At 34.1% G+C, this 57,671-nt stretch carries 51 protein-coding genes (2 of these 51 cut by a window edge); 16 read left to right on the forward strand and 35 right to left on the reverse strand.

Translation table 11 applies throughout. The features are described 5' to 3' along the window. Window positions 1-3,307, reverse strand: partial view of a translocation/assembly module TamB domain-containing protein gene (locus FLAPXU55_RS14770; RefSeq protein ID WP_180858676.1) — the 5' portion only. The gene continues 1,184 nt to the left of window position 1, outside the view; the window shows 3,307 of its 4,491 coding nt (coding positions 1-3,307); its start codon is at window positions 3,305-3,307; its stop codon lies beyond the left edge, outside the window. A 206-nt stretch (window positions 3,308-3,513) separates the two neighbouring features. On the opposite strand from FLAPXU55_RS14770, the gene tsaD reads away from it, so the two are divergent. The 8 genes from tsaD to FLAPXU55_RS14810 all read left to right on the forward strand — a co-directional run bounded on the left by tsaD (window position 3,514) and on the right by FLAPXU55_RS14810 (window position 10,832). Beyond that, window positions 3,514-4,536: a tRNA (adenosine(37)-N6)-threonylcarbamoyltransferase complex transferase subunit TsaD gene (gene tsaD, locus FLAPXU55_RS14775; RefSeq protein ID WP_180858678.1), complete on the forward strand. Its 1,023-nt coding sequence runs from the start codon at window positions 3,514-3,516 to the stop codon at window positions 4,534-4,536. Between the two features lie 2 nt (window positions 4,537-4,538). Continuing rightward, entirely contained in the window at window positions 4,539-5,252 is a 714-nt protein-coding gene (locus FLAPXU55_RS14780) for a 16S rRNA (uracil(1498)-N(3))-methyltransferase (protein ID WP_180858680.1), read from the forward strand. Between the two features lie 197 nt (window positions 5,253-5,449). Continuing rightward, the gene (locus FLAPXU55_RS14785) at window positions 5,450-6,088 is read left to right on the forward strand and encodes a DUF4159 domain-containing protein (RefSeq protein ID WP_180858682.1); all 639 of its coding nucleotides are present in this window, start codon (window positions 5,450-5,452) and stop codon (window positions 6,086-6,088) included. 11 nt (window positions 6,089-6,099) lie between these two features. Continuing rightward, window positions 6,100-6,594: a TrmH family RNA methyltransferase gene (locus tag FLAPXU55_RS14790; protein WP_180858684.1), complete on the forward strand. Its 495-nt coding sequence runs from the start codon at window positions 6,100-6,102 to the stop codon at window positions 6,592-6,594. A 312-nt stretch (window positions 6,595-6,906) separates the two neighbouring features. After that, window positions 6,907-7,869 (forward strand): zinc metalloprotease, encoded by a 963-nt coding sequence (locus tag FLAPXU55_RS14795; RefSeq protein WP_180858686.1) that lies wholly within the window; start codon window positions 6,907-6,909, stop codon window positions 7,867-7,869. A 112-nt stretch (window positions 7,870-7,981) separates the two neighbouring features. Continuing rightward, window positions 7,982-9,073: an AI-2E family transporter gene (locus FLAPXU55_RS14800; protein WP_180858689.1), complete on the forward strand. Its 1,092-nt coding sequence runs from the start codon at window positions 7,982-7,984 to the stop codon at window positions 9,071-9,073. Between the two features lie 2 nt (window positions 9,074-9,075). Beyond that, window positions 9,076-10,257: a THUMP-like domain-containing protein gene (locus tag FLAPXU55_RS14805; protein ID WP_180858691.1), complete on the forward strand. Its 1,182-nt coding sequence runs from the start codon at window positions 9,076-9,078 to the stop codon at window positions 10,255-10,257. Between the two features lie 8 nt (window positions 10,258-10,265). After that, a complete protein-coding gene (locus FLAPXU55_RS14810; protein WP_180858693.1) occupies window positions 10,266-10,832 on the forward strand; it encodes a hypothetical protein in 567 nt (188 codons plus the stop codon). On the opposite strand, the gene FLAPXU55_RS14815 is transcribed toward FLAPXU55_RS14810, so the two are convergent. Then, a complete protein-coding gene (locus FLAPXU55_RS14815) occupies window positions 10,833-11,486 on the reverse strand; it encodes a M15 family metallopeptidase (protein WP_053470196.1) in 654 nt (217 codons plus the stop codon). A 76-nt stretch (window positions 11,487-11,562) separates the two neighbouring features. Here FLAPXU55_RS14815 and FLAPXU55_RS14820 point away from each other — a divergent pair, with 76 nt between their 5' ends. After that, a complete protein-coding gene (locus FLAPXU55_RS14820) occupies window positions 11,563-13,314 on the forward strand; it encodes a CocE/NonD family hydrolase (RefSeq protein ID WP_235992058.1) in 1,752 nt (583 codons plus the stop codon). A gap of 89 nt (window positions 13,315-13,403) precedes the next feature. Beyond that, window positions 13,404-13,985, forward strand: coding sequence for a hypothetical protein (locus FLAPXU55_RS14825; RefSeq protein ID WP_180858695.1), 582 nt, complete (start codon window positions 13,404-13,406; stop codon window positions 13,983-13,985). Window positions 13,986-14,018: 33 nt separating this feature from the next. On the opposite strand, the gene FLAPXU55_RS14830 is transcribed toward FLAPXU55_RS14825, so the two are convergent. Continuing rightward, window positions 14,019-16,295, reverse strand: coding sequence for a polyprenyl synthetase family protein (locus FLAPXU55_RS14830; RefSeq protein ID WP_180858697.1), 2,277 nt, complete (start codon window positions 16,293-16,295; stop codon window positions 14,019-14,021). Between the two features lie 312 nt (window positions 16,296-16,607). Further along, window positions 16,608-17,711 carry a fatty acid desaturase family protein gene (locus FLAPXU55_RS14835; protein WP_180858699.1) on the reverse strand — a complete coding sequence of 368 codons (1,104 nt, stop codon included), beginning with the start codon at window positions 17,709-17,711 and terminating at the stop codon, window positions 16,608-16,610. Window positions 17,712-18,008: 297 nt separating this feature from the next. On the opposite strand from FLAPXU55_RS14835, the gene FLAPXU55_RS14840 reads away from it, so the two are divergent. After that, window positions 18,009-19,784: a glycoside hydrolase family 9 protein gene (locus tag FLAPXU55_RS14840; protein WP_180858701.1), complete on the forward strand. Its 1,776-nt coding sequence runs from the start codon at window positions 18,009-18,011 to the stop codon at window positions 19,782-19,784. Between the two features lie 28 nt (window positions 19,785-19,812). Next, window positions 19,813-20,580, forward strand: a complete 768-nt coding sequence (locus FLAPXU55_RS14845) for a ThuA domain-containing protein (RefSeq protein ID WP_180858703.1) — start codon at window positions 19,813-19,815, stop codon at window positions 20,578-20,580. A gap of 9 nt (window positions 20,581-20,589) precedes the next feature. Here the strand turns inward: FLAPXU55_RS14845 and FLAPXU55_RS14850 are convergent, their stop codons facing one another. Next, on the reverse strand, window positions 20,590-21,411 hold the full coding sequence (locus FLAPXU55_RS14850) for a phospholipase A (protein ID WP_180858705.1): 822 nt from the start codon (window positions 21,409-21,411) through the stop codon (window positions 20,590-20,592). Between the two features lie 274 nt (window positions 21,412-21,685). Between FLAPXU55_RS14850 and FLAPXU55_RS14855 the strand changes: the two genes are divergently transcribed. Then, window positions 21,686-22,138: a hypothetical protein gene (locus FLAPXU55_RS14855; protein WP_123924567.1), complete on the forward strand. Its 453-nt coding sequence runs from the start codon at window positions 21,686-21,688 to the stop codon at window positions 22,136-22,138. Window positions 22,139-22,217: 79 nt separating this feature from the next. Next, window positions 22,218-23,651, forward strand: coding sequence for a Dyp-type peroxidase (locus tag FLAPXU55_RS14860; RefSeq protein ID WP_180858707.1), 1,434 nt, complete (start codon window positions 22,218-22,220; stop codon window positions 23,649-23,651). Between the two features lie 82 nt (window positions 23,652-23,733). Here the strand turns inward: FLAPXU55_RS14860 and FLAPXU55_RS14865 are convergent, their stop codons facing one another. The 25 genes from FLAPXU55_RS14865 to FLAPXU55_RS14985 form a co-directional block, all read right to left on the reverse strand. Then, on the reverse strand, window positions 23,734-24,132 hold the full coding sequence (locus FLAPXU55_RS14865) for a hypothetical protein (protein ID WP_123959181.1): 399 nt from the start codon (window positions 24,130-24,132) through the stop codon (window positions 23,734-23,736). 470 nt (window positions 24,133-24,602) lie between these two features. Next, the gene (locus tag FLAPXU55_RS14870) at window positions 24,603-24,806 is read right to left on the reverse strand and encodes a hypothetical protein (RefSeq protein ID WP_053470206.1); all 204 of its coding nucleotides are present in this window, start codon (window positions 24,804-24,806) and stop codon (window positions 24,603-24,605) included. Window positions 24,807-24,824: 18 nt separating this feature from the next. Continuing rightward, window positions 24,825-26,225, reverse strand: a complete 1,401-nt coding sequence (locus FLAPXU55_RS14875) for an exopolysaccharide biosynthesis polyprenyl glycosylphosphotransferase (protein ID WP_180858715.1) — start codon at window positions 26,223-26,225, stop codon at window positions 24,825-24,827. Beyond that, complete coding sequence (locus FLAPXU55_RS14880) at window positions 26,195-26,626, reverse strand: VanZ family protein (protein ID WP_180858717.1); 432 nt, start codon at window positions 26,624-26,626, stop codon at window positions 26,195-26,197. Before FLAPXU55_RS14880 ends, FLAPXU55_RS14875 begins: the two co-directional genes overlap by 31 nt. Before the next feature lie 73 nt (window positions 26,627-26,699). Next, entirely contained in the window at window positions 26,700-29,039 is a 2,340-nt protein-coding gene (locus tag FLAPXU55_RS14885) for a polysaccharide biosynthesis tyrosine autokinase (RefSeq protein ID WP_180858719.1), read from the reverse strand. Between the two features lie 63 nt (window positions 29,040-29,102). Further along, the gene (locus FLAPXU55_RS14890; RefSeq protein ID WP_180858721.1) at window positions 29,103-29,876 is read right to left on the reverse strand and encodes a polysaccharide biosynthesis/export family protein; all 774 of its coding nucleotides are present in this window, start codon (window positions 29,874-29,876) and stop codon (window positions 29,103-29,105) included. Window positions 29,877-29,988: 112 nt separating this feature from the next. Then, window positions 29,989-30,735 (reverse strand): glycosyltransferase family 2 protein, encoded by a 747-nt coding sequence (locus tag FLAPXU55_RS14895; protein WP_180858723.1) that lies wholly within the window; start codon window positions 30,733-30,735, stop codon window positions 29,989-29,991. 156 nt (window positions 30,736-30,891) lie between these two features. Then, complete coding sequence (locus FLAPXU55_RS14900; protein ID WP_180858725.1) at window positions 30,892-31,866, reverse strand: UDP-glucuronic acid decarboxylase family protein; 975 nt, start codon at window positions 31,864-31,866, stop codon at window positions 30,892-30,894. 7 nt (window positions 31,867-31,873) lie between these two features. Next, window positions 31,874-32,692, reverse strand: a complete 819-nt coding sequence (locus FLAPXU55_RS14905) for a glycosyltransferase family 2 protein (protein ID WP_180858727.1) — start codon at window positions 32,690-32,692, stop codon at window positions 31,874-31,876. Then, on the reverse strand, window positions 32,685-33,098 hold the full coding sequence (locus FLAPXU55_RS14910; RefSeq protein ID WP_235992060.1) for a putative colanic acid biosynthesis acetyltransferase: 414 nt from the start codon (window positions 33,096-33,098) through the stop codon (window positions 32,685-32,687). Before FLAPXU55_RS14910 ends, FLAPXU55_RS14905 begins: the two co-directional genes overlap by 8 nt. A gap of 134 nt (window positions 33,099-33,232) precedes the next feature. Next, window positions 33,233-34,312, reverse strand: coding sequence for a glycosyltransferase (locus FLAPXU55_RS14915; RefSeq protein WP_180858729.1), 1,080 nt, complete (start codon window positions 34,310-34,312; stop codon window positions 33,233-33,235). After that, complete coding sequence (locus tag FLAPXU55_RS14920) at window positions 34,309-35,478, reverse strand: glycosyltransferase family 4 protein (RefSeq protein ID WP_180858730.1); 1,170 nt, start codon at window positions 35,476-35,478, stop codon at window positions 34,309-34,311. Before FLAPXU55_RS14920 ends, FLAPXU55_RS14915 begins: the two co-directional genes overlap by 4 nt. Then, window positions 35,475-36,767: a hypothetical protein gene (locus tag FLAPXU55_RS14925; RefSeq protein ID WP_180858732.1), complete on the reverse strand. Its 1,293-nt coding sequence runs from the start codon at window positions 36,765-36,767 to the stop codon at window positions 35,475-35,477. Before FLAPXU55_RS14925 ends, FLAPXU55_RS14920 begins: the two co-directional genes overlap by 4 nt. Window positions 36,768-36,771: 4 nt before the next feature. Next, window positions 36,772-38,025, reverse strand: a complete 1,254-nt coding sequence (locus tag FLAPXU55_RS14930) for a glycosyltransferase family 4 protein (protein ID WP_180858734.1) — start codon at window positions 38,023-38,025, stop codon at window positions 36,772-36,774. Then, entirely contained in the window at window positions 38,022-39,104 is a 1,083-nt protein-coding gene (locus FLAPXU55_RS14935; RefSeq protein WP_180858736.1) for a glycosyltransferase, read from the reverse strand. Before FLAPXU55_RS14935 ends, FLAPXU55_RS14930 begins: the two co-directional genes overlap by 4 nt. Before the next feature lie 52 nt (window positions 39,105-39,156). Next, window positions 39,157-40,008: a glycosyltransferase family 32 protein gene (locus FLAPXU55_RS14940; protein ID WP_180858738.1), complete on the reverse strand. Its 852-nt coding sequence runs from the start codon at window positions 40,006-40,008 to the stop codon at window positions 39,157-39,159. A gap of 22 nt (window positions 40,009-40,030) precedes the next feature. Further along, entirely contained in the window at window positions 40,031-41,005 is a 975-nt protein-coding gene (locus FLAPXU55_RS14945) for a hypothetical protein (protein WP_180858740.1), read from the reverse strand. Window positions 41,006-41,011: 6 nt separating this feature from the next. After that, window positions 41,012-42,022 carry an alpha-mannosyltransferase gene (locus FLAPXU55_RS14950; protein WP_180858742.1) on the reverse strand — a complete coding sequence of 337 codons (1,011 nt, stop codon included), beginning with the start codon at window positions 42,020-42,022 and terminating at the stop codon, window positions 41,012-41,014. 10 nt (window positions 42,023-42,032) lie between these two features. Further along, on the reverse strand, window positions 42,033-42,959 hold the full coding sequence (locus tag FLAPXU55_RS14955) for a hypothetical protein (RefSeq protein WP_180858744.1): 927 nt from the start codon (window positions 42,957-42,959) through the stop codon (window positions 42,033-42,035). A gap of 593 nt (window positions 42,960-43,552) precedes the next feature. Continuing rightward, window positions 43,553-44,845, reverse strand: a complete 1,293-nt coding sequence (locus FLAPXU55_RS14960) for an MATE family efflux transporter (RefSeq protein ID WP_180858746.1) — start codon at window positions 44,843-44,845, stop codon at window positions 43,553-43,555. Further along, window positions 44,826-46,286 (reverse strand): UDP-glucose 6-dehydrogenase, encoded by a 1,461-nt coding sequence (locus FLAPXU55_RS14965; RefSeq protein WP_180858748.1) that lies wholly within the window; start codon window positions 46,284-46,286, stop codon window positions 44,826-44,828. The genes FLAPXU55_RS14960 and FLAPXU55_RS14965 overlap by 20 nt, the downstream gene beginning before the upstream one ends. Window positions 46,287-46,599: 313 nt before the next feature. Then, window positions 46,600-47,724 (reverse strand): GDP-mannose 4,6-dehydratase, encoded by a 1,125-nt coding sequence (gene gmd / locus FLAPXU55_RS14970; RefSeq protein ID WP_053470226.1) that lies wholly within the window; start codon window positions 47,722-47,724, stop codon window positions 46,600-46,602. Between the two features lie 98 nt (window positions 47,725-47,822). Further along, entirely contained in the window at window positions 47,823-48,776 is a 954-nt protein-coding gene (locus FLAPXU55_RS14975) for a GDP-L-fucose synthase family protein (protein WP_180858750.1), read from the reverse strand. A 15-nt stretch (window positions 48,777-48,791) separates the two neighbouring features. Then, a complete protein-coding gene (locus tag FLAPXU55_RS14980) occupies window positions 48,792-49,796 on the reverse strand; it encodes a mannose-1-phosphate guanylyltransferase (protein ID WP_180858752.1) in 1,005 nt (334 codons plus the stop codon). Next, window positions 49,786-50,220, reverse strand: coding sequence for an adenylyltransferase/cytidyltransferase family protein (locus FLAPXU55_RS14985; RefSeq protein WP_073485088.1), 435 nt, complete (start codon window positions 50,218-50,220; stop codon window positions 49,786-49,788). Before FLAPXU55_RS14985 ends, FLAPXU55_RS14980 begins: the two co-directional genes overlap by 11 nt. Before the next feature lie 556 nt (window positions 50,221-50,776). On the opposite strand from FLAPXU55_RS14985, the gene FLAPXU55_RS14990 reads away from it, so the two are divergent. Further along, complete coding sequence (locus FLAPXU55_RS14990; protein WP_053470229.1) at window positions 50,777-51,244, forward strand: UpxY family transcription antiterminator; 468 nt, start codon at window positions 50,777-50,779, stop codon at window positions 51,242-51,244. 53 nt (window positions 51,245-51,297) lie between these two features. Here FLAPXU55_RS14990 and FLAPXU55_RS14995 read toward each other — a convergent pair whose 3' ends face one another. From FLAPXU55_RS14995 to FLAPXU55_RS15015, 5 genes are all read right to left on the reverse strand, one after another. After that, the gene (locus FLAPXU55_RS14995) at window positions 51,298-51,501 is read right to left on the reverse strand and encodes a helix-turn-helix domain-containing protein (RefSeq protein WP_053470230.1); all 204 of its coding nucleotides are present in this window, start codon (window positions 51,499-51,501) and stop codon (window positions 51,298-51,300) included. Window positions 51,502-51,562: 61 nt separating this feature from the next. Next, on the reverse strand, window positions 51,563-51,796 hold the full coding sequence (locus FLAPXU55_RS15000) for a helix-turn-helix transcriptional regulator (RefSeq protein WP_053470231.1): 234 nt from the start codon (window positions 51,794-51,796) through the stop codon (window positions 51,563-51,565). Between the two features lie 483 nt (window positions 51,797-52,279). Next, window positions 52,280-54,469, reverse strand: a complete 2,190-nt coding sequence (locus tag FLAPXU55_RS15005) for a hypothetical protein (protein ID WP_180858754.1) — start codon at window positions 54,467-54,469, stop codon at window positions 52,280-52,282. Then, window positions 54,466-55,203: a hypothetical protein gene (locus FLAPXU55_RS15010; RefSeq protein ID WP_180858756.1), complete on the reverse strand. Its 738-nt coding sequence runs from the start codon at window positions 55,201-55,203 to the stop codon at window positions 54,466-54,468. The genes FLAPXU55_RS15005 and FLAPXU55_RS15010 overlap by 4 nt, the downstream gene beginning before the upstream one ends. Before the next feature lie 11 nt (window positions 55,204-55,214). After that, the gene (locus FLAPXU55_RS15015) at window positions 55,215-55,691 is read right to left on the reverse strand and encodes a T9SS type A sorting domain-containing protein (RefSeq protein ID WP_180858758.1); all 477 of its coding nucleotides are present in this window, start codon (window positions 55,689-55,691) and stop codon (window positions 55,215-55,217) included. A gap of 953 nt (window positions 55,692-56,644) precedes the next feature. Between FLAPXU55_RS15015 and FLAPXU55_RS15020 the strand changes: the two genes are divergently transcribed. Beyond that, on the forward strand, window positions 56,645-57,671 hold the 5' end (the start) of the coding sequence (locus FLAPXU55_RS15020; protein ID WP_180858760.1) for a polyketide synthase. Its footprint extends 4,301 nt past the window's final position; only the first 1,027 of its 5,328 coding nucleotides appear in the window; the start codon lies at window positions 56,645-56,647; its stop codon lies off the right edge, out of view.

A 57,671-nucleotide genomic window follows, 5' to 3' on the forward strand; every position in this document is an offset into this window, starting at 1 on the left:
ATAAATTGTATTTCTCTTTTGGCGTTACAAAATGAATCCAGTTGCTTTCACTCGAATTTTGTACGTTACTAATCGGGATTTTAACCTCTGTTCCTTTTTCAGATTTGGCATCAACCTTAATAAATAAACTTTCTGTTGGGCCTTTTATACTCGCCGTTCCGTTTATAAATGCTGTTCCAAAATACGCCGCATCTTCGCTGTCCTTTGTATCAAGCGCCAATAATCGTTTTGAAGTTATGGTTAAATCTAATTTCCAGTCTCCAAAATTATGATGTTCAATTGTTCCGTTCAGCAATCCTTTTGTTCCAAATTTTGTATCGGTTAACTGATTGTTTCTAAACAGGAATTTTTCATCTGTTAAGTCAATAACCGTTCTGTCGCTCAATGCATAATCAACATTTAGGTACGGAATTGTCATTCCGGCTTTCTCCACATACAAACGTCCGTTGATTTCCGGTTTTTTCAAATTCCCCACAACAGCGGCATTTCCTGAAACAGAACCTCGTACATTTGATAATACATCTCCTCCAACGGTTCCTAAAGTTGCCAGATTAAATCCTTCGAGTTTTAAATTTAAATCTAAGAATGTCTCTTTATTTTCGACAGCAATAGTTCCGTTTGCCCTAAACGATTCGGCAAAACCATTTACAATCGAAGAATTTATAGTAAACTTTCTAAAACTCTGATCTCCGGAAATATCAAAATTCAAAGTTCCCAGATCGACTTTATTCAAATTAAGATGATCGACCACAATATTTGCCGTGGGCTGAAAAACATCTTTATTCTGCTTATAATTTATATTTCCGTTTAAGTTTCCGTTGAAAACAAACTTGGAGTTAAAAGGTGTAATCTTATTAATATCAACATCTTCAAAATTGAGGACAATATCTTTATAATCTTTTCCTTTAATGACTCCGTTTAAATCAATTTTCTGGTTTTCATGCGACAATACAATATTATCGATGGTGAAGTTTTTAAAATACTGATCAAAAACAATCTGATTGTCTTTTTTCGCATCTTCATTTAAATACCATAAATAGTCTTTAAACTTCATTTCAGATTTCTTGATGCCGACTATATTATTTTTGTTTTTATCAATGGTATGATACAAATCGAGATTGAAATAATCCTGACCTTTGTCGCCGCCTTTAAACTCAGAACGTACAAACAAAGTATCTTTTGATGTTACATTGATTAAATTGAAATCTCGTATTTTATAATATGGCGTTTTGATACTATCTAACTCAATAAAAGCATTATAAAGCGGGTTTTTATTGTCAATGCTGATTCTGATATTATCAAAAGTGTTTTTGGCCGCGCTGATTTGTTTTGATCGGAACCCGAATTTAAATTCCTGTAAATCTGAATCTATTTTTCCGCGAACTACTGTACTTGAATCAATTGTCATTTCAGGATACAGCATTTCGACAACCTTATTATATACATGAAAGTTGAAACGCAGAAACTGTCCTTTTTTAACTTTAAACGGTTTATAATTGGTATATAAACTTCCAACAGAATTCATTACCAGTTTATCCAATTGTGCAAATTGAAATTTACCTACAATTTTACCTTCAACAATATCCGATGAATTAATGGTTATGGTACGAAGTCTGTCTGCATCAAAATTGGAGCTTACCGTAACTTCATCAAAAGCATATGTTGCTTTTGGGTTTTGATATACGGCATCTTTAATATAAATATTTCCCTGAAGATTCTCGATCGAATTTCCGGTTAACTGAACAACAGCATCACCTTTAAAATTAGAAATAGAATCGTTGATGAATTTCAGTTTTCGCAAATCAGAGTTTTCGACATTGATATGAAAATCGTAACGGCTTTCTTTTTTACTTAAATCAACCAAACCATCAAATGTCAGGCTTAGATTTGGATCATTTACAGAGATTTGTCCTTTATAATAAGGAAGCTTGAAATTACCATTTACAACAATATTGCTGTATGTATATTTATTGTAATCTAATTTTGCAATGTCTCCTTTTACAATCGTGTTCAGATATTTTTCTGTAAAACCAACACCGTCAACATCAACATCTAAAGTTGTTCTTCCTATATCTTTTCGATCTAATAAAGCGCCGACATTAAAATTATCTAAAACTATATTTCCTGAATAAGAAGCTTTATCAATAAAATCCATATTATTCATATGGAGATTGACTTTACCGTTTCCTAAATCAGTTGCCATTTTAAAATCGGTTTCTAAATCTGTTGTCGAGACTTTTGCTTTTCCAACAATATTAAACTTCCCAATTTTTTTTAATTCTTTCGGCAGTTTTTTACCTAAAACACCCGGAAGCAAAACCACCAGATTATCATAACTTGAAATCAATTTATCGAACTTTCCGTCCATAGAAAACTTCTGTTCTTTTGTTCCCAAAAGATTTCTAAAATTGATTGTTCCAAAAATTTTCGAACCGTTTGTATCCGTAAGTCTAAGGTGATTTAAATTCAGGTTATTTAAAGTTCCTTTTATTTTAGTCCTAACTTTAAAATGCTGGTTTTTACCTAATCCGTCATAAAAATAACGAATGTCATTTGAAGCAATTGAAGACGAATCTAACGCTACATTAAACTGAACTTTATCTGTAAATTCAAGAAAATCGCCAGGTTTATAATTTAAAATTGCTTTTCCGTAAATTGAAGATCTTTTGGTTTTAATCGCTAAATTGTCGACCTGAATTCTTTTTTTGGTATAACTGAATTTCCCTGTAAAATTAGAAACATACAAACCGCGGTGGTCCTGAAATGAAAATCTGTGAATTATAGTCGTTACATCAGGTCCGTATAATTTAAAATCGCTGATATAAGCGTTTAGTTTTTTAAAATCTAAAAACTGAGGCGTTCTTTTATTTTCATCTACAACAGAAAAGTTTCCTTTTTCTATGTAAGCATTTTTGGCCGTAAAAAGAAAATGCTTGCCTGATTGTTTCTTTTCTTCTTTGGTTTCAAACAATTTAATAAACTTATTAATATTGTTTTCGTCTTCGTTTTTATAGGTTTTTATATTAAAAATCAAACCCGTTAAACGAAGATCGCCAAAAAGTAAATCGCCGTCGACAAGTCGTTTGATGCTTAAAATATCGGTAGAAATAATATCAGAATAAATCATCGTTTTTTTATGATGATCTAAAATCAGGACTTTTTTAAGTTTTACACCGCCAAAAATATTAATGGCCACTTTATCAACACTAATGTTGGTTTTAAAATCTGTATTTAAAGTTTCGGTAATATAGTCAGCAATTTTTGTCTGTACGACAGGCAGAGAAAGAGTGATAGCAAGTATCAGCAAAAGTAAAATTAAGCCAATCAGGGTTCTGGATACTATTTTCTTAACTCTTTTGATAACTGGTATTATTATAGATTTTGTTTTAATTTAATTTGAACAGACAAAGGGCAGCTGTTTTGATAAAAATTCTTTAATTTTGGGGCTCTGCTTCAAATCAAAGCAATTCAAAATTTGATTTGTCAAATATAATTCAAAATTCGTGCCTTTATATGCAAAATTCAGAGGTTTTTATTCTAGCCATCGAAAGTTCATGCGATGATACTGCTGCCGCAGTTTTACATAACGATAAAGTTCTCTCAAATGTTGTGGCTAATCAATTAATTCACAATCAATATGGCGGTGTGGTTCCTGAATTAGCTTCGAGAGCCCATCAGCAAAATATAGTTCCTGTTATCGACGCAGCACTTCGTAAAGCAAATGTACAAAAAGAACAGCTAACTGCCATTGCCTTTACACAAGGTCCGGGCTTAATGGGATCTTTGTTAGTAGGAAGTTCTTTCAGTAAATCATTATCATTAGCATTAAACATTCCGTTAATCGCTGTAAATCATATGCATGCTCATATTTTAGCTCATTTTATTGATGAAGAAGGCTATGATAAACCTGAGTTTCCTTTTTTGGCTTTAACGATAAGCGGCGGACATACGCAGATTGTAAAAGTGAACAGCTTTTTTGATATGGAAATTATTGGCGAAACCACTGATGACGCCGTTGGAGAAGCTTTTGACAAGAGTGCAAAAATTTTAGGACTTCCCTATCCGGGCGGGCCTTTGATCGATAAGTATGCCAAAGAAGGAAATCCGAAAGCTTTTACGTTTACAAAACCAAAAGTACCTGGATTAGATTTTAGTTTTTCGGGATTGAAAACAGCGATTCTATATTTTATACAAAAGAATAAACAGGAGAATCCAAATTTTGTGGATGAAAACCTTAACGATATTTGTGCTTCTATTCAGCATACGATTATCGAAATTTTGATGGATAAACTAAAACTGGCTGTCAAAGAAACCGGAATTAAGCAAATTGCGATTGGCGGCGGAGTTTCGGCAAATTCAGGAATCAGAACTACTTTGAAGGAAAGCGAAGCCAAATACGGCTGGAAAACTTTTATTCCGAAATTTGAATATACTACAGATAATGCCGCAATGATTGGAATTGTGGGTTATCAAAAATATTTATCAAGTCGTTTTGAAACTTCTGCGGTAGTTTCTAAAGCGCGAATTCAATTTTAATTATGCAGTTATTTTACAATCCGGATATTGACGAAACAACCGAAAGTTTTTCTTTTGATAAAGAAGAAAGCAAACACATTATAAAAGTTTTACGAAAAAAAGATTCAGATATTCTGCATGTTACAAACGGTTTCGGTTTATTGTTTGAAACTGAAATTACATTGGCTTCAGACAATAAATGTATTGTTGCCGTTCGTTCGATAACAAAATCTCCAGAACCAAAATTTCGTCTGCATTTAGCCGTTGCGCCAACCAAAATGAACGATCGTTTTGAATGGTTTTTAGAAAAAGCTACAGAAATTGGAATTCAGGAAATTACGCCCATAATCTGCGATCGTTCTGAAAGAAAAGTGATTAATTTAGAGCGTTTTGAAAAGATTATTTTATCGGCAATGAAACAATCCAATGAAATGTTTCTGCCAAAATTAAACGATGCTATTTCTTTTAAAGAATTCGTGAAACAAAAAAGCGAAGGTTTACAATTTATTGCACATTGCGAAGAAACCGACAAAAAATCTTTGAAGGAAACTTTAAAGCCAAATGAAGATGTTACTTTATTAATAGGCCCCGAAGGAGATTTCTCTGAAAAAGAAATAGCTTTGGCCATCGAAAATAAATATCAGCCGGTAACTTTAGGAAATACACGTTTGCGAACAGAAACGGCGGCGGTTGTGGCTTGCCATAGTGTTGTGTTTTTTAATGAAGTGCCTAATTAAAGATAATTTAAATTTGTCGTTTCAGAGATCAAATTAAACTCAATATTGTCATTTCGACGAAGGAGAAACCTCCTTAAGCAGCTCGACAAAGATTGATGAATTTCTATGAGGAGTTTCTTGCGGAGATTTCTCCTTCGTCGAAATGACAAAAAAACTCATAACAAAAAAGGAAACGACAAAAAAAAACATACAATTACATGAAAAAAATATTTTACCTGTTTTTACTTTTTTCAATCTCATCCTTTTCTCAGGAAATTGCTTTGCTTAAATACAGCGGCGGCGGCGATTGGTATGCAAACCCAACATCGTTGCCTAATTTAATTCGTTTTTGCAATTCTACTATAAATACCAGAATAAAAGCAAAACCATCGACAGTTGAGCCAAGTAATCCTGATTTACTTTCTTATCCGTTTGTACACATGACCGGACACGGAAATGTTGTTTTCAGCGATTCTGACATAACCAATCTTAGAAATTATTTATACGGAGGCGGTTTTCTTCATATTGATGATAATTACGGAATGGATCAATACATTCGAAAAGAAATCAAAAAAATATTCCCGAATAATAATTTAGTTGAAATTCCTGCAAATCACGCGATTTTTCAAAAACCATTTCCGTTCCCAAACGGATTACCAAAAATTCACGAACATGACGGAACCCGTCCGCAGGCGTTTGGAATTTTTGTAGAGAATAAATTGGTTTTATTATATACTTACGAATGCGATTTAGGTGACGGCTGGGAAGATCCAGAAGTACATAATGATCCGGCAAATGTTCGTGACAAGGCTTTAAAAATGGGCGCTAACATTATCAATTATATTTTTACCAATTAAACTTTTTAAAAGTGCAGCTTACTCACGAAGAAAATCAATTTGAGCGAAAAACATTTCCTATAACTCTGGTTTGCGATCATATTTATTTTCAGCAAAACATAGGTTCGCTTTTTAGAATTTCTGAGGCTTTTGGTGTCGAAAATATTATTTTTCTTGGAAAAGATATTCCGCTTACGCCGAGAAAAATCAACAAAACTTCCCGCAGTACACATCTTCATGTACCGCATCAAATTATAGAAGAAACTTCAGAATTAATTACTTATTTACAGCAAAACAATTTCGAAGTTATTGCGTTAGAAATTACAAGCAATAGCAAACCTCTAAGAGAAGTTGCGATTCCAAACAAAAAAACGGCACTTATAATTGGAAGTGAAATTGATGGCATTTCAGATGAACTTTTAAAAATCTGCGATCAAATTGTGCACATTAATATGTTTGGAAAAAATTCCAGTATGAATGTTGTGCAGGCTGCCAGTATTGCGTTATACGAAATCACTTCTTTATAGTCTTTAACATAAAAATGCACTTTTCTAAAAAACGTAGAAATACGTAGGAAAAACGTTAAAACTTAGATAAACGTTTTAGTAAAAGGTTAAATTTCAATATAATTATAGTTTTTTTACTCTTAAAATATTCATAAATAAGAATTTACATCATAAAAATAATTTTAACTTTTTTGTAGGAACTAGACTATACAAGGGATTGCGAAATTTCTCAAAAATAATTCCATATAAAAATTTGGCTACAAAATGATTTTGTTATAAAATTGCGATCTGGTTAACCAAAACTATTATTTTATAACAAAAAACCCCGTTATTATGAAAAAAGTTATTATTACTGCATTTACAGCACTAGTGCTGTTTTCTTGTCAAAACGATCAAACTGCTGACTCAAGCGGATCTGAAGCAGCTGCTGCAAAAGCAACTCTTCGCTCTTGTGCAACTCAGGATGTTTTAGAAGCTCAGTTAAAAGCTGATCCAACTTTAGCGATCAGAATGAACGAAATTGAAGCTTTTACAAACAAAACTTTACTTACAGGGAAACTTGTAAATGGTAAAATTCAAATTCCTGTTGTAGTAAACGTTTTGTACAGAACAACTGCAGAGAATATCTCAAATGCTCAAATTCAATCTCAAATTGATGTTCTAAACAAAGATTTCAACGCACAAAACTCTGATTATAACAGCGTACCGGCTCTTTTTGCAGGTGTTAAAGCTAATGTTGGAATTTCATTTGTTTTAGATCAGGTTATTAGAAAATCTACAACTAAAACTTCTTGGGGAACTAATGATGCCATGAAAAAAACGGCTCAGGGCGGTTTAGCGCCAACTTCTCCTACTACAAAGCTTAATTTATGGGCTTGTACTATTGGAGGCGGAATTTTAGGCTACGCACAATTTCCTGGAGGAGCTTCTTCTACAGATGGAGTTGTAATTGATTCTAAATATTTCGGATTGTCTGGTTCTGCAAATGCTCCTTATAACTTAGGAAGAACTGGTACTCACGAAGTTGGGCACTGGATGAACTTACGTCACATTTGGGGAGATGCAACTTGCGGAAGCGATTTAGTTTCAGATACACCTACTCACAACACTGCAAACTATGGTATTCCTGCTTATCCTCACTACAGTACTTGTTCTGGTACTCCGGTAGAAATGACAATGAACTACATGGATTACACTGATGATGCTGGAATGTATATGTTCTCTAACGGACAGAAAAACAGAATGGCTGCTATCTTCGTAAGTGGAGGTGCAAGATATTCTTTTGGACAGCCATAATTTTAGACAGTCTTAAAATACCTTATAAAGCGAGATGGAAACATCTCGCTTTTTTATTTTAAAGCGGGAATATTAAAAGGTTTTTCCTATTTTTATAGTCTAAAATTTAAATATGATAACATCAAAAACTATTTCTAACGGAATCTTGAGAGCATTAGCTACCATATTAATAATTGGTATTGTTTTATACTTTCTGTACGAAATACAAACTGTAATTGTTTACTTGTGTATTTCTTTGATATTATGCCTAATATCAAATCCGCTGGTTTTGTTTTTAAAGAATAAATTAAAATTCAAAGATTCGCTTGCCGCGACGACCGCCATTGTAATTTTTATTTTATTAATGGTTGGCTTTATCTTTTTGTTTGTTCCGTTAATTATTTCTCAGGCCAATAATTTATCGCTTTTAGATACGAATCAATTGCAGACACAATTTATGGAAACAGAGCAAAGTATTGAAACCTACTTTAATATCCAGCATTTTGATTTAAATAAAGTATTGAGAGATTCAAAAGTTACTTCGATGTTGAATTTCAGTTATTTTACCGGTTTTATCAATTCGATTTTGAACTTTATGGCTGATATGGGAATGGGATTAGTTTCGGTATTCTTCATTACTTTTTTCTTTATTAAAGATCAGGATGATTTTAAATCTACAGCCAGAAAATTACTCCCAGATTCAAATGAAGACAAAATCATAAATTCTATCACCAAGATAAATCATATGTTGACCCGCTATTTTATTGGGCTTTTGCTTCAATTAACGGTTGTATTTATTCTTTATCTGATTGTTTTGGTCATTTTTGGAAACAAAAATGCTTTTGTAATTGCGTTTTTATGTGCTGTTTTAAATATCATTCCATATATCGGGCCGATTATTGGAACTATTTTAGCTGCGCTTTTAACTATGATCAGCTTAATTGGTCAGGATTTTAGATCGGAAATTTTACCAACTACTATTTATGTTGTAATTGGATTTTTAGTGGTTCAGGCAATCGATAATAATATCAGCCAGCCTATAATTTCATCAAAAAGTGTAAATTCGCACCCGCTGGAAATATTCCTGATTACTTTAATTAGCGGCATTACCTTTGGAATTGTGGGAATGATTATCGCAGTTCCGCTTTTTACCATGATAAAAGTAATTTTAAAAGAATTTTTTCCGGATAACAAAATTATATCTGTTTTAACCGAAAGAATTTAGCTTTGAACACTTCTATTTTAAGTAAAAATATTCAAGATTTTATAACACTGAATAGCAGTGAATCCATTACAAAATTAGCGCTTCAAAAAAATCCTTTTCCTGAGGTGGATTGGATTTTAATTTTAAACCAAATTGAAGCGAAGTCAAAAGCAAAAGACAAATTACCAACCTGGTTTTCGACGGAAGATATTATTTATCCGAGTAAAATTTCTGTAGAGCAGACTTCTTCTGAAAAAACGGCGGCTTATAAAGCTTCTTTGATTTCGGGAGAAAGTTTAATTGATCTTACAGGAGGTTTTGGTGTTGATGATTATTATTTTTCCAAACAGTTTAAAACTATTGCACATTGCGAAATAAACGAAGATTTATCTGCAATTGTAAAACATAACTTCAAACAATTAGGTGTTGAAAACTGCAGTTTTTATGCCGAGGATTCTGCCAATGTTTTAAATAATTTAAACCAAAAATGGGATTGGATCTACATTGATCCTTCGAGAAGAAATGATGCAAAAGGCAAAGTTTTTATGCTTAAGGATTGTCTGCCAAATGTTCCCGAATCTTTAGATTTTTATTTTGAAAAGGCTGATTCTATTTTAATTAAAACCGCGCCTTTGTTAGATATTTCTGCTGGTTTATCTGAATTGAAATTTGTAAAAAACATTCATATTATCGCACTCGAAAATGAGGTTAAAGAATTGCTTTTTGAAATTCATAAAAACTATTTAGGCAATATAACTTTAAAAACGGCTAATATTTTAAAAGATAAAATAGAAACGTTTGAATTTGTTTTAGGCGATGATATTTCATTTCCAACTTATCATCTTCCACAAAAATATCTTTACGAAGCTAATTCTGCAATAATGAAATCAGGCGGATTTGATGAAGTAAGCACAATATTCCAAATCAATAAACTGCATAAACATTCCCATTTATATACTTCTGATGATTTAATTGATTTTCCGGGACGCCGTTTTGAGATTGAGAAAGTAATTTCATACAGCAAAAATGAGATGAAAACAGAGCTTTTAAATCAGCAGGCAAACGTTACAACCCGCAACTTTCCTGAAACTGTAGAAAACATTCGGAAGAAATGGAAAATAAAAAATGGAGGAAATATTTATTGTTTTTTTACAACAGATAAAAATGAAAGCAAAATAGTTTTAATTTGCAGAAAAATAATCTAAATCTAAAAATGAAACAACTAATTACTCTAACTCTTTTTTTATTAACCTTTACTGCATTTGCCCAAAAACCTTGTGAATACAGTGCCAATGTAACGGACTCGATTGGAACTTATAAAGTAACTAATGAATATTTGATTAGTGAGAAAAACTTTGGCGGTACTTTTAGTTATGTTTTCTTTTCGCTTGCGCAGACAGACGGTTTACCTACTTTAAATTTACAGCTTATTCAAAAAAGCAAAGACTTTATAAAAGCGAATTGTTTTGATAAAAATTCTAAAGTTTATTTACAATTAGAAAACGGAAAAATTGTTACGCTCCTTCATATTAATCAGGAAAACTGCGGAACTTTAATTCGCGACGACAAAGGTTTTGATAACCGTGTAAACACAGGGATTTTTATGTTTATGAAAGATAATTATGAAGACCTAAAAACTTCGCCTGTTTTGATTATGCGAATTAAATATCTTACGGATACAGAAGATTATATTGTAAAAAGAGAATTAGTTTCTGAAATGAATAAAAAAACGTATCAACCGAATACGTATTTCATGCAGAATATCAGATGCGTTGAGTAATTATTCGCAATTCCATTTTTGATTCGCAACAGGGTCTTTTAATCCTGTTTTTAAATTATAATGCCACCATTCTGAATCAAACGAATTGAAACCGTTCTGGATCATTATTTTTTTAAGAAATTTTCGGTTTGCTAAAACTTTTTTAGAAAATTTAGTGTAATTGTGACCGGCTTCGGGACCAAAAAAGTCAAAAGCGGTTCCCATTTCAATTTCTTTTCCGTTTGCATCTACTAACGAAATATCTACGGCTCCTCCTCTATTGTGGATGGAGCCTTTTTTTGGATCTGCCACATACTCCGGATTTGAGACAATCGCCCACATTTTCTGCTGAATCGATAAAGGTCTGTAACAATCGTACAGCTTTATTTTATACCCTTTTTTGATAAAATCTTTATTGGCCGCGACTAAAGCTTTTACGGTTTTTAATCGCAGGAAACATTCTGCACAATCATATACTTTTGCCTTCAGGAAATTATCTTCTGTGGCATATTTCATGTCATAAATAAAATCTTTGCTGTAATCTTTTAGGTTTACAAAACTTGTATCTTCAATGGTATGCTGCACTGGTTCTGCATACGATTCATTTTGTGCTTTCGCAGAAATTCCACAGCAAAAACATATTAAAAAAAATGAAGATTTGATAAAATGTAACATGAAGTTATAATTTGAGTCATTATTAAAGTAAATATATAAATTTATAATTAAATTCGTTTAACTAAAAAACTTACAAATGATGAATAATAAAGCATTGTTTTTATTTCTGAGTTTATTTTTTACAATCTGCGGACTTTCTGCCCAACAGACAAAAGCCTCAAAATTAGCAAGTAACGAAAGTGATTACGATATTCAGGACAGTGTTTCGATTACAACACGGGACGGTGCCATATTATCTGCAATGGTTGCCCGAAAAAAGAATGATACCGATCCAAAACCTGTAATTCTTCAATACACGATTTATGTTCGTGATAAAGGCAGAGATCTTAAAACCATAAAAGAATCTGTGGATAACGGTTATACAGGTGTAATTGTTTATTCTCGTGGAAAGCGTTTCAGCCCTAACGAAATTGATCCGTATGAAAATGAAGCTAACGATGCATATGACGCAATTGACTGGATCAGCAAACAAAAATGGTGTAACGGAAGCGTTGGAATGTATGGCGGAAGTTATAACGGTTTTACGCAATGGGCGGCTTGTAAAAAGATGCATCCGGCGCTTAAAACAATTGTTCCCTACGTTGCCAACAGACCCGGAATGGGATTGCCAATGGAAAACAATGTTTTTGTTAACCCAAACTACGAATGGGCGTTTTATGTGGGAAACAACAAATATCTTGATACGGTTACCAATAATAACAGGCCTCGTTTTAGAGGATTAAAGTTTAGATGGTGGGAAGCTGGCACAGCATATAAAACATTAGACAGTATTGACGGTGAGCCAAACCGATGGTTTCAAAAATGGATAAAACATCCTTCATTTGATGATTACTGGCAGAAAATGGCACCTTATAAAAATGATTTTTCGCAGATTAATATTCCGGTTTTAGCTTTTGATGGTTATTATAATGATTCTCAGAACTCTAGTTTATATTATTTGAAAGAGCTTCAAAAGTACAGTCCTAAAACGCCTTTTTATCTTGTAATTGGCCCTTATGGACATTTTGGAACTCAAATAGGCGGCGAAGCTATTTTAAATGATTACAAAGTCGACTCCAATGCATTAATCGATATTAAAAAAATTACGTATCAATGGTTTGATTTTATTTTGAAGAATGGCACTAAACCTGAAATTTTAAAAGATAAAATCAATTATGAAGTTATGGGCGCGAATGAATGGAAAAGTGCTCCGTCATTCGAAAAAATGCACAATAATTTCCTGACTTTTTATTTAACAGCAAATAAATCAGGAGATTTCCATTTAGCCGATTCTCAAAAGCCTAAGAAAAAAGAATTTCTATCGCAGGAAGTTGATTTCGCAGACCGACAAACGAGTAATAACAATTATTATCCAAGTCCGATTATTCAAAAAGAAGTCAGCAAATATGATGGATACTTTTTTATAAGCGAACCGCTAAAAGAAGCTTTAATTGTAAACGGATCATTTTTGGGAGAAATCAAATGCAGCATCAATAAAAAAGATATGGATCTGGGCGTAACACTTTATGAGGTTACGCCAAATGGCGAATATTTTCATTTATCCTATTACATTGGCCGCGCGAGTTATGCAAAAGATATTGAAAAAAGACAGCTTTTAGAACCTGATAAAATGCAAACGATTTCCTTCACCAATACTCATTTTGTGAGTAAACAACTAAGCAAAGGAAGCCGTTTATTGATTTCTGTTAACGTAAATAAAAATCCGTTTTCGCAGTTAAATTACGGAACCGGAAAAGAAGTAAGCGATGAAACGATTCTGGATGCAAAAGTGCCTTTGCAGATAAAATGGTATAATGATAGTTTTGTAAAAATTCCGGTCTTGAAATAACATTGTTTAGTTGTATTTATGCTCATTTAGATTCTTAACTTAGTCAAATAAAAACAATTCTTTTTTCTAAAATCTGCCAAAATTAAAATATGCAAAAACGAGAAACCAGCAGTGAATTTTATCTTGAAAAACTTGTTTACTTTCAAAAAATTGAAAAAAGTATTGCTGCTCATTTAAACCTTTCAGAATTAAAAAATGGCATTCAGATTATTCGAAATGAAGAAGGAGTTCGTGAAAATGAAGTTGAGATAGACTACATTTGGATTGTGAATATAGCACGCTCATTTGTTGGCTGGGGAAACTTATTTGGAATAAAATTTAAAGAAAACAAATTCAGGGAATATTCAAATCCTGAAAAGCTAGTACAAGGATTTCTTGTTAGTAACAGTCAGGGGCGTGAAGATTTTTTTAGTCTGGAATTATCCGATCCTTCTCATGATATTATCAAATCCTTCAACTTTAATTTAGCTGAAGTCAATAATGGTACATTTCTACACGGAACACAATATGAAATTAGAATAATTGCCTATAACATAGACACATTTATAAATGTTAGAAATCCAAATACTCCTGAATGGAAAGAATGGGAAACTAAATTTTGGACATTAGGTAAACAATTGGCAATTGAATCTAACAATATCGATATGAAACATATATTTGAATTAATTTAATACTTGACCACTTTCTACAACACAATAGACCAATCATTCTTTTTTTAAGGCATACCAGCCAAAGGCACGTAATCTTACTTTAAAAAAGGAATCCGGCAGGATTTGATCAAGCTTTTTCCATGCAGTTTCTACAAGTTCATCTGCTTCTTGCCTGCACGCTTCAATGGCTCCGCAATTTTGCAATAAATGAATTACAGATGCAATTACTGCCCTATCCGTTGGCAGTGTCTGAATGGTTTCCCATACATATTCGCGTTGATTTAAAGGCATTAATCCCATTGATTTTGCCACTGGCATGGTTATTTTTCCTGCTGTAATATCTTCTCCTTTATCTTTAAGATTATTTTCATATCCTTCAAGATTCAGTACATCATCCATTATTTGGTAAGCAACACCAATTGCTTCTAAAAAACTGCTGAGTGCTTCTATTTCTTCTGGTTTTCCACCTCCTATTAATCCTCCCAGTTTGGCTAATGTACAGGCGGGCGTTGCCGTTTTTAATCTGTGTATAGTATAAATTCTATTCTCAAGTGTTGAACTATTCCCTTTGTTTACAGTCTCTGGCATAAGATCATGAAGCCCGCTGATATCCATTGCCTGTCCTGCATGTGCCGCACGCATCATTTCAAAATACAATTCATAAACTTTTATCCTAATATTGTCAGGAAGTTTAGGTTCATGCATAAATAATTCTGAAATAAAATAACTTGCATTACCTGCATTAATTGCCAGTGCCTCTCCATAAAGATGATGCAAAGCAGTGCCTCCTCTGCGTGTGTCTGATCTGTCTTGTACATCATCTACAATTAGTGATCCTGTATGTATCAATTCCGGCATTGCCAGCCAGTCCATAAACGGATTAGAATTTCCACCTACACTATCGATACAGGCTAAAAACACATACGACCGCCAGGCTTTTTTACTACGGTCTACAATTTCCCTGATAGGTTTTATTACTGATGAAACATATTGCTCTTTATCGGCAGTACTCAAAAAAGAAACACCAAGAGGACTATTAATCAACTTGTGAAACTGTTCATCACTAGGATCTAAGGGCATTAAAGATTCTACCGATTTCTGAGTAGTATCCCCTACTGCTTTTAAAAAACTTTCGATGTTTGTTTTGGTACTAAATCCGTTTCTTTCGATATAACCCTGACCTAAAACTTCTGTATCCATAAATTTTCCTTCGGCACTTATACTTCCTTCCCAAAATGCGGGCGCAGAGAGAATAGTAATAAATTCCTGTTCGGGAAAATCTGCAGTTATAGAAAGAAAAATATTAAGCTGTGGTATTTCTATTTTCCAGGAAACAGGATAGGATATAAAAGTTCGGGCACTTGTCCAATACTTTTCAGGTATAAATGAATACTGTTCTGCGTTTGTTCTTTTGCCATCAGGATCTATGATAATTATATTGCCTCCGGCGTGTTCCCCATTTTTTGTGTTGTCAAAAAGATCATAACCAGATAACTGATACCCATTATCTAACTGAAGTGCAATCCAGTTCCAGTCCATTTCATGCTTAAATTCAAATGTTGAAGTTTCATCCGCCGGTCTGCTAAATTCATGATCGTACCAGCCGCTTCCTTCTACTTCATAAACCGTATTACCAATTTGAATTTCTCCACTTACTTCGCACTTTGGAATAAAATAATAGAACATTTCTTCTTTCCTTATTCCGCTTATAACTCCATCATCTCCATGTCGAACCGGTTTTGTTAAGGGAATAAATGAAAGTTTACACACAATTTCATTTAAAGGATTTTCAAGCTTTAAATGATAATTGCCTTGTTCGTCTTTTTTAAAGGAGTTTTCGTCATATTCAAGAGAAAGATTATTTATACCAATATTTGCAGGCTGTTTAAGAAGTCTGTCCGGCAGCGGCGTATTTCCTTTTTCATATACTTCTTTTAGTGCACGTCGAATCCATCTGCTTCCTTCATTTTTTTCTTCGGCCTTTTTGATCGTTTTTAATGCTTGCGCAGGTGTAGTTGGATCTAAAAGAGAATCCATGTAATATTTCTCTTCATTTTTATCTGACAATGACCAGATTACAGAATGGGTATAGTTTAGGTTTCCTGTAGTTTCATCTTTTACTGCCACTCTAAAAAAAGACGAAAATAAAGATATTTGTTTACCATCTTTAGAAGTCAGATGGCAATTTTGATACCACCATTCAATCAGTGATTCATGGTGCGGGAGATCATGAACGCTTAAATCTATTGGTCCGTCAGCAGGCCACGTCGAAGGGTAATGATAAACTATTTCTTCAAGATTTGTTTGTTGTGCATAGGTTTCTTTTTTCATTGTGTTAGATTATTAGTTATTAAAAACAATATTCTATCCCGCTTTTCGAATTCTTATCGATAACGAAAACAGTATTGAAATGAATGCTGTACCACAACTCAAAACAGGCAACGCTACTTACTTTTACTAAGCTGCAATAAAAAACCAACGCTATTTTATTAAAGCGTGATTTTGTAAGAATAAAGTTAATGTATTTAAATTGATTTTACACCCGTAGATTTACGTGTATTTTACTGAATAACAGAAAATTAACAACAAACAAATATAAATCAATTGATTATTGATTTCTGTAAGTAAGAAGTAATCAAAACTTTAAATCTCTCCCGTAATTAAAATATTTTCATTAACACCCTTATTTTTCAGCATCCTGAAGTGCGAGCGCACGGCATGATAAAAAGGATACGAAGTATACGGAAGATTATATTCTTCGGCATATTTTATTATTATTGGCGTAATGTAGGGATAATACGTATGTCCAACACCCGGAAAAAGATGATGCGCTACATGATGTGTAAATCCTCCGTATAAAAAATTAGCCAGTTTACTGTTAGTGCTAAAATCTTTTGTAACAATCATTTGATGTAAAGCCCAGGTAGCAGATAAATTTCCATCTTCATCTGTTGCGGGAAAATTGGCGTCTTCATCAACATGTGTAGAAACTAGTGCTACAACTCCCAAAACGCTTCCGAATAAATGCATGGAAAACCAACCTGCCAAAACTAAATACCAAGGCTGATTGAGCAAAATCATAGGAACAAAAAGAATATAAAACAGGTTTAAAATTTTTGCTGCAAATAATATAAAGATCTGCTTTCGCGGAATGGTGTCTACAATCTTTTTGACGTAATTGTTTTTCTTTCCAAAAAAATCTTTAAAATCCCGAATATAAATCCAGTTTAAACTGTAAAGCGGATAAATAAACCACATATAAATGTGCTGGTATTTATGATATTTAAGCACCGGACTGTTTGGAAAAATCCTGATAATATCACTTTGTTTGATATCAATATCCCAATCGGGAACGTTTGGATAAGCATGATGCAGATTGATATGGCGACGCATCCAGAGCCAGTGATTGCTGCCGAAAAGTTCTAAAACATACAAGAACCATTCGTTGTGTTTTGCTTTTTTAAATAACGCTCCGTGTGCAGCATCATGAAAGGCATTTATAAAAAGCACAATCATGGTAAAACCACACAAAATGTAAAAAAGGAAAAGTAAAGGTGTGCTGTTTCCAAAAAATAAAATACAGCCATAAAATAAAAAAAACAAAACCAAAAGACCTAAAGACTTTATAACATTTAAAAGGTACAATGATGAATTTTGCAATACCGTTTCGGTGACTTCGTTGCGCATTTTTCTAAAAAAATCATCAGTACCAGCTCTAAGATAAACCGGGCGTTTTAATTTTTCCATAATCACTATTGCTAGAAATTGTCATATCAAATTTAATAAAAAAAAGTTAAAACACACGAATTCAAAACATTACAAACAAAATAAATTATTAAAACTTCTCAAGAGAAATTGTTTCTTACTTTTTTGTTTTGCCATAAAAAGCACATCAAATACACATCACTTTTATCTTGATTTTACTTATAATCGCAGTAAAAATAAGTTCCTCAAATTATTCTTGATTTTTTAATGAAATTTAGGCGAATAGAAAAGTAGTATAAACTTTCACTTTTTTGTATTTTGCTTTATAAAAAATAAACTATGCTAAAACTCCGTCAACAACTAAGATATCTCATAATAGTGCTGTTTCTTTCTGTAATGGCATATAGTAATACCAGAATTTATGTAAATCAGGTTGGTTTTGATCCCAAAAGCCCCAAAATAGCCATTATAGCATATCCCAGTAATCTTAGTGAAAATGCATCTTTTGATGTTGTTGATACTAAAACTCATAAAACCGTATTTACTGCATTAATTGGGAAACCACAAGATGTGGACGACTGGAAGCTTGGTGAAAAATTTTATAAAGCTGATTTCTCTTCTTTTCAAAAACCCGGAACGTATAAAATTACTTTTAAAGTTGCAGATCAAATTTATACTTCGGCGAGTTTTTCTATAGAAGAAAATATATTGGCAAAACGAGTTATTTCTTCAATTGTACATTATTACAATAAACAAAGAGCCAATACGCCCGAAGAACTGGAAGCTGACAAAAACATGCTTTTATACGGCAGTACTAAAAAAGTAGATGTTCATGGCGGATGGTGTGATGCATCTGGCGATGTGAGTAAATATTTTTCACATTTGGCTTATGCTAATTTTGTTTCTCCGCAGCAGACGCCTTTGGTAACGTGGTCGCTTATTAATACCTCAGAAAGAATTCCGAAACAGTTGACACAATGGAAAATAAAAGATTCCCTAGATAACGAAGCGATTTGGGGAGCAGATTATATGATGCGCTGTTTATCAAATGAGGATTATTTTTATATGATCGTTTTCAGCTATTTTGATAAAAATCCTGCTGCCAGAAGAATTGTTGGGCTTAAAGCCAATAGTGTAACAACAGACGAATATCAAAGTGCTTTTCGCGAAGGCGCAGGAATGGCAATTGCTTCATTAGCCAGAATTTCACAATGGAAGAAAAACGGTGATTTTACCTCTCAGCAATATTTAGATGGAGCTAAACGTGCTTATGCGCATCTTTTAGTAAACAATACTAAATATGATGATGACGGAAAAGAAAATATCATTGATGATTATTGCGCTTTAATGGCGGCAACGGAATTATGGAGTGCGACCAATGATAATTTCTATAAAGATGAAGCCAGAAAATGGGCGCGCAATCTTGAAAACCGAATGACAGATCAAGGCTGGTTTAGAAGTAATGACGGAAACCGTCCGTTTTGGCATGCTGCAGATGCAGGTTTACCAATAGTTTCTTTGACAAGATATTTGAAAAAAGAAAATGACAGCAACGAAATAAAGAAGGCTAAAAATGTGATCAAAAAGGCTTTAGAATATAATTTAGCCGTTACCAATAATGTAGAAAATCCGTTTGGTTATGCACGCCAGAGTTTCTTGTTTAATGGTAAAGTTCAAGATGGCTTTTTTATTCCGCATGATAATGAAACCGGCTGGTGGTGGCAAGGAGAAAATGCCCGATTAGCTTCGCTGGCAACAGCCGCAATTGAAGGTGGAAAAATAGTTGCTGTAAAAAATAATGGTGCAGAGAAAAAACCGCTTGATTTATATGCTTCTCAGCAATTATCATGGATATTAGGCTGCAATCCTTATTCGGTATGTTTTTTATATGGATTTGGAGAAGAAAATGTCCCGTACATGCATTCTAATTACGGGCACGGTTCTGAAAAAGGCGGAATTTCTAACGGAATTACGGGCAAAGAAGGAAATCCAGACGGCTCCGGAATTGATTTTAAAATGGATGTTGACGGCAATGACGAATGGCGCTGGACAGAACAATGGATTCCGCATTCAGCTTGGTTTTTACAGGCTATTACAGCTTTGGCAGACAAATAAAATTCAGATAAAAAACTTCAATTATTAGATGAAAAATTTTCTAATCCTATTCCTGACAATCTTCGTTTTTCAGGTAGATTGTACCGCTCAGAAATCAAAAAAAGCAAAGTTTAAAGCTTTGGTTTTGTATGAAAACGGCGGACATCATTTAGCCTTTTCCCAAGCCGCAAAACCGTGGCTGAACAAACTGGCAATTGACAGCAGTTTTACTATTGATTATATTGAAAATACTGCCAAAATTAATGATGCTTTTTTAAAACAATATAAGGTTTTTATTCAGTTGGATTATCCTCCATATACCTGGAGCGAGGAATCTATGAAAGCATTTGAGAAATATATGAACGACGGAAAAGGCGGATGGGTTGGTTTACATCACGCTACTTTATTGGGCGAATTTGACGGTTACCCAATGTGGAAATGGTTTTCTGATTTTATGGGAGGAATACGTTTTGAAAATTACATTGCCACTTTTGCAAATGCGAAAGTGAATATTGAAGATAAATTGCATCCGATAACCAAAGGAATTTCACCTGAATTCTTGATCAAAAAAGAAGAATGGTATACTTACAATAAAAGTCCGCGAGCGAATGTTCACGTATTAGCTTCGGTAGATGAAACTACTTACGAACCTAATTCAAATATAAAAATGGGCGATCATCCGGTTGTGTGGACAAACGATCATTTTAAATCCAGAAACGTTTATATTTTCATGGGACATTCTCCTGAATTGTTTGATAATGAAGCTTACACTACACTTTTAAGAAATTCCATTTTTTGGGCAGCTAGTAAAAAATGATTTTTCTGCTTAAAAAATTCCCATATTTTCAGGTTTAATCGTAAATCCTAAACGCACCATACTTTTGTGTTCCTGATAATCGATTAAACTTTCGGTATAACCCACAAACCATTGCAACGTGAGATAATAATTTTCATGTTTAAAAGGTTTCCAGTTTACCTGTGTCTGCAAAGAGCCGTAATTGATAAGACCGCTTCCTTTTCTAAAAAGAATATCGGCACTCCAGCGTCCGGGTTGTATTTGATACGTTGCGCTGGCTTCGCCGTAACCCACATATTTCGTCAGTTCAGGATTATCATCTTTATCAACAAGCGGAATCCATCCTCTGATTCCCACAGTCCATCGTGGAGAAACCTGCGATTTTAAGGAAAAAGCAAGCATATTCCATGTTCTGGAATAAATAGAATCTCTTCCGTTTGATTCGTGTTCTAAGGAAATTGTTCCGTAAGTAAGCCTTCCTCCTTTTAAATAAAACGGACGTACAACGGCAAAACCGGGATTAAAATTGATTTCAGAAAATGGTTTTGAATTGGCGTAAATGTCCCAAAACGCTTTTTGAGTATACATTAAATAAGGAAAAAAACCACCCACCCACGGTTTTGAAGTTAATCGCAGTTTAAAACTGATCTGGTATTTTACGTCGGCAGAATTGCGGGTAATGGCTTCATTTACGGGCACTCCGGTTAAAAAATAATTATCTCTGTGAACAGAAAAACTGGATTCTTTTAACAGTGAATCTGCGGCGCGGAAATTCTTTTTTTCTTCTACAATTTGTGAATTTGCATTAATTGAAAACAAAACGATACAAGTCAATAGGTATTTAAAGTACATTCTTATAATTTAAGTTGAGGCGTATTTTTAATAATTAAATGTACTCTGTCTCGGTTAATGGTATTAACGCAATAAAAACAAGAGTTAACCCAATAAACTTAATCATAGAAATATCCCGCATAAAATCTCTTTTATGACTGATAATTCCCGTTTGGTGTCATTTTTTCCTAATGCCTTTTCTATCTCGAGTAATTTCGGCTTCAATCACCTCAATTACCCGCGATGCTGAAAACGGGAACAAAGAGTAAGCAAAATCCAAAAAACAGAATCTATTATGCAAACCGTGAATCCATTAACCATGTATGTTCCTATTTATCAAACTGATGAAGCACAGGCAACAGCTCAGACAGCTTATGAAAATTTTAATAATCCTATAACAAAAGCTTCTCTGGATAAAATGGCGATTGTGCATTATGCACGAATTGCCCTTGTACCTAATACTGACGGAAAAGGTATTGCGGGAATTTTAATTATTACAGAATTTGACGGAAATATGAATTCTTACTTAGAAGCATTTTTTAATAATTCGACTACTATTAGAGCCGCATTTATTTTAGTTATTACCTTATGGGCAAACAAACCGGCAGATTTCCCAACTAACCCGGACGATATTACATATACGATTTTCTCTAATTTTATTAATGAACGTAATCTTAGCCAGTCTCAGGATCTTTATTATGCTTATCCACAATCTGTAAAGCAAATTGTAGCTAAGTTTTCTAAATAATAAATAAGAAAAAGTATTCATAATTACAGCTGTATCATTTGATCCGGCTGTTTTTTTCTTTAACCCAAAACTTAATCTTATGAATTATACACAAACACCTCAGGCTGCAGCACCAGAATTAAGCGATATACAAGGCCTTATCATAAACGGTTATACGCATCCGTGTTCTGTACATATGCTTTTTAAATTCGATAACAACATTTCTAATTTAAAATATATTCAGGATTTTTTTAAGGATTTGCTTCCATACCTGCAAAGTGCAGAAGACTGGGGCGCTTTAAAACCTGAAATCATGTTGAATATTGGTCTTACGGCTAACGGAATTGAAATTGTAAAACCAAGTCTTAATGTTCAAAATTCCAGCTTTCCTTCTACGTTTAAAAAAGGCCCGTGGGATGTCAATAATGCACAGCAATCTTTAGGAGATTATGGCACAGGTGCACCTGATCAATGGTGGAATCAAAAATTCAGTAATGAAGATGTGCATTGTGTGGTGCATGCGTATGCAATGAACCCAACGGCACAGGAAAAAATTGTAGGCATTATAACTGATGCCGCCCTGAAAAGCAACGGAATGGTTACGGAGTTGAAACCATTAGAGTCTGAAAGCGGAAGATTAGAACAATATCTATTAGTGCCATCCGATTATATTCATTTTCGCTACAGGGATTCAATTGATGAACCTAATTTGAATGATAATCCTGCGGGAAAAGATCAGCAAGACCTCAACAACTTTTTAATAGGTTACAGTACGCTTCCCAATCCAATTCCGGGGCCACTTTCAGGGCCAGAAGCTGCTTTTGCTAAAAACGGCTGTTATAATGCGTTTCGAATTTTGTATCAGGATGTTGAAGCTTTTAATAACTTTCTTGATACACAGGCTGAATCGATTGCACCGCAAATTAAAAACACGAAGGATTATGCAGAAGAATGGCTTGCTGCGAAAATGTGCGGAAGATGGAGAAATGGTTCTCCATTAGTACTTTCGCCAGACAAACCGGAACATGATACTTCTAAAGCTACTGATTTTGGTTATTTAAAAGATGATATGCAAGGGCTTAAATGTCCGTTTTCTGCACATACAAGAGTATCAAATCCACGTGATGAAGGTGTTGAAGTAGCTGGTTCAGATACGGTTCCGCGTATTATAAGACGAGGAATGCCGTATGGTCCGCCTTTATCAATTGATCCTAAAGCAGACCGCGGATTGATTGGTTTATTTCTTTGTGGCGATTTAAGCAGTCAGTTTGAAACGCTTTACGGATGGATTAACCTGAATAATTTCAGCAATGTTTTTGATCCTGCCGAAAATACGCCGCAAGATCCTTTGGTTGCGAATCGTATTGTGCCGCTACCGGGCAATATCGATCCTAATTTTACGATTCCTATGGAAGATGGAAACAACATTGTTATCGATGGGCCTCTGCCTCAATTTGTAGTAACCCGTGGAACGGCTTATTTGCTTCTGCCTTCTATTTCGGCACTTACTGCAATAGCAAATGGCGAAGCGTAAATAATTAGTTAAAAATTGTTGTTAGAAAAAATAAAAAAACCATCTGCGCCGGCGGATGGTTTTTAGCTTTTATTGAGTTTATTTACATCATAAAATACAGTGCTCTCTGCAGTATTTCGAGTTGTTTTTCGATCATGTTGGATATTACAAATTTCTTATCCGGTAATTTTGGAATGTGGCTGGAGGATTTCTTAAAATTGAATTTTAAATCCTGCAAAACTTCTATTTTGGTTTTTGAGGCATCTATTAAAAATAAACCTTTGATTTCGCCTATTAATGACATGCTGTTGTAAAGGTGTTTACTAAACAGGCAAACCATAAAATTTGCTTTTATACTTTCTAATTTGAAAAATTCTACGAGTTCCGAATACTCATAGATTACAAATACAGAATAATCGTATTGGTTTGATTTATTCTCGTTTTTCAATAAAAAAGAGTCTTCAGAAAATTCAAAGTCATTTTTAAATTTTCTTTTAAACATTTTTAAAAAAATCCCTTTATTGTCCCTAACTAAAACTCTTTTTTTTCTGATCATCTCTTAAGAATTAGCATTTAACTTTTCTTATAAATAAATTATATTTTAATAATACAGTGATAGAAAATTTCTTTGAAATATAAAATCAGAGCCTTTTTATATCATGAAATTTAAAAGATAAAAGGATATTTAAAACAAGAAATTAAAGAGTGTCTAAAGGTAGTACAACAATGAGGAATTAAGATAAATGTAAAAGGAAATGAGCCCAATATATATCGAGCTCATTTTTATCTTATTTGGTTATAAATCGTGTAAACTTTTGAGTGCAGTTTATTTGTAGGTGGTTCTTGGTGAAAATATTAGTAAAGAATCAAAAAATCAACGAAGATGTTTACTTCATAAAAAATAAAAGGCTTGTTGTTTTCTTTTTAAGCTGTAAGTAAGTGTTTGAGTTAAATTGTAAATTAGAAAAAATCTTAAATACCTGCATTAAGGTTTGGTGTATCTGCGGTACTTAAGCTTTTTAGCTTTTTTATTTTATCATTCAATTTCAAAACCCGGTCGAGTTGTTTTTGCTGAATCGTGTATTTAGTATAATATCTATACCATTCTTTTCCAATAAAAAAGGTGGTCACAGAAACTCCTGTGAGTACACCAATAAAGTAATTAGTAATGTCCATAATTTCTAGTTTTTAAATTTAAAAAGCATTTTTATCTCCTTTCAGAGTTACAATAACGGTTAACAAGCAAATCTTAATATCTGTAATTAAACTCCAGCGCTGCAGGTATTGTATGTCTGTAGTAACGCGGCGTTTCATGTCGACTACCCTTTTGGTTTCCCCTCTAAGTCCGGAAACCTGAGCCAGTCCTGTAATTCCTGGTTTAACAAAATGGCGAACCATGAAATTATTGATATGACAATTGTAATCTGTTGTGTGTTTAATCATATGCGGGCGCGGCCCAACAATACTCATATTTCCCATCAAAACATTAAAAAACTGGGGCATTTCATCTAAACTTGTCCTTCGCAGGAATTTTCCAATTGGCGTAACTCTCGAATCTCCTTTTCTGGCCTGCTGACTTTCATCTCCGGAATTCATGTACATGCTTCGAAACTTATAACACCAAAAAGGTTCATTTTTTTTGCCTGTTCGCATTTGTTTAAATAAAACCGGGCCTTTGCTCTGTCTTTTAATCAAAATAGCCAGTAAAGGATAAAGCCAGGACATGATAAAAACAATCACCATAAGGCTGAAAATAATATCAAATATTCTTTTAATCAATCTGTTATAAGCATTTTGTAACGGCTCAAAACGAGGTTTAATAACATGGAAATTATTTAAATGACTGGAGTTAAAATGTTTTTTTGAGATGGATGAAAAGTCAGGGACAAATTTTAAACGCATGCAGTATTTGTCACCAAGTTCAAAAAAATAATTTAAATCTGAAATAAAATCTGGCTTCGATACAATATATAATTCATTAATATGATCTCTGGATGCATTATGAATGGCTTCAGAAAGTGCTTCGCTAAATTCTTCATTGCTTTTATAGTCTGCAGTCGAATTTTCATTAAGAATACCCAAAAACTGAATAAAAAACGAATTGGTTTCCAGATGAGAGGCTAACTCAATACTCGTTTTATTAAATCCCCATATGGCGACTGTATATTGTTTAAAAACCCATCCTTTAATTTCTCCTATTATCAGCGTAAATAAAATTCTGGACAGCAAGAAATAGAACAGTAAAAAGCTCAACTGAAACAAATTAGCCCGACTCCCAAAAAAGTAAAGAACGTTATCCTGAAAAATAAAAATATAACTGTGCCACAAGATTCTCTGTGTAAAAAAAGCACGCCAGCTGTTGCGAAAAAAGTACTCCAGACTAAAAAGAACATCTATTCGATACAATTGAAAATAGGTTACAGAGAATAACCAGCTTAAAATTGTAATAGGAATCATTTTATCCAAAAGCAAAGCATTCCAGCCTATCTTCTCTTCGCTTGCAAAATTCAGGAACACTATAGTACCAAGTATCATAGCGATCATGTCTGCAATTGCACAGCAGATTATGAAGGTAAATTTATGTCTGTTTCGCATTTTTTAAATTTTTTGAATAAATTGTAAAACAATCCTCCTGCTATACTTCCTATAATTCCATAAACAACATCCATGATATCGGGGTTTCTTTTTTGAACTATAAACTGTCCTCCTTCGGCTATACAAACAATTATGGCAGCGATGCCTATGTTTTGTATAAAGTTTAAATTTTTGCTTTGATTTGTTTCATTCGGGCTCTTTTGCTGTACATATGCTTCTAACAGAAAACCAACGGCTAAAAAAGGAACAGCAGTACGCAGATTGTAATAATGATTACTCCAATTTAAAAGCCATCTTGGTAAATAACTTTCGGTTCTTAAACTGGGATCGGGGAGCCAGGAAAAATAGAAAACAACACCAATAACGACAAGCAATATCAACAGAACTATTTTTTGAAACATTGTTCACTATTTATTTTTTTAGTAAATGTGCTTTTATTATTTGGGGTGAATTTGCGGCGGGAAAAAACATAACTTAGGCTTCTTTTATTCTAAGACCTCTTTTATACCAAGGTCTCTTTATTTTCAATTCCTGATACTGATAACCGTAGTTTCGGCCATAACCATATCCGTATGCTGTTTTCATATTTACGGCATTGATCAAAATACCAACATTCCTTAATTGCTCTTTTTTAATAAAATTACTTACCTGAACTAAATTGCTCTTATCTGTATAATCGTATTTTACAACAAATACGGTAACATCTGCCAAATGACTAAAATTGAGCGTGTCAGACACTATTTGTACCGGAGCCGTATCTAATATTATAAAGTCATATAGATCTTTTGCTTCTTCAATTAAGGCTTCAAAATTAGAGTTGGTGATTAGTTGAGAAGGATTTGGAGGAACTTCGCCAGCAAGCAAAATGTCAAGGTTTTTAGAATAATTAGTGTCTTTTTGCAAAAACTCTTTCCAGTCATCATTTTTATTCGCCAGGTAATTGGTAAGACCTGATACGTTTTTGTTGATATTGAAATATTCATGCAATTGAGGATTTCTTAAATCAACACCAATTAGTAATACTTTTTTATTAAGGTTACTAATGGTTACCGCATTATGAAAGGCACAAAAGGATTTTCCTTCTCCCTGAATACAAGATGTAAAAAGGATTATATTTCCTTTATCTTCCTTTTTTTTGTGCAGCAAATAGCGAATATTTGAAACTAAAGTGCGTGTTGCCTCTGCAATTAACGAATGAGAAGTCGCTGTATTTTCTAACTTTTCAGTCGTATTTATTTTAGGAATGTGTCCCAAAATAGGAATATTGGCAATTACTTTCTGAATATCTTCTTCGTTATGTACTTTGGTATCGAGATATAAACGAACGTATATTATCCCAAAAGGAAGCAGTAAACCAAACAGAAATGCGCCCAGCATAAAGGATTTAGGCTGAGGAAATATGGCTGAATAATTCGTTTCTGGCGCATTTAAGGTTTTTAAGTTGGATTCTAGAATTGCGCCGTTCAAAACTGCTTCTTCCTTTTTTTGTAATAATGCTACATAAGTTTCTTCTTTCATACTAAGATTGCTATTGATGTTCCCCAATATTTTATCTTGTGTAGGAATGTTTTTTATTTTTGAAGCGGCAATAGTTTCCTGAGTTTTATTGACGATATTGTTTTGATTTAGAAAGTTTAAATAGCCTTCTAAAGAATTCAATATTTCTTGTTTTGAAACCCTTAACTGCGTCATTAAAGTAATATACGCCGGATTGTTTTTTTGTGCTCTCTGCAAGATTAATTCACTATCCATGAGCTTTGTATTATAATTTAAAAGCATTTGATTGACGATCGATGATTCTAAATTATAATTAGTGCCTAAAGTTTGGCCGGCATCTCTTTTTCTGATATCGTTTATGGCATAATTGGCAAGTGAAATTTGTTTTTCGTTGAGTAAAGAACTTTCTGTTTTCTGGCTTCTGTCGGCTGTTTTTTCGGCAATATAATTGTCCATTACGGCTATTTCATTGTTTTGCAGATATCTTTCTTTTACGCTTTCGATAGAATCTTTTTCTCTGGTAAAACTTTTTATCCTTTGATTTAAATACGTAACCGTATTGGTAAACGTTTTTTGTTTGTTGATTACAATGCTTTTGTCCAGCAGAACGATAATTTCATTTAATATTTTTCTGGAACGTACAGGATCAGAACTAATATGGTTTAGTTCGATTGTTCCTTTTGATTTTTCATCGGATAAAACAATAAGCGATGATTTCAATTCTTTTAAAGCAGCATCTGTTGGTTCAAGATTTACTTTATATTCTTTATCAAAATAATACGATGCATTTTTCTTTGCTTTTGAGGCTAATCTAATTTTAAATGGCAGACCGTTTACCGCTTCTTTTCCATCATATCCATTTACACGGAATTTTTTTTCGGCAACAGGATCGGTTATAATAAATCCGCCTTTGTCTACTTTAATTTCATACGAAACCTGCGGTAAAGAATCTCTGGAAACCGTTAGTTTTAAAACAAAGGGAACTTCGTTTACAGCATTATTTTGTGTGGTATATACTTTTTCAAAATAACTCACATTTAGTTTCAAATTCTTTACTACACCCAGCAAAAACTCGTTAGATGTAATCAATCTGATTTCGTCGTCTAAATTATCTTCGTTATTTTTTTGATCTGTACTAATGGTTATTATTTTCGTTTTGTCTTCTTGTTTTTTATCCAAAAAAATCATAGCCGAAGTCTGGTACGTTGGCGGCACTATTTTAATAAAAATGAATGCTGCACCTACGCATAAAATTAAACTAAGCAGGAACCAAGGCCAAAACTTGAGATACTTTAAAAATTCTTTTTTAAAATCCATAATTATTCAATTAATTATACAACAGTATTCATAACACATAATTTCACGCTGTACTTTACTTTATCACTGTGCAATAAGTAAAACGACGGCTAAAAGAGAAGCTGTTATCCCCAAAACCTGTATAGGATCTTTGATTAAACCGCCGCTGTTTGCTTTTAGTTTATTGGGCTCTACCACAATAACATCGTTCTGCCTGATTCTGAAATTTGGATTGTTCATCCAGGAAGCTGTGGTTAGATCAATATGAAAAACCAAACGTTTTCCGTCAACTTCCCTAATCAATTTGATATCTGTTCGAACGGCAGAATAAGTTAAATCTTTTGCCAGTCCTATGGCGTCGAGAAGGCTGATAGATTCTTCGCTAAAAGGGATTACGCCGGGTGAATTTACTTCTCCCAAAATGGTAAATTTATTGTTGAGTACCCGAACCTGCACGGTAGGATTTACTAAATAACCTTCGCCTATTAAGCGTTCTTTTATTTTTTGTTCTGCATTAGTTGGCGTTAAGCCGCCTACTTTTACTTCATTTAAAATAGGCATCATGATATTTCCCTGCGGAGTTACTAAATATCCTGATAATTTCATCATTTCTACAGAAGTTTGTCCGTTGGTAGTTCCCACATTCATATTAAAAGGCGCCGCTACCACAGGATTAAGATCTCCTACATCTATTTTTAAAATATCGTTGGGCTGTATTTTGGTCGATGTATAAACTAAAGTCGAGTTTGCATAGCTGTCTAAATCTTGTAAATACAGCATTTCTTTTTTTGTAGTACAAGACTGAAGCATTAATAAAAGCAATAAAAATATCGGAAGTAAAATTTTCTTCATGTTCATCGTAGTGTATTTTAGTGTTTTTTAATTACTCTAAATTCTATTGAAATAAATCTGCTTAAGACCTATGTTCACTATGATGAAAAAAATACTGATGATCAATATTTATCCTTTATTAATGAACTATATACTGCCTAAGAGCGATACTTTTTTTAAGAAAGACAACAGATATTGCTGCCAGACCGTGAAACTTATAAATCTTATAATCTTCGTATAAAACTTCAAAAGCACGTTTTAAACTGGTACTCATGCCGCCCATTCTCATTTTTACGATATAGGCATCGATGTAACTCATATTAATTTTGTGCTTGTACAAATAGCGGAGCAAAAACTCGGTATCTGATGCTATTTTAAAATCAAGGTTATATAAACCATGTTTATCAATTACAGCTTTTTTTAAATAAACTGTTGGATGAAGGGGCAGCCATCCTTTTTTCACTCTTTTGAGACTGAAAACGCCTCCTATTCTATCGCGGATCAAACGTTCCTCTTTATCATTGGAGACATAAATTCCGTCGCCGTAAACTCCGTCGATAGTATTATCATTTTCAAAACGGGCCGCAATTCTTGAAATCGCTTTTCGATCATAAAACTCATCATCAGAATGCATTAAACCAATTACATCTCCTGTTGCCAGTTGAAAACCTTTGTTAATGGCATCGTACATACCTTTATCAGGTTCTGAAATATATTTGGAAATTCGATCTTTATAAGATTCTATAATCTCCTGTGTTCCATCTTTAGAATTACCATCGATAATGATGTATTCGATATCAGGATAATTTTGTGAAAGCACACTTTGAATCGCTTTTTCAATCGTAGCTTTACGATTGTAACATACTGTAATTATGGTAATTTTCATCAGTAATTATACTTTAAGATAAAAATGTTACATAATTTCCATATAAAACTAAAACAAAAGATTTCTACTAAAAAAAGTTCTCGATGAACCGCCTCAATTGTCGTTAAAACCCCTAAAAGTCAAAGTTTTAAGTTGAAAATCATTTATATTATTTCCTTAATAAGGAAATTGTGAAAAAGAAGGCTTTGCCTGATTTAGCAATAATTGGTCAAAATATTCGATTGTGGCAGTCAAACCTTCGCGTAATTCTATTTGAGGTTTCCAGCCATTTAATTTATTATGTGCCAAAGAAATATCCGGCTGTCTTTGTTTGGGATCATCCTGCGGTAAACCCAAATGAATAATTTTTGATGTTGAACCTGTCAGGTCAATAATGGCCTGCGCCAGTTCAAGCATCGTAAACTCATTTGGGTTTCCCAAATTTACGGGACCTAAAAAATCACGATCTGAAGCCATCATTCTAATCATGCCTTCGACTAAATCATCGACATATTGAAACGAACGCGTTTGCAAACCGTCTCCAAAAATGGTAATATCTTTTCCCTGCAATGCCTGAACAATAAAATTCGAAACCACCCTTCCGTCTGCCGGGTTCATGTTTGGGCCGTAAGTATTAAAAATTCTGATGATTTTAATGGCCACTTTATTTTGATTGTGATAATCCATAAACAAAGTCTCGGCGCAGCGTTTTCCTTCATCATAACAAGAGCGAATTCCTATTGGGTTTACATGTCCCCAATAATTTTCGGTTTGCGGATGTACCAAAGGATCTCCGTAAACTTCGCTTGTACTCGCCTGCAAGACTTTTGCCTTAACGCGTTTCGCTAATCCCAATACATTGATTGCGCCCATAACCGATGTTTTTATGGTTTTTATGGGGTTGTACTGGTAATGTACCGGAGATGCCGGACAAGCCAAATTGTAAATCTCATCGACCTCAGCATAATAAGGTTCTGTTATGTCGTGACGCACCATTTCAAAATACGGATTATCGATTAAATCAATAATATTCGATTTTGTTCCGGTAAAGTAATTGTCGAGACAAATTACTTCGTTTCCTTCATTCAATAATCTTTTGCATAAATGTGAACCTACAAATCCGGCTCCTCCCGTTATCAAAATTCTTTTCATGATAATTCTATTTATTTTTGATTAAATCAATTTTTGTTTGAATTTGAAAAAAGTAATGTGACTTAAAACGTGCCAGATAAAATCCTTCTTTTCCATCTAAAAAACCCAGCTTTAAAAAATAAGCGCCAAAAAAATAAACGACCGGAAGTAATCCTGTATTTAGAAGTCCGTATTTAATTTTTTGGTTTAAGGATAAAAGCGTGTTTTTAGATTTCCTGATTTGTAAATATCTCTGGGCTTCCCAACTAGAATAAGCATTGTGTTTGTCTATATAATGTTCCAGATTTTTAAAATCTTTATGAACGACTTTTGCTTTGATAACGCCTACTTTTCCTTCGATAATAGGATGTTCATGCACTTCCATATCTAAATGGCTCCATAAATCTTCTTCGATTTTTTCGTAAGCCCCTTTTGATTTCTTAAATAGTGCCGATTTTTGAAACCCATATCCGTACTTGAGTTTTCTTCCCATAAAATAGTTTTCAAAACGAATCGTGAAACCGTTATATGTTGGATCTTGGATTTTATGTTCTATTTCGTTGACAAATTCATCGGTAACAAATTCATCGGCGTCGAGAAACAAAATCCATTCGTTGAGAAGATTTGCGTTCTGCAGTGCCCAATTACGTTTTTTAGGGAATTTACCATTCCATTGAAATTGCAATACTTCGGCTCTCATAGCTTTTGCTATAATTATGGTATCATCAGTACTGCCTGAATCGACCACAATTAGTTGGGAAAATCGCTTTAATTTATCCAGACATGAGGGTAAATTCTGCGCTTCGTTTTTTACAGAAACGATTACGGAAATTGGAATTTTATTCAAAGCTTCTAAATTTTATTAATTTGGATGGATTTCCTCCTACTATGGAATTTTCCTCAACATCTTTAATAACTACAGAACGGGCGGCAACAACAGCATAATTTTCTACAGAAACTCCCGGCGCAATAAAAGCATCGGCAGCAATCCATACGCCGTTTCCTATTGTGATTGGTTTTAATAGTAGAGGAAAATCTTTTTTAGTATAATCATGGGTAGAGGCGCATAAATAGGCTTTTTGAGATATTATGGTATTATCACCAATGCTTATTTTTCCCTGATTATAACAATCGACTTTAGGGCCTAAACTGGAATTTTTACCTAATTCTAAATTCCACGGCGCCCATACTTTTACGGAAGCATACACATGTGACGACCAATCTATTTTTGCACCGAAACATTTTAGTACCAAAACTCTCCATGTTTTAAATAAACGGGAAGCAAATGGGCGAAATATTATTAGCCGGGCAAAATTCCAGATCAATCTTGAAATTTTGTTTTTTAAGCTGAAAGAATGACTATAAGTAGATAAATCCACAACTGTAATTAATTAAGTATTTTTTTATACAAGTCGTTCATTTGATTGGCAACAGCTTTAATTTCATATTTTTCTGCCACAAGTCTTCGTCCTTTTCTGCCCATACTTTCTAGTTCGTAAGCCGCTGTATTCAATACTTGCGTAATGATTTTTTCGAGATTTTGAACCGATAAATTTATCCACCAGCCGCATTCGTGTATTTCAAGATCTTCCCACGGTGTGCCTTGTGTTGTGATTACCGGAACTCCAAGAGCCAGTGCTTCTGCAATTACAATTCCGAAATTTTCACTGTGTGTTGGCAGTACCATAACATCTGCAGATCGTAAAAAATCCCATTTTTCATTACCATATTTTGCTCCAACAAAATTGACATTTTTGAGATCTCTGGCACTGTTACTTAAATGTGCTATATAATTTTTATCGCCATTTCCGGCAATTTCAAGGGACCAATCTTTAGTGTTACAATGACGCCAGGCTTCGAGCAGTAATTCAATTCCTTTTTTGGGATGAATTCTGGATATAAAAACCATTTTTTTTGTTCCGTAACATTCTTTAATTCCTTTAATATCGTTTAAATCAATACCATTTGGAATGATGGAAATAGGCGGTTTAAATCCTAAATATTGAATATTCAGCGCTTCCATTTCGGCAGTTGTATGCAAAAAAGCAACATCCTGAATGGCTTTTTTTTGATATAAAAACAATCCTAATCTTTTCTTCCACGGATTGTTAGCCATTATCCACGGTTCTAACATGCCGTGTGGGGACAGAATTACTTTTATGCCTATTTCCTGAGCTACTTTTTGAAAACCCCAATTTTGCGGACTCCAGATTCCGTTGATATGAACTATATCTGGTTTTTCGGCCATTAAAAAGATTCTAAAGTCTTCAAGCATATCAAACCATCTCAAAATACCGCCTTCAAAAAATTTGATTCGAATACCCGGAATATCTATAGGATGAGCCGTTTTTTTTGTTGCCACCACTATTTCCATATGTTTTGATAAAGCCGTGCTTAATAATCGCATATATTCTGTAGTTCCTCCGCCGCCTTTATCAATCCCCGCAATAAAATGGATTACTTTCATACAATTTGATTTATTTCTTTGTAAATAACTTCGACAGCATCAAGGAAATATTCAGTAGTAAATTTTTGCGACTGGGTAAATGATCTTTCAATTGTTTCCGTTTGCTGAGGCCGGCTTAATTTCAATACTTTTTCGATTGTTTTTGCGCCTTCCTCTTTCCATTGCTGCCACTGTGCAGGATCTGCTGGTTTTTTCTCAATGTAAAAAGCAGCCATTCCGCCTACTTCATTCATTGGAGCTTTATTGGTCGTGATTACTGGGCATCCAGAAGCCATTGCTTCAATAATAGGCCAGCCAAAACCTTCATCTAATGACGGAAACAATAAACAAATTGCTCCGGAATAGGCATTATTAACATGTTCATCTGATAAATTGGTGATGAAATGTATATCATTTTTGAAAGGTGATTTTTTATGCAGAATATTTAATTCTTCTGATGGTTCTTCGCCAATCAAAACCAACGGTATGTTTGTATGGTATAAGTTTCTCCAGGTTTCGTAAATCTCCAAAACACCTTGTCGGTTTTTATAATATTGATTCCCGCCAATGTGCATGATATAACCCTGAGATAAAAGTATATTGAATTTTGTTTCTAATAAATCTCTTGAAGATTCTCTTGGCAGAGAAAAAAAAGGACGGCTTAATCCATTATAACATACTTTTGAATTAGCGATTTCCCCTAAATGAAGCTGGTGTAAATCTTGTCGTGTTTTTTTTGAAATGGAAATGAAATTTTTTCCTTTTGAGAAACCTCTTCTAATATAAATTTGATACAGTTTTCCTGTAAATGATGTCGGATTTTCAGGCACCATTCCCAATGCCGATTTTAAGGCTAAAAAATCATGGCAGTGTACAACGTGTTTTCTGTTTTTTACCAACGGAACCCATGGTCCAAGCGCCTGATCTGCAAATACAAATAGAGTATCTTTTGATGAATTGCGTAATTTTAGTTTTACTTCTAATGGAAATACAAAATACTGATCCAGATAACCCAGCCATTTTTTAAAGGATTTCAGTATGGGCAATTTGTAAAATCTTGCTTTCGGACTCCAGACTGCTACTTCATGTCCTCTTTCTTTCATTCCGTTCAGCAGCATATTGGCATAGCGAGGCATGCTTTGATGAGCTGTAAAGGAAGGGTGCGTAAAAAGGACAATTTTCATCATTCTGTTTTCAAATTGATGTTCATACCGGCCAGTAATAAACCTGTGGCTATCACAGCGCAGCCCAGCATACTCGGCTGAGCCCATTGACCTTGCGTGATTAAAAACAAAGCCGTTCCACAAAATGTTAAGGGCAATAGTTTATAGTTTCCCGGTAATTTTATAGAACTGAAAAAAAGTCCAAAGGCTAAAACTAATCTCAAAATGACAAGTCCGCCGCCTAAAATAAGTCCCTGTTCGCCGCCCACGCGGTTTAATTCACCTTCTGAAACTAAAAATTTTCTCTGGCCTGTTAACAGCTGTGCGCCCGCATTGGTTCCCATTCCTAAATTCCCTTCAAATAAAGGGGCTTTTAATAATGTTGTGATGGGTTCTGTAAATCCGTTTATGGTTCGCATTACAATAGACCCTCCTTCTTGTCCTTTTGCCGTATCAACACGGCTCATAAAAACCTGAGTTCCTAAATTAAAAATGGAGGTTGTTTTTTGTAAAACCATAAATAAAACCACAATTACTAAAACGGTCGATATTAATCGTATTAATGATTTTACACTGGTTGTTGATCCTGCAAAAGCAAAAAAACCAACTAATAAAACGCCTAAAACTGCTGTTCTGCTCACCGTTAAAGGCAAAGCAATTATTAAGGCAACTGTACTGGAAATAAGTAAAAGTTTAGAACAGGTTTCTTTTGAAAGCCAGAAATAAAATACAAATACCGAAACCAAAATATAGTAAGCCGATAATCCTGTTGTAAACGAAAATGTTCCCGATGGCCTGAAATAGCCCATTGCGCCATCAAAACCTGCGCTTCCTTCTCCTCCCAAACCTGTATTGATATAAGCAGTCTGCGGACTTGTAAACTGAAGATAAATAATGATGGTCATTAAAATATTGGTAGCCAGCATGACACGTCCCATTTTAAGGACATCTTCTTTTTTAAATACGGCTCCAATTATAAAAATCAGCGGAAAATGAATCAGCATAATTCTTGCTCCATAAAGACCTACAAAAAGATTTCCGTGTCCGAAAGTAAGTGTAATCGCTAAACCCAATAAGGTAAAAATGGCGCTTAAAACTACATAGCCGTTTATAAATTTTACATCAAGATAAAAAGCTCTTATGATGATGAAAATGGCAATTGGGTCACGCACAATTAAAAGCGGCGTAGCCAGACTTGGCATAATCCATTTGCGGAGTGCGCCTTCAAAAACCCACAGTAAAAAATACAGCCAAATGGCAATTTTTAAGGTTTTATAAGATTGTTCTAAATCTTGTTCTTTTGGGGTGTCCATTTTTCTAATTGTTTACAAAATCTTTTAATGAAGAAAGTGCATCGGCCATTTCTTTTCCATAAACTGACCACGGTCTGGTTTGCGCTTTATTTTGAGCGGCAAACCCGAATTGTTCCAATATTTCCGGTTTTTCGAGTATTTGAATAATGACTTCTTTTATGGCTTTTGAAGATCCGGCGGGAACAATCCATCCGTCTTTTCCGTGTTCTATTAAATCAGGGCCAGCGGTGCGATTGGTTGTAATAACCGGAATTCCCTGCGACATGGCTTCGGTAATAACCAAACCAAAACCTTCAAAAAGAGAGGGAAAAACAAATACGTCATGTTCGTACATACACTCTAAAACCTCATCGTGTGATAATGATGGAATCCAATTGTGTTTTTCTAAAGCCTGATTTAATGCTTCGCAATTTGATACTGCTTTATGTCCCACAATGGTCAGTTCTACTTTATCTTCCATTTTTTCGACGGCATCAAATAAATAGGAAATTCCTTTTCGCTGCGATAAACCGCCTATGAATAAAATTTTAAGCTTTCGATCTAAAAGAGGTTCGTAGTATTTTTTTCTGGTAACTGCCGGAAAACCGTATGGAATTACTTTTATTTCGGGCAGGTTTCCTCTATAGTTTTCTAATGTTTTTTTGGTAAAACTGCTGGCAACAAAAATTACATCTGCCAGAGCTAATTCTTCATCTTTTTTGCTCAGTTTTCCTAGTGAATCATTGAAACCTATAAGCGTATCTGACCAAGCCGGATTAATATCAAATTCTTTCTGCATTAATAAACGGGCGCTTTTCCAATACCCAATTGGTAAATCGTAAATGCAGTAAAGTCCTAATTGTTTTGCTGCTTTAAATGTTGATAAAGCTCCGTCTTCATATGCATAAACTCCTAAAAGGCCTTCTTTTTTTAATTCGGATAAATTATCAGCAACCCACTTATCATGCTTTTGATAGACTTTGTCAATACAGAAAAACCCTTTTTCGTGTGTGATTAAAAAATCTAATTTGAATTTTGAAGTCAGTAAACGTCCAAATTCAAAAAAGGATCTTGATCGTGTATATGGCTGCCAGGTTTCGTCTAAACTTCTTCTTTGTAAATCTTTTAGTTTCGGATTATTTCCAAGTTTAAACAATAACTGTCCGGGAAATATAGCAATTGATGTAAATAGTTTAAAAAGCTGCTGTTCTTTCAATAAACCGGTTACCAGATTTTTTGAATTTGCGTTTAAAGTTGGATGTGAAACCAATAATTTCATACTGCCGAAATTGAATTGATAAACTGCGCAGCAATTCCATTTATGTCTGAAACCTCAACGTTTTGCGGTGTTATATTCAGATTGTTTTTTTCGTATTTAATAATCTGCGGAATCACGTATTGTCCTTTTGTTGGTGTCCAATTTCTTGAAACACAAATCGTATTGATTTGATGTTCTTTGTACGCTGCAAAAACACCGCTTTTTTCTGTTTGGAAATACGGAGTTGTTGATATTCCAAAATCACTGTCTCTCAAAACCTGTGATATTACTTTTTCAGCTTGTACGCCAAGAATTTCATAAGCAATATTATAATTGTCCAATATTGCGGTGTACTTAATTAATTCCGGTCCATTTTTACCGATGAAAACAAATTTTATAGGTTTCTCAAATTGATCTGAATTATTGCTTAAATCTTTAATAAAATCTTCAAAAGGCGCTCCGTTGTGAATGGTTCCAAACAAAACAAACTGGGCAAATTCTATTGGTTCTTTTTTCACCGCTGTTAACGGAATATTACCGCAAATAGGCAAAACTTCTGCTTTGATATTTTGAGACTGAAGAAAGAACTGGTATAATTTATTTTGGGTATTTATGGAGTGTGTTTTTGTATTGTGGACTATTTTTTTGGCGATTACTTGCTGCAATTTCCCAATGCATTTGTGTTTGATAGAAGATTCGGTATCAATTCCGAGCCATAATTCATGAAACATGATATGCCATTTATGATTTCCTCTAATTTTTTTTAAGTAGGAAGGAAGCCAAAATGGCAATCCTTTTGGGTTGAAGCTGTACGGAACGTATTGAAGCGAAATCCAGTCGGGTTCAAAATCTTTCAGGATTTTTTGCAGCCAAATTAAACGCTGATCGTTTGGTGCTGCAACCGGAATTCGATGTACAATTACTGAGGTTTCTTCTACAACCTGAGTTTCGCTGATAAACGAAACGGCTTCGTGATCGCATAAAGATAAAATCTGTGCATCGTGGCCGGATTTTATAAGTTTACCACATAAGCGGCGGGTATAATCGCCTACTCCATCGTTACCAATTTCTGCAGAGCCGCATATGAAGAGTATTTCCATTTCGTGATTTAATTATTGATTTTTATAGGGAGGTTTTTTAGTTTCTCGTCAATCAAATGGATGAGTGTTTTGTAATAATTGTTTTGAGGTATTTTGATGTACGATAGGTTTTTTTAACGCTTTTATCAATAAAATTGACGACGGGAAATAATCTGGGGTAATGGTTCCGGACTAAATGCAGGAACTTTTCAATGCCTTTTTTTCCGCGCCAGCTTCCGTTTATTAAATGGATTGCATACGATCTTCTGTCTAAATAAATAGAATTTCCTACCAGAATATTCGCCGGAAGAATCAGCATATTTTCTCTTAAAACCTGTTCTTTATTTTGATAGGTATAACCGTATTTTTCGGCAACCGGAGTTATTACAGAACCTATGATAACTTTTTTTAAATTCATGGTTCCGTCCTCACCAAATAGCTGCAGGTTTTTATATTGTTCTAAACAATCTTTGATATACGGATGATTGGGCACCGAGGCAAAAATGGCTCCCTGAACTGCAAAACCGGTAATTGTTTCACCGTTTACAGGCAGATAAGAAGCGTTTAACTGTTTAAGTCCGCCTGCATCTTCAAACAAACCGGGATGTATTTCGTGCGCGCTGAAAAAGTCATAATCAAACCAAGTTTCCTTAAATGGTTTCAGTATTTTAACATCAGAATCCAGATATAAACCACCTTCGGTATATAAGGCATACAGACGAATGTAATCTGCTGCAAAAGCCCATTTTTTTGCCTGAAAGGCTTCTTTTACAAAAGGAATCGAATCAAAATCAAAACTATCTTTATTCCATATTCGTAACTCAAATTCAGGCAGGTGAATTTTCCAGGTAGCCATACATTCTTTTATAAATGGCGTATAATCTTCACCACTAAACCAGCAAATATGAATTGTTTTTGGAATCATAATTTTTTATCCGTTTTAAAATTTACACTTTATAGAATCTTCCAATAACTTTGGCTACTTTAATACCTATTAATTTTCGTGTAATTTCCCATTTAGAATGTGCCAATATGGGTTCACTACAATATTTCCAATAAATAACATCTAAATTTCTAGGGATTTTTCCCTGCGCGGCTCTTAATAAATGGTGCGCTTTCCATGGTTTTGGACTTCCCATTCCGTGGGACATTGTCGAATCACCTTCAGAAAAACCCATTCCTTCTTTTCCAATATAACTTACAGGATCATTATAAACTTCAATCGCTGCATTTAAAGCATCCTGATCCGGTTTATCAAAAATCTGGAATCCTTCTCTTTTTAAAACCGTTGAATTATAGGATTGATTTAAAAAAATAGAATTCTCTAAACCTCCAATTGCAGGTCCCATAAGTTCCTGCATCTGAACCCATAAATTTAAAAATGAGCTGTTTTTTTTAAGAAGTCCAACAAAACCGGCATTTACATAAATTGCGTTTTTAAAGTGTAAGTCGATATGATAGTGTTTGTAATAGTTTTTCCAGCCTTGCCGCCGGGGGTGAAATTCCTGCAAAGGTGAATTCACATCTTCGCAAAGTGCAACACCGCAGTTTATCCATTGTTCGTAGCACACCCATGAATCGTTTATTACAATATCCGGGTCAAAATAAAACATGGCGTCTGCATCTTTTGCAGGGCCTTCCCATAGTTCCAGCATAAAATCCGGCTTGTAGTTTGCCATATTATAGTTGGTCACTATTGGCAGAAAAATCAGTTTTATGTCCTGCACCGGAGTTAGGATAATGGCTTCTTTCCATTTGCCAATTGTTTCTTTTTCACCTTTTAAAACCCAGTTGGGTAATTTGCCCCGATAACCTACATAAATATTGCCTCTAAATCCGTTTTGATATAGTGAATTAGAAAGTGCAGCTACTCCAAAATGGTAGTGACCCTCGAAAATAGTGCAAACTGCTGCATTCATCATATAGTATTATAAATTTAAGATGCGTTTAAGTCTTCTTGTAACTCGTTTTGATTGATGTTTGATATAGGTAATATAAAATAAATCAGAGCTTTGCACTTTATACAAATTCATCATTCGCTCTTTATCTGTCTGGCTGGAATACATTAATTCGTCGATTGATTCTGCACCCAAACGGCCTCTGCCAGAATAATGCAAATGACTAATTGGTACATTTAAAGCTCTAAAAGAAGATTGTTTATTGACCACTATTTTAGATTCTTCAGACAATTGGGAATACCAAATTTTGTACGAGTCTGTATTTTGTTGGTACCCTCCCTGAATGGCGTGAATTAAATCTAAACTATTGGTGTAATCTCCAGACCATGAACTGAGCCAATTGTATGGAGGTTTGCATAAATTGAGTAATTTCCAGTCTCCCAATAATGAAGCGATATGTAATAAGGATTGATCGTGTTTTTTTGGAATTTCTGGATGCTGCTTGAACCATTCTACAGCGGCGTTCATATCTTCAATCATTTTTGAACTTGTTCTGACCAAGATATGTCCAGCTGTAATGGCTGAATTCAAACTGTCTTTTCCGAAATTTTCTTTTACTTTTTCGGGCTGCAAATAATTGTGTATGCCGCAGGTTGTGTATTCTGTATCGGCGTGAACTAAATCATGTCCGTTTGCAAATTCAAACAAACGTTCCCAATTCATTAGCGCCACGATATCATTATCTGTATAAATAAATTCGTCCCAATCTGAAAAGAATGCTAAAAAGCGGTATAGAAATCCCATTGGACATTCTGTTAAAACACTTCTCAGGTTTTTTATAAAACTTCTGGCTTCTTCCGAAAAATCTTCTACGGTTAAAAATTCAACTTCGTTTAAGATATATTGAGAATTTACTTTTTCTCCTCCAAAATGAATTAATCGAATTGGCAATGTACATCCGCTTTTTCTAATGGAATAAATTAGGTTTTCGCTGTACCACTGACTTTTTAAATTGGCTACTAAAACAATTCCTTTTTTCATCTATATCGGTTTACAAGCTTAAATGCCATTTATAATTTTTCTGCCACATTTTATGGCGAACGGGTCCTGTATAATGCCGAACGGCCATTTGTTTTGGGTTGAATAAATAGGAAAAATCAAATTGATCGCCTGAGTCTAAAATGAAGGTTTTAGGTGTTAAAGGCATATAGGAATTATTTTTTAGCAAATGGTGATAAACGGTTTGCTCGCTAAAATATTCGTAAGTGAAATTATAGGTTTTAAAAAAGTCTAAAGATTCTTTTATGTTCTTAAAAGCTTCATTGGCAAAAATAAAACCGGAGTTTACCTGATATATTTGTTCAGAGTTTAGGGCTTTATAACGACTGTCTAAACATCCCCAGCTTACATCTGGCATATACCAGCCGTTTGCTTTGGGTTTTTCTGTTAGTATTAGTTTTAAAACATTGGCGTGTTCATAAAACAAAATATCTGAGTCTATGAATAGTGTTGGTTTTTCGATTGGATGATTTAAATAGTAAAACAGTTTTTTGCCTAATGGATATTTTTTAGCATAATCGATTAAGTAATCTTCATAAGGTTCTAATTCTTCTTTGCATAAACCTTTTAAGGATTCTATTTCGCTCCAGTCGAGTCCTTCGGCGACTTTTAGGAAATCAAAATTGCTTTCGAGTTGGTTTATTTGTGCCTGAGTATGTGTTCCGTCTGAATAAAGTGTCCATTTAATTGGTTTTCCTACGTAACGAATAAAAGATAAAACAGACAAGACCTGCTCGTGAAAATCATTGAATGAGGAGAAACTGGCAACCTCCATTTCAATAGTTTTTTTTTTACTGACTTGGTTTACCAAATGATATAATCCTATTGCTACTTGTCTGGCAAATTTTTTACGGTTTGCTCTGCCTTTTGCTATGGTTATTTTTTTGGTAAGTCCGCCTTGGCCTGGTAATTTATTCATGTTTAAATTCTATAGTTTTTAATATAGCTCGTTAATCTCTTTGTGTTCCAGCGGTTGAAACCGCTGGCTATGTTTCCAAATAATTCACTCAAACCTATTCCAATATAGCCCGTGGTTTCAACCACGGGAAACGGGTTGTGATCATCTTGCGTTCCCACGGTTGAAACCGCGGGCTATGTTTTATGTTGGGTTATGTTTATTGTAATCGATAATATTGCGTACTGCGGTTGAAACTGCGGTTATGCTTCCAAATAATCCTCTCAAACCTATTCAAATATAGCCTGTGGTTTCAACCATGAGAAACGGGTTGTGATCATCTTGCGTTCCCGCGGTTGAAACCGCGGGCTATGTTTATGTTGGGTTATGTTTATTGTAATCGACAATATTGCGTTCTGCGGTTGAAACCGCGGTTATGCTTCCAAATAATTCGCTCAAACCTATTCAAATATAGCCCGTGGTTTGAACCACGGGAAACGGTTGTGACAATCTTGCGTTCCCGCGGTTGAAACCGCGGGCTATGTTTATATTGATTGATAATCTATTCCTTTATCCTTTATCCTTTATCCTTTATCCTTTATTCTTTATTCTTTAATTTATTTCTTAGCTCTAATTATTACTGAAAAACTAAATATATAATTTACTAATAATGAAAAACATTGGTTAAAAATGCTGTAGTACAAAATGCCTCGAAGCTTTGTTAAATCCCAAATAAAATAAGCTAGTATAACGGTTCCTAAATTGAGCGCTATTACAAATATTGGATTTAAAAAATGTCCTCTGCTGCCTATTAAATTACCGCTCATTGCTGCAATTAATCCGATACAGTTGGATAACATAATCAAAAAAAGTTCAGATGACAATGAACTGTATGAAGCTCCTAAAAGCCATAACATTTGAGCAGGAAATAAAAATACAATGAGCATTATAAAGCCTGCTGCCAAAAAAAGGATTAACTGAAAAAATGAAAAATATCTTAAAAGGATTTCTTTATCATCTGCTAATCTTGAAAATCGTGGTAAAAATAAAGTGCCTGATATCGTGGTAAAAAAAGCCATGAGTGCCGCAAATCTGCCCAACGCTCCTATACTTGCCAAATCAGTAGAGTTGCCAAAAACAGATAATATCCAAATTACGATTTGTCCTGATAGTGCATAAAATATAATATTGGGCAGGATGCGGGTTACAATTTTGAGTATCTCTTTACGAATTACGGGATCTGGCTTTTGGTGGCTGTCTACAAACTTTTTATTGATTATTTTGAGTTTGGAATTGCCGTATATCTGCGGAATTCCTGAAGCCAAAATAAGGACGAATGTCCAGGGAAAAATAAAAATTGTTAGGATTACTAATAGCAATCGTCCAAATCCAACTCGCAATTGATTTTTTTGTAAACTCGAAATATCCTGATGTAACTTGGGTGTTATTTCTAGTAAAGAATCTGATAAGGCGGCGTAAAAAGCCGGAATCAAGGACAGAAAAATTAAAACTGCCGATAACCAGCTTGCATTGTTTTTTAATAATAAATAAATGATTATTGGGGTAGAAACGGTTAAGGCTATAAATGCAAATTTCTTTCTTAAATCTAAACCTGTTGCCAAAACTTCTCCCAGTTTTTTAGGGTCTTTCCATACTTTGCCGCTTAGTGCCATGACTCCGTTTGAAATACCGGAATCTGTAAACATTACTAAAGTTCCTAACATGGTATTGGCGAGCGTGTATAAGGCGTATTCCTGAACAGGCAGCATTCTGACAATTAATATCCCGGAAACAAATCCGATTAATTTTAGGATTACTTCTGTACTTCCTACAATCGAAATTAATTTTATAAAATTTAGACTTTTATCGAAATGCTGGTGCTGTTTTATTTTATCTAATGACCAGTTCATTTTCTACTTTTAATTTAGCACTAAAAGAATTATTTTTTCCAATTCCTTTTACCTGAAAACCTATTGCTGCTAATTTTTTAAAATCGAGAATATTTCGTCCGTCAAATAAAAAAGCGGGTTTGTACATGTTGTTGTAAATACTTTCCCAATCGTAGGTTTTAAATTCGTCCCATTCTGTTAATATGGTAGCTGCATGAGCTTCATCAAGTGCTTCTATCGCTGTTTTGTAAACGAATATTTGATTTAATTTTGATTTGGTTTTTTCTTCAGAAAGTCCTTTTAATTCCCATAAATAACGCATATCGGCTTTAATTTTTTCTTCGGAAACTTTGGGATCGTAAACATGAATTTCTGCTCCGTCTTCGATTAAATGTTCGGCAACATAAATCGCTGCCGATTCTCTGGTATCGTTAGTGTCTTTTTTGAAAGCCCAGCCTAAAAAGGTTATCTTTTTTCCGCTTACGGTATTAAAAAGAGAGCAGATAATATTTTTGGCAAAACGGTATTTTTGATAATCATTCAGAATAATAATTTGTTCCCAATAATTAGCGACTTCCGGCAGATTAAAATAACGGCACAAATACACTAGATTTAAAATGTCTTTTTGAAAACAAGATCCTCCAAACCCTACTGAAGCTTTAAGAAATTTAGAACCAATTCTACTATCCGTTCCAATCGCGGCGGCGACCTCATCAACATCGGCTTCGGTGGCTTCGCACAACGCAGATAATGCATTAATTGATGAAATTCTCTGCGCTAAAAAGGCATTGGCTGTTAATTTTGATAATTCTGAAGACCAAACATTTGTAGTTAGAATTTGTTTCGGCGAAAGCCAATGTGCATAAATATCAACTAAAGACTGAATGGCTTTTTGACCACTTTCGGTTTGATTTCCTCCAATTAAAACTCGATCAGCATTAAATAAATCTTCGATGGCAGTTCCTTCAGCTAAAAACTCAGGATTAGAAAGTACTTCAAACTTTACGCCGTTGCCCGTATGATCTAAAATAGTCTGTAAAGTTTGCGCTGTTCGAACAGGAAGCGTTGATTTTTCGACTATAATTTTATCATTTTTAGCTATTCTGGCTATTTGTCTGGCGCATAATTCTACAAATTTTAAATCGGCAGCCATTCCTTTGCCTTCGCCGTATGTTTTTGTTGGCGTATTTACGGCGATAAAAATCATATCTGCGGCTTCAATTGCGGCATCAACATCGGTTGAAAAAAACAAATTACGTCCTCTTGCTTCCCGAACTACATCTGCAAGTCCGGGTTCGTAAACAGGTAGTTTATCTAAATTTTCTTCATTCCATGCCGAAATACGATCTGTATTTAAATCTACAACTGTTACTTTAATTTCGGGGCATTTCAATGCTATAACAGACATTGTGGGTCCTCCAACGTAACCTGCTCCTAGGCAGCAAATATTTTTGATTTTCATTTAAATACGTTTTTCATGAGACTTAATTCTTTTAAACACATAGAGACATAGATTTTCGGAATCTTTAAAAGGCGTTTCACTTGCATTAACAAACATAGACAGTGCAATCTTGTCATTCCGAGGAACGAGTAATCGCATTAGAGAATTGAAAAAGATTGGCGACTTGCTGTTGCGGAGTTGCTTGTGCGATTCCTCGTTCCTCGGAATGACAAACATTGAGAACTATGTGTTAGAAACTAGTTTCTTTTTGTAATCTTTTTTAAGATTCCTAAAAACTATGTTTCTATGTGTTTAAATTAATTTGCAGTATTCGTTATTCGAAATAATTTAAGATCGTATAACCACATTCTTTTAAATGCTGTTCTTTCTCCATCAGTTTTAAATCTGACTGCATCATTTCTTTTACCAATGATTCTAAATCGTATTTGCATTTCCAGCCGAGTTTCGTTCTGGCTTTTGTGGGATCGCCTACCAGTAAATCGACTTCTGTTGGTCTAAAATAATTCGCATCAACTTCTAATACTTCTTTACCAATCGGGATTTGATAATCTGGATTGCTGCAATATTTTACAAGAGCTTTTTCGTTTATTCCTTTTCCTTTGAATTCCAGTTCAATACCAACTTCGGCAAAACTCATTCGTACAAATTCGCGAACTGTTGTGGTTTTTCCTGTAGCAATTACCCAGTCTTCCGGTTCATCGGCCTGCAAAATCATCCACATCATTTGAACATAATCTTTTGCATGTCCCCAATCGCGCTGTGCGTCGAGATTTCCTAAGTATAATTTATCCTGTAATCCTAAAGCAATTCTTGCCGTTGCTCTGGTAATTTTTCTTGTTACAAAAGTTTCTCCGCGAATGGGTGATTCGTGATTAAATAATATCCCATTGCAGGCATACATTCCGTAAGCTTCTCTGTAATTTACCGTAATCCAATACGCGTACATTTTGGCTACTGCATAAGGCGAACGCGGATAAAATGGTGTTGTTTCAGACTGCGGAACTTCCTGTACTTTTCCATACAATTCTGAAGTCGATGCCTGATAAATCCGTGTCTTTTTTTCTAAACCGAGCAAACGAACGGCATCCAGAAGTCTTAAGGTTCCTAAACCATCTGCATTTCCTGTGTATTCCGGAGTTTCAAATGAAACGGCTACATGGCTCATAGCGGCCAAATTGTAGATTTCATCAGGTTGAACTTCCTGAATGATTCGGGTTAAATTAGTGCTGTCTGTCATATCGCCATAATGCAGAATAAAATTTCTGTTTTCTACATACGGATCCTGGTATAAATGATCAATTCGGTCTGTATTAAATAAAGAAGTACGTCTTTTTAATCCGTGTACGATATAGCCTTTTTCTAATAAAAATTCACTTAAATAGGCTCCGTCTTGTCCTGTAACTCCTGTAATAAGAGCTGTTTTTTTCAATGGATTCATAATTTAATTATAAGGCACAAAGGCATTATGCTGCAAAGTCGCAAATTTTATAAAGTCGTAACGATAAATGGGTTTGGGGTAATTTGAAGGGCAAAAGATCAGTAAACCTTTTGTTTGAAATTTTCGATGTTTTCTAAAAACCAAGTGTAGGTTTTTTGTATTCCTTCTTCGAGTTCTATTTGGTGTTTCCAGCCAATGCTGTGCATTTTAGAAACATCCATTAATTTTCGTGGTGTGCCGTCGGGTTTTGTGTCGTCCCAAAGAATTTCTCCGGTATGGCCTACAATTTTTTGTACCAATGCGGCAAGTTCCTTAATGGTTAAATCTTTTCCTGTTCCAATATTATACAAATGTTCGGGAAGCTCATTTTCTAAAGCAAAAACTACTGCTTCTGCCATATCATCTACAAATAGAAATTCACGCATGGGTGTTCCTGTTCCCCACAAAATTACTACGGCATTGTTGTTTTCTTTGGCTTCGTGAAACTTACGGATCATAGCGGGTAAAACATGCGAACTGTTTAAATCAAAATTGTCGTGCGTGCCGTATAAGTTGGTTGGCATCATGCTGACAAAATCTTTTTGATATTGTCTGCGTATGGCTTCGCATAATTTTACTCCGGAGATTTTTGCTAAAGCGTACCATTCGTTAGTGGGTTCTAAAGGAGCTGTGAGCAGATATTCTTCTTTTAACGGCTGCGGTGCAAATTTTGGATAAATACAGGAACTTCCTAAAAAAATGAATTTATCTACCGCTAAACGGTGCGCTTCGTTAATGAGATTGTTTTGAATCAGCATGTTTTCCATCAAGAAATCATACGGAAAATCATTATTGGCCTGAATTCCTCCCACTTTTGCAGCGGCATCGATAATTACATCTGATTTTGTTTTTCTGATAAAATCCCGAACTGCTTTTTGCTTTCTTAAATCTAATTCTTTGCTGGATGCTCCAATAAGATTCGTGTAGCCTTTTGCAGTCAGCGTTCTCCAAATAGCGCTTCCTACCATTCCGTTATGTCCGGCAATATATATTATGGATTTTTTATTGATCATAGCGTAAATTTTATTTTACAGCAGCGGAGAAGCAATCGATTCTAATTGCTGATAAACTTGTTTTACTTCCTGAGAATTTTCTTTTTGCAAAACCATCAAAGCATCGGCGGTGTAAATCAAAATGCAATTTTTAACGCCGATAAAAGTGGTATGCAATGAAGTTCCTATAACAATATTTCTGTTGGCATCAATGGGATGTCCTTTTTGAACCAAATAATCATAAACCGATTCGAAAGAACCTAAATCTGACCAGCCAAAATGTGCGGGAACAACTTTAATGTCTTTACTTCGTTCCATAACCGCATAATCAATGCTTATAGAAGGAATATTGATTGATAATTCATAGTTCAAAAAGCCATTTGTATTGTTTTCCCAAGCTATTTTTGAAGCTTTGAAAACTTCGGGTTCCTGTTTTTCTAGTTCGGATAAAAACTTTCCGGCTTTGAAACAAAAAAGTCCGCTGTTCCAGAAATAATTTTTCTTTTTAAGATACTTTACTGCCGTTTCAAAATCAGGTTTTTCATGAAATGCGATTACATTTTCATCCTCAAATTCGATATAACCGTAACCTGTTTCCGGTTTAGTGGGTTCTATGCCAAAGGTTACTAAATAATCCTGATTAGCTAATACAATGGCGTGCCATAAAGCATTATTGTATAATTCGCTGCCTTCTATAATATGGTCTGAGGGGGTTATCAATAAAATATCGTCTGGTTTTGATGCAAATGCAGCAAAGGCAATTGCTGCGGCTGTATTACGAGGAACGGCTTCTACAATATGAGTAAAATGCTTATTGAGTTTTGACATAATCGCATTCGTCATTTTGTAGTTTTCAATATTTCCAACAACTATCATTTTGGTTGAAACATTTTCGTTACGAGCTACTGTTTTTTCAAAAAGTGATTGTCCGTCAAAAAGTTCAAGATATTGTTTTGGAAGTGTTTTTCTGGAAAGAGGCCATAATCTGCTGCCAACTCCGCCAGTTAAAACTACATGAGTAATAGTGGTACTAATTGCCATTAGAATGTATTAAAATTTCTTTTTGATACACTTCATGACGAAGGTTAGTACTCGAAAAACGATGGTCGCGGGTATTAAAATACAACTCGATTCCTTTTTCTTCGCAATAGGCTCTTCCTGTAAAGTCTTTCTCTTTATATTCATCTCCTAAAACACGCATATCGATAGTAAAAGATTTTAAAATATCTTCTAAATCCTGCTCTGTTGCATAAGGTACAATTTCGTCGACAAATTTACACGCTTTTAACTGTATGTATCTTTCGACAACAGTCTGCGTTGGTTTGTTTTTTGTTGGGCGGTCTAACGTTGGATCAGTCTGCAGGCCAACAATTAAATAATCACAATTTTGTTTCGCTTCTTCAAGCATTTTTACGTGTCCCGCGTGCAGCAAGTCAAAGGCACTAAAGGTTATTCCAATTTTCATCTTTTTAATGTTTTAAATTAAATAATCAGTTTATGAATGGAGTAATGATTTGTGAAAAAGTATTGTGAACCTGTTTACTGGGGTTTTGGCGCTATTTTTTAAAATTTAAAAAATGGGTTCCCCGTGAATAGTTACAATTTGTACTACTCAAAAAAGAAAAAATTAGGTGTATAAAAACTAAAAATATTGTGGTTTTTGACTGTTTTAAAAAGATTAATTTCTGTTATGCAAAAACAGAAAATTAAAATCCATAATATCAATCTGAATACAACAATAATTTAAGATAAAATTATGATAATGAAGATGATAAGAAATTACTTTTTTGTAACTAAATGTCCTGAATAAGGAAAAATTAGCATGAAAACCATAAATAATTTTCGTCTCACCAGATTAAATTTACATCCTATATTAATACTGAAATGGTGCTTCAAGACTTATAAATCTTTAACGATTATTAACAGTTATAAGGAAAACTATTTTTAGAAAAAATAAATACCAATACAAGCTTACCTTACTTTAAAACTGATTTACAATTACTATAAATAAATTAAGAATTATGAAGTGGTATGTAGTCTATACAAAACCCAAATGGGAAAAAAGAGCAGCAGAACAATTAACGAAGTATAACATTAATTGTTACTGCCCTCTGATTAAAAAAACACAGCAAAGATCTGATAGAAAAATAAAGGTAGAAGTGCCGTTATTTAACAACTATATCTTTGTGCAAATACCTGAAAAAGATAGAAATATGGTGTTTTATTCTCCGGGTGTAGTTCGATATTTATTTTGGTTGGGAAGACATGCAATTGTAAAAGACCAGGAAATCGAGACGATAAAAGAATGGCTTAATTGTGGAGATACTGCTAAAGAAATTTCAGTGATGCAATACCAAATAGGTGATAAAATACATTTGAATTCCGGGCCTTTTTGTGATCAGAATGCCGTTATAAAAGACATTACAAAAACGCATTATGTTTTAATTTTAGAATCTTTGGGATATGTTTTAAAAGTAAAACATAAGTAATAACATAAATAAAAACAGAGTTCTTATAGGAACTCTTCTTTTTCAAAAAAATACTAATTGCTCAATCTGAAAATTTCACTTTTTTTGATTCCTAAAATTTTAACCAGTTTATCCAGTTTTGACAATTTTAGGTCAATCATTCCATTTTCAATTTTTTCATATTTTTTTACACTTATTTCCATCTGAATAGCAACATATTCAGGAGTATGATTATTCTGCAACCGATACTCTTTTATTCTTAAGTAGTAATTTTCCATAACTTTCATTTTTAATTATTTATTTTATCTATTTAAGCTTGCTTTCTATTTTCCAAATATTTTATCTGGTTGTTTCATTAAAAAAAATCGAAACATCGAATTTGAATATGAACTCAATTGAGACTTCTAAAACTTTTGAGATTTCAATTAATTTAGACACTGTCAAATCAACATCGCCTCTTTCAATTTTGCCATAACCGCTGGTGCTCATTTTTAGTTCGGCCGCCACATATTCTCTGGTTAGATTTTTTAATTCTCTTATTTTTCTAATATTTTCGTATACACTGTATTTCATAAAACAAAAAATATAAATAATCCTTATTTTGAGATTACTATTGTACCTCAAAAAATACAATAGAGTGATAATTTGTTTTTCATTATACTTTGTAAAAAAACTACTATTTTACAATAACTGTTTAATTATTAATAAAGAATAAAGCTAAATGACCGTTTTTATTTAGTATTCTTTTTAAATCGTGGTTAAAAATATATATTGTTTTCAGTTTATAATAATAAATCTGTTCAAAGGATTTTAAAATCCGATAAAATACAATTTGCAGCCTTTTACAGCTATCATATTGAGGTAAAAATGGCTGAAAAACTTCTCAAAAAAATGTAAAACCCGGCATTATCAGCTGCTTTAAAAGACTGATTCTGTAAGATTTATAATAAGGTTTTGTTTATTAAGAAGAAATATTAAAAATCTTAAATTAAAGAATAAAAAAAGAGGTTCAGATTAAATTAATCTGAACCTCTTTTTTTGTTATTATCTATGTTTTTATTGCGTCACCAATAACTGCGGATACGGATTTGGTGTTGTATTAATGATTACCGTCGGCACACCCACTTTTACGTTTACTAATAATTTACTCAATGTAGGATTTGCTGATAATGTAGAGTTTACATAAATCGCAGACGAATCATAATATAAGTTCGACGGTTTTGCTACCACTACATTTCCTGCAACTGTTGAATTTAGAATGTAATGAAAAGTCGAATTGTACACTACAGGCGCAAACATATTAGAGCTGTCTGAAAATTTACATCCTTCGATATAAGTAATCATAGCATTTAAAGTTGCCGCTGATGAAGTGTTATTGAAAAAATTAGAACTGTATATCGAAATTGAATTACTGTTGATTACGCTCGCTCCGGTATAATTACTAAAATCACAATTGGCAATTACAGGATAATTTTGTGCTCCCATATCTAAAGCCGTCTGACCTCTGTCGAACTTACAGTCTACCCAGGCATTTAAGTTATCTGGTCGGGTTGCCTTCATTGACATTGCCGTTGTACAATTTATAAACTGACTTTTGTAATACATTGTTTTATCAACATAACTCGATGTATTATAATCACCTGCGTATGGTAATAATGGTTCCTGGAAGAAACCTCTGGTACAATTAACAAAACCTAAATATTCAAAAAAGTTATTATCAAGCCCCATAATTTGATACAGGTGAATTCCGTTGGTCTGATCTCTAAAAGTAATAAACCTTAAATTTGCATAAGCAATCTGGCCAATTCCAACTCCATTTCTTTTACCTGCATATATACCCGTGCTGCCGCCTTGCAGCGTTAAATATGCCAAAATAAAATTAGTGTCGGTTCCTGTGTCTAATGTAATTAAAGGGAAATCATCTTTTAAACCAACAATTACCGTTTTCCCCGTTCCTTGTCCTATTATACCATGATTTCCATCAAGATGAACATTTAAGGTACCGCCTATATAAAATATTCCTTCCGGTAATTCGGCAATTCCTTTTGTATCAATAAGATTTTGAATATACGCTCTTTGATCTGCTTTTCCGGTTCTTTCTGTTTTCCAGTTTGGTCCCAGCGGATCTGGCAGTGTTTCCCACGTAGTTCTTGCCCAGGGTGTATATTTTGTTCCTAAAATAGTATTGCTAATTGCAGATACAACTGCTGTATTTGTAATCGTGCTGGTTTGCTCCACTCCATTATATTTTACAGCATTGCTTTTATCTAAATTCCCAAGTAGATCAAAACCTGTTACAGTTCCGCTTCCTCTTTTGTATCCGCCTTCTCCATCAATTAAAAACATATTGGTTCTGGCCGATATCACATCGTTTGAAGTACGCAAGTATTTATTTAAGAAGGATACATTTTGAGCATCAATATCATAAGATCCTGTTTGAACGGCAGAATAAGCGTTTCCGCCTCCAAAATCAGTAATTTTTAAATTACCCATATTTTTAGCCGTAAACATTGCTTTTGTTCCTTGTCCGTTTAAATTCCATCCTTCACTGTCAACCCCAACAAAAGTAGCCGATTGTAATCCGGCGATATCTGTTGCGTCGCCCGCAGGAGTTAAATAATTAGAATGCAGGTTTACGTTTCCATAACTTGGCGTTGTGGCATTTCCTTTCATTATTAATTGATTGGAAATAGACTGCGCCTGATGTTTTATGATTTTATTATTTCTGAAATAACCCGATGCACTGCAGTCAAACTTAATTTGTCCGCCAATATTGATCAGCTCATTATTAACTAATTGCGCTCCACTTCCATTAATGTAAACGTATCTTAAAGTTTTAAGAACGCAATTTGTTATCGGAGCACCCGGTTCAAAAGTAACCGTGCGGTCTACAAATGAAAGTTGTTCGATGTGTACATTCGTACTTCCGGCAGCGATTTTAATATTCGATACTTTAGATAATGTTGGATGTCCGTATAATCTTTGATTGCTTTTCATTACAAGATCAACTCCGGAGTAATCTCCTTTTTCTAAACGAACAGCACCATATTGATCTAAAGCAGCCTGAAGCGTTCCTTTTTGCGCAAGCGGCAGTAAATGAGCTTCAAAATATTTAATTTCTTCTATTTGATTGTTTACGCCTGTTGGTGGTTCCGGTACGGTAACCGGAGCTTCTTCAAGAGCATATTGATAGTTTTGTGAAAAAACTGCTGTTGAAAAGAGTAAAAAAAATAGTAACTTTTTCATTGTCCCGATATAATATAGGAATTTGTGCCTGTTTTTCTAAGAAATCCAAATCTTACGTTCCCGGCAGCGCTTGTAAACTTAGCACTTCCGCTTGCCGTATAGTTTATTGTTACTCCAGAAGATGCCTGAATGGTTAATACCGCACCATTATGAGCTTCTAAATTAATAGTATCGCCTGTCAGCATACTCGTAAAATTAGATGTTAATGTTAATGTAGATGTTGCGGTACATTCTATTGTATTATTTACATCTGTAGTAGTAATGTTTCTGGAAGAGGTAAACGGAATAACTGCCGCTCTTGGTGTTGTAGTAGCTGTACCTACCAGTCTTTCGGCTGTTTTTGCATGTAATGCATAAGGAACACTCAAAAGCTGTGTAGTTCCCATAATGTTATAATTAGCTCCTCCGCTTACATCAACTTGTGTCTCTATAAAGTATGGGCCTTTTTCCCATGCAATTGCACTAAAAGTACCCGTAGTAATATTTCCTGTTCCTATTTCAAGAGAAACCAAACCATTGTTATTGGTAGTCGCAGAATGTGTTTCCTGATAAACAATAGTTCCCGCTGCACTGCCTTGATGTACAATAACTCTTAGGCTTATTCGCGAGTTGGCAACCAAGTCATTATTCTGTGATCGAATAATAGCCTGATAACTCATTTTTTCTGGTGATTGTGCATATAACTTAAGCGTAACAGTCACAAATAATACTAGTATGGTAAGCGCAGATTTCATTGTCTTATTCTTTATTTTTTTAATATTTTAAATGATTCCAAAATTTTGCCGTCTACATATACCACAAGTATATAAAGAGAAGGAGTTAGGTTATTTAAACTAACCTGAGTTTCGGTTTGATTAATTTTGTTTTGTTTTAATAGTCGGCCCTGAATGTCATAAAGTCTGTACAATCGGTCTTTACTTTCTAACTCTGGTGCTTTCAGGCTTACATTAACAAAATCTGCTGCCGGATTTGGGAAAACTAATATGGATACTTCAGGCACCTCAACTTCCGGATTATCCAAAGTTTCATCTGATTCTTGCTGTTGTATTCCCTGAGCTACGTTATAACCTGTTCCAATGTAGGTATAGAATACTTGTCCAATTGAATATGTTACAGATCCTGAACTTCCGGTTGCGTTACTTCCGGATGGAATTATAGTTTCCATGGTATCATTTACCGGCGTATTTTGACTAATCCCTTTAAAAGGAATAAACGCCATCATAATTATGAGTAGGTTTAGGTTTTTTATATTTAAATACTTCACAGTGCTATAGGCCTTATAATTTATGCTGCAAAAATATTTATTAGCAAAATAAAATCGATATAACGAATTTTATTTCCGATAAACTACACAAAATGTAGTATTTTAATGACTATTTACCTACATCAAAAAAAATGTTTTTCTATAAATTAATGCGATTATTTAAAAAAAAATAGCTGCCAATATAACTTAAATAATAGTTCCAAAAATTAAATATTTAACGCTAGTATAAACTGGTTGATACTTAATTACAACGGCAATTTATTTCACTAAATTATATCTCTAAATCCTTTTTATTTAATCTTTAATTATGAGGTGCTTTTATAAAAAAATACGCACTAAATTAACAGTTATCTATTGAATACAAGATATTTACAGACAACAAAGCTAAATATTTTTCTATAATAAACCATTACTAAAATAAAGTTTTTCCTTACAAAGGAAAAAATGGTCTGAATAAGGAATTATTGACTTTTAAAAATAAGTCCGCAGATAATTTTGACTGTAATTTTATCTCTAAAAAAGCTCCTCTTATTTAATGAGAAAATTGCAGACCTAAAATTGATTGAAAAGCGAAGGTCAATTTTAAAAAAAATATCCCAAATAATTCAAAATATGCAATTCATCGAGAATAATGGCTTTATACAGAAAATGCAAGTATTAGTAAAAAAAAATTACTTTTTTTGATTAACATATTGATTACTAGGACATAATTATAATTTCAATAAATGCCAAATCAATGATTAAAAACTACTTATAACCTCTCATTTATTTATTAACGAAGCAGACCATTGTAAATAAAAAATACAGTCATTTTATAATGAGCTGTAAACCCGGATGTAAGTCGCGTTTTTCTTAGTTTCCCATTAATTGAATCTTATTATTTGTTCTACTCTAATTTTAATACCATTAAAATGAAAAGAGCTAACAACAATAATTTAGCCAACGACAGAAGTTGGACCAAAATGGCGTATCCTAAAAATACGTTACCGGAAATTTTTGCAGAGCAGGCTGCTTTATCTTCCAATTCAATAGCACTTGAATCTGGAGACGAACAGGTTAGTTACGAAGCGTTAATAAAAATGACCAACCAGCTGGCAAATTATTTTTTAACGCAGGGTTTATCTTCCGGACAGATTGTTGCTGTATCAATGGAGCGAACTCCTAATTTAGTGGCTTCACTTTTGGCTATTTTACAATGCGGCGCGGCCTATTTACCATTAGATCCAAAATTTCCGGCGGTACGTTTAGAATTTATGCTTGAAGATTCTGGAGCCAGTTTTTTGCTGACTACAAAATCACTTACTAATTCATTGCCTGTTTATTCTAAAACGATAGTAATTGAAGACGCTTTAGCTGCACTTGATCAATATCCTGCAGTTCCTGTTTCAGCTTCTGTTTCTTACGATGCGGCGGCGTATATCATGTATACCTCGGGATCTACCGGAAAACCTAAAGGAGTTACGGTTACCCATAAAAATCTAATAAACTTCCTGTTCAGTATGGCAATTGAACCGGGCATAAATATCGAAGACAGATTATTATCGATCACCACAATTTCCTTTGATATTGCGGGTCTTGAATTATTTCTGCCGTTAATAAAAGGTGCAACAGTAGTTTTTGCCGATTATGAAACTACACGTGACGGACATCTTTTACTTGATCTTTTACAGAAAAAAGAAATTACAATATTACAAGCTACACCTACTACATGGCAGTCGCTGCTTGATTCAGGATGGGAAACACCGCTGGCTTTAAAAGCATTATGCGGCGGAGAAGCTATGCCTTTAAATTTAGCGCGCCAATTAACGTCAAAATGCGATTCACTTTGGAATATGTATGGGCCGACAGAAACAACGATTTGGTCGGCAGTAAAACAAATTCAGGCAGATGATGAATTAATTACAATTGGTTTTCCGATTGCCAATACACAAATTTATT

This window comes from Flavobacterium panici, assembly GCF_903819335.1.
GTDB classification, from domain to species: domain Bacteria; phylum Bacteroidota; class Bacteroidia; order Flavobacteriales; family Flavobacteriaceae; genus Flavobacterium; species Flavobacterium panici.

What these genes read in the sequence shown, in the direction of transcription:
- tsaD (WP_180858678.1), top strand. Translation starts at nt 3,514, where the DNA reads ATGCAAAATTCAGAGGTTTTTATTCTAGCCATCGAAAGTTCATGCGAT.
- FLAPXU55_RS14780 (WP_180858680.1), top strand. Translation starts at nt 4,539, where the DNA reads ATGCAGTTATTTTACAATCCGGATATTGACGAAACAACCGAAAGTTTT.
- FLAPXU55_RS14785 (WP_180858682.1), top strand. Translation starts at nt 5,450, where the DNA reads ATGAAAAAAATATTTTACCTGTTTTTACTTTTTTCAATCTCATCCTTT.
- FLAPXU55_RS14795 (WP_180858686.1), top strand. Translation starts at nt 6,907, where the DNA reads ATGAAAAAAGTTATTATTACTGCATTTACAGCACTAGTGCTGTTTTCT.
- FLAPXU55_RS14800 (WP_180858689.1), top strand. Translation starts at nt 7,982, where the DNA reads ATGATAACATCAAAAACTATTTCTAACGGAATCTTGAGAGCATTAGCT.
- FLAPXU55_RS14810 (WP_180858693.1), top strand. Translation starts at nt 10,266, where the DNA reads ATGAAACAACTAATTACTCTAACTCTTTTTTTATTAACCTTTACTGCA.
- FLAPXU55_RS14815 (WP_053470196.1), bottom strand. Translation starts at nt 11,486, where the DNA reads ATGTTACATTTTATCAAATCTTCATTTTTTTTAATATGTTTTTGCTGT.
- FLAPXU55_RS14820 (WP_235992058.1), top strand. Translation starts at nt 11,563, where the DNA reads ATGATGAATAATAAAGCATTGTTTTTATTTCTGAGTTTATTTTTTACA.
- FLAPXU55_RS14825 (WP_180858695.1), top strand. Translation starts at nt 13,404, where the DNA reads ATGCAAAAACGAGAAACCAGCAGTGAATTTTATCTTGAAAAACTTGTT.
- FLAPXU55_RS14830 (WP_180858697.1), bottom strand. Translation starts at nt 16,295, where the DNA reads ATGAAAAAAGAAACCTATGCACAACAAACAAATCTTGAAGAAATAGTT.
- FLAPXU55_RS14835 (WP_180858699.1), bottom strand. Translation starts at nt 17,711, where the DNA reads ATGGAAAAATTAAAACGCCCGGTTTATCTTAGAGCTGGTACTGATGAT.
- FLAPXU55_RS14840 (WP_180858701.1), top strand. Translation starts at nt 18,009, where the DNA reads ATGCTAAAACTCCGTCAACAACTAAGATATCTCATAATAGTGCTGTTT.
- FLAPXU55_RS14845 (WP_180858703.1), top strand. Translation starts at nt 19,813, where the DNA reads ATGAAAAATTTTCTAATCCTATTCCTGACAATCTTCGTTTTTCAGGTA.
- FLAPXU55_RS14850 (WP_180858705.1), bottom strand. Translation starts at nt 21,411, where the DNA reads ATGTACTTTAAATACCTATTGACTTGTATCGTTTTGTTTTCAATTAAT.
- FLAPXU55_RS14855 (WP_123924567.1), top strand. Translation starts at nt 21,686, where the DNA reads ATGCAAACCGTGAATCCATTAACCATGTATGTTCCTATTTATCAAACT.
- FLAPXU55_RS14860 (WP_180858707.1), top strand. Translation starts at nt 22,218, where the DNA reads ATGAATTATACACAAACACCTCAGGCTGCAGCACCAGAATTAAGCGAT.
- FLAPXU55_RS14865 (WP_123959181.1), bottom strand. Translation starts at nt 24,132, where the DNA reads ATGTTTAAAAGAAAATTTAAAAATGACTTTGAATTTTCTGAAGACTCT.
- FLAPXU55_RS14870 (WP_053470206.1), bottom strand. Translation starts at nt 24,806, where the DNA reads ATGGACATTACTAATTACTTTATTGGTGTACTCACAGGAGTTTCTGTG.
- FLAPXU55_RS14875 (WP_180858715.1), bottom strand. Translation starts at nt 26,225, where the DNA reads ATGCGAAACAGACATAAATTTACCTTCATAATCTGCTGTGCAATTGCA.
- FLAPXU55_RS14880 (WP_180858717.1), bottom strand. Translation starts at nt 26,626, where the DNA reads ATGTTTCAAAAAATAGTTCTGTTGATATTGCTTGTCGTTATTGGTGTT.
- FLAPXU55_RS14885 (WP_180858719.1), bottom strand. Translation starts at nt 29,039, where the DNA reads ATGGATTTTAAAAAAGAATTTTTAAAGTATCTCAAGTTTTGGCCTTGG.
- FLAPXU55_RS14890 (WP_180858721.1), bottom strand. Translation starts at nt 29,876, where the DNA reads ATGAACATGAAGAAAATTTTACTTCCGATATTTTTATTGCTTTTATTA.
- FLAPXU55_RS14895 (WP_180858723.1), bottom strand. Translation starts at nt 30,735, where the DNA reads ATGAAAATTACCATAATTACAGTATGTTACAATCGTAAAGCTACGATT.
- FLAPXU55_RS14900 (WP_180858725.1), bottom strand. Translation starts at nt 31,866, where the DNA reads ATGAAAAGAATTTTGATAACGGGAGGAGCCGGATTTGTAGGTTCACAT.
- FLAPXU55_RS14915 (WP_180858729.1), bottom strand. Translation starts at nt 34,312, where the DNA reads ATGAAAGTAATCCATTTTATTGCGGGGATTGATAAAGGCGGCGGAGGA.
- FLAPXU55_RS14920 (WP_180858730.1), bottom strand. Translation starts at nt 35,478, where the DNA reads ATGATGAAAATTGTCCTTTTTACGCACCCTTCCTTTACAGCTCATCAA.
- FLAPXU55_RS14925 (WP_180858732.1), bottom strand. Translation starts at nt 36,767, where the DNA reads ATGGACACCCCAAAAGAACAAGATTTAGAACAATCTTATAAAACCTTA.
- FLAPXU55_RS14930 (WP_180858734.1), bottom strand. Translation starts at nt 38,025, where the DNA reads ATGAAATTATTGGTTTCACATCCAACTTTAAACGCAAATTCAAAAAAT.
- FLAPXU55_RS14935 (WP_180858736.1), bottom strand. Translation starts at nt 39,104, where the DNA reads ATGGAAATACTCTTCATATGCGGCTCTGCAGAAATTGGTAACGATGGA.
- FLAPXU55_RS14940 (WP_180858738.1), bottom strand. Translation starts at nt 40,008, where the DNA reads ATGATTCCAAAAACAATTCATATTTGCTGGTTTAGTGGTGAAGATTAT.
- FLAPXU55_RS14945 (WP_180858740.1), bottom strand. Translation starts at nt 41,005, where the DNA reads ATGATGAATGCAGCAGTTTGCACTATTTTCGAGGGTCACTACCATTTT.
- FLAPXU55_RS14950 (WP_180858742.1), bottom strand. Translation starts at nt 42,022, where the DNA reads ATGAAAAAAGGAATTGTTTTAGTAGCCAATTTAAAAAGTCAGTGGTAC.
- FLAPXU55_RS14955 (WP_180858744.1), bottom strand. Translation starts at nt 42,959, where the DNA reads ATGAATAAATTACCAGGCCAAGGCGGACTTACCAAAAAAATAACCATA.
- FLAPXU55_RS14960 (WP_180858746.1), bottom strand. Translation starts at nt 44,845, where the DNA reads ATGAACTGGTCATTAGATAAAATAAAACAGCACCAGCATTTCGATAAA.
- FLAPXU55_RS14965 (WP_180858748.1), bottom strand. Translation starts at nt 46,286, where the DNA reads ATGAAAATCAAAAATATTTGCTGCCTAGGAGCAGGTTACGTTGGAGGA.
- gmd (WP_053470226.1), bottom strand. Translation starts at nt 47,724, where the DNA reads ATGAATCCATTGAAAAAAACAGCTCTTATTACAGGAGTTACAGGACAA.
- FLAPXU55_RS14975 (WP_180858750.1), bottom strand. Translation starts at nt 48,776, where the DNA reads ATGATCAATAAAAAATCCATAATATATATTGCCGGACATAACGGAATG.
- FLAPXU55_RS14980 (WP_180858752.1), bottom strand. Translation starts at nt 49,796, where the DNA reads ATGGCAATTAGTACCACTATTACTCATGTAGTTTTAACTGGCGGAGTT.
- FLAPXU55_RS14985 (WP_073485088.1), bottom strand. Translation starts at nt 50,220, where the DNA reads ATGAAAATTGGAATAACCTTTAGTGCCTTTGACTTGCTGCACGCGGGA.
- FLAPXU55_RS14990 (WP_053470229.1), top strand. Translation starts at nt 50,777, where the DNA reads ATGAAGTGGTATGTAGTCTATACAAAACCCAAATGGGAAAAAAGAGCA.
- FLAPXU55_RS14995 (WP_053470230.1), bottom strand. Translation starts at nt 51,501, where the DNA reads ATGGAAAATTACTACTTAAGAATAAAAGAGTATCGGTTGCAGAATAAT.
- FLAPXU55_RS15000 (WP_053470231.1), bottom strand. Translation starts at nt 51,796, where the DNA reads ATGAAATACAGTGTATACGAAAATATTAGAAAAATAAGAGAATTAAAA.
- FLAPXU55_RS15005 (WP_180858754.1), bottom strand. Translation starts at nt 54,469, where the DNA reads ATGAAAAAGTTACTATTTTTTTTACTCTTTTCAACAGCAGTTTTTTCA.
- FLAPXU55_RS15010 (WP_180858756.1), bottom strand. Translation starts at nt 55,203, where the DNA reads ATGAAATCTGCGCTTACCATACTAGTATTATTTGTGACTGTTACGCTT.
- FLAPXU55_RS15015 (WP_180858758.1), bottom strand. Translation starts at nt 55,691, where the DNA reads ATGATGGCGTTTATTCCTTTTAAAGGGATTAGTCAAAATACGCCGGTA.